The following is a 55910-nucleotide window of genomic DNA, read 5'->3' as shown; positions in this document are numbered from 1 at the left end:
CCAAGATGGGCAAGTCGCTGGGCAACACGCTCGACCTCGACTACGTGGCCTCGCTCGGGGTGCGCCCGGTGGAGCTGCGCTACTACTACGTCGCTGCGCACTACCGGTCCCGCATCGACTACTCCGAGGACGCGCTGCGCGAGGCCGCCGTGGCGTACCGGCGGGTCGAGGGCTTCGTGCAGCGGGCGGCCGAGCGGGTCGGCGGCGGCCGGCCCGGCGACCTGCCGTCCGCTTTCGTCGCCGCGATGGACGACGACCTCAACACCTCGGCGGCGCTCGCGGCGCTGCACGAGGTGGTCCGCGACGGCAACACCGCGCTGACCGCCGGTGACGATGTGACCGTCCGCACGACGCTCGCCTCCACCCGGGCGATGCTGGATATCCTCGGCGTCGACCCCCTGGACCCGGCCTGGACCGGCGGCGGCCGCACGGACGACCTGCGCGGCGTGGTGGACTCCCTGATCGCGCTGGCCCTGGAGCAGCGCGCGCAGGCCCGCGGCCGCAAGGACTGGGCCGCCGCCGACGCCGTACGCGACCAGCTCAAGCAGGCCGGCGTGGTCGTCGAGGACACCCCCCAGGGCCCGCGTTGGACTATTGGAGAGCAGGACTGATGGCCGGCAACTCACAGCGCCGAGGCCGGCGACTGGCACCGAAGGCGGGCGCCCCCAAGGGCACCGGCGGCAAGAACAAGGACTCCCTCGCCGGGCGTGGGCGCACGCTGCCCGCCGACGAGCGGCCGTGGCACAAGGCGTACTCGGGCACCGAGAAGCTGCCCCAGCGCACCGCCTGGAAGCAGGAGAAGGAGCGCCGCGCCGCCGCCGAGGAGGGCCGCGCCCCCAAGATCGGCCAGCCCGGCACCAAGGACACCACCTGGGGCAAGGGCGGTGGCCGGGGCACGCCCACGACGAAGGGGCGGGGCGGAAAGCCGGCCGGCCGGGGCGGCCCCCGGGTCGCGCCGGGCCGCAAGGCCAACCCGGCGAAGGACAGCCCCGAGCTGCTGGTCGGGCGCAACCCGGTGCTGGAGTCGCTGCGCACCCAGGTGCCGGCGACCGCCCTCTACACCGCGCAGGGCATCGACGTCGACGACCGGGTCAAGGAGATCGTCCGTACCGCCGCCGACCGGGGCATCGCGATCCTGGAGGTCAGCCGCGCCGAGCTGGACCGGATGACCGGCGGGGTGCTGCACCAGGGCGTCGGCCTCCAGGTGCCGCCGTTCGCCTACGAGCCGTTCGACGACCTGGTGGCCGCCGCGCTGGAACAGGCCGCCCCGCTGCTCGTCGCGCTGGACGGCGTCACCGACCCGCGCAACCTCGGCGCGGTCATCCGGTCGGCCGCCGCGTTCGGCGCGCAGGGTGTGTTCGTACCCGAACGGCGTGCCGCCGGGATCACCGCGACCGCCTGGCGGACCAGCGCCGGCGCGGCCGCGCGCGTGCCCGTCGCCCAGGTCACCAACCTGACCCGGTCGCTCAAGGCGTGCAAGGACGCCGGCTTCGTCGTGGTCGGCCTGGACGCCGACGGGCAGACCGACCTGTACGACCTGGAGGCCGCCGTCGGCCCGCTCGTCGTGGTGGTCGGCTCGGAGGGGCGCGGCCTGTCCCGCCTGGTCGGCGAGACCTGCGACCTGACCGTCAGCATCCCGATGGTCTCCGACGTGGAGTCGCTCAACGCGAGCGTCGCCGCCGCCGTCACGCTGGCCGAGGTCGCGCGCCGCCGGTCCGTCGAGGTCTGATCGAGAGTACGAAAAAGGGGCGGTCCGCCGTGGCGGGCCGCCCCTTTTCTCGGGTACGTCAGATCCGCTGGCCGGTGGCGGAGTGGAAGACGTGGCTGCGGCCGGTACGCGGCTTGACGAACACGGTGTCACCCATGTTCGGCATGCTGCGCCGGTCGGTACGGACCACGAACCGCTCGTTGTGGCCCTCCAGCGCGGCGTGGCCGTAGACGTTGGCGTCGGAGCCCAGGTCCTCGACCAGCTCGACCACTACCGGCATGCCGCCCTCGGACGGGCTGACCAGGTCGCAGTCCTCCGGCCGGAAGCCGACGGTGACCTTGCCGTCGCCGCCCTCGGCGCTGGCCGCCTGGACCTGCTCGCGGGTCAGCGGCACGATCATCTCGGCGAACGCGCCGCCCTGCTCGGTCAGCTTCACCGTCTTGATGTTCATGGCCGGGGAGCCCATGAAGCCGGCGACGAAGACGTTGGCCGGGGTGTCGTAGAGCGCCCGCGGGGTGTCCACCTGCTGGAGCACGCCGTCGAGCATGACCGCCACCCGGTGACCCATGGTCATGGCCTCGACCTGGTCGTGGGTGACGTACACGGTGGTGACGCCCAGCTTCGCCTGCAGCGAGGCGATCTGGGTACGGGTCTGGACACGCAGCTTGGCGTCGAGGTTCGACAGCGGCTCGTCCATGAGGAAGACCTGCGGCTCGCGGACGATCGCGCGGCCCATGGCGACACGCTGGCGCTGACCACCGGAGAGCGCCTTCGGCTTGCGGCTGAGGAACTCCTCCAGCTGGAGCAGCCCGGCCGCCTCCTTGACCCGCCGGTCGATCTCCGACTTCGAGGTCTTGCGCAGCTTGAGCGCGAACGCCATGTTCTCGTACACCGTCATGTGCGGGTAGAGGGCGTAGTTCTGGAAGACCATCGCGATGTCGCGGGCCTTCGGGGGGAGGTGCGTGACGTCGCGGCCGTCGATGTAGATCGCGCCGTCGTCGACGTCCTCCAGGCCGGCGAGCATCCGGAGGCTGGTGGACTTGCCGCAGCCGGACGGACCGACCAGGACGAGGAACTCCCCGTCACCGATCTGGAGGTCGAGCTGGTTGACGGCGGGGCGCTCGGTGCCCGGGTAGATCCGGGACGCCTTCGCGTAGGTGACCGTAGCCATGATGGAGCGCTTCCTTTCACCGGCAGGAACGTGCCGGACGATCCGAGTGAAGGAGCGACCGGCGCCCAAGGCACCGGCCAACGGGGTCGTCGCTCAGGCAGCCGAAGCCCGCCGGAGTGTCGTCCGTGTCACTGCACGGTAAACGGCTTTCGCGATCGTGCCAAGACGTGTCGCTCCGGGTGGGATGGACGGCATACGCATAACGGTCAGCAGGGCACTGCGAGGCATCAATCTCCCCGCTGGGAGCGTGCCCGGGCGATGATCCATCGGCCGCACCGGTCGGGATGCCGACGTTTTCCGTGCTCGGGAGCCCTGCGAGGCGGGATTTCCGGGGCTCAGTCGCTATGCTGAGCCCGACGCACGCGCCCCTGTAGCTCAGCTGGCCAGAGCACTCGCCTTGTAAGCGAGATGTCGCCGGTTCGATCCCGGCCGGGGGCTCCAATTACACAAGGCATTTCGCGGCGGCAGCCGCTGCGATCCGGCCGGATGACAGCAACGAGGGTCACGACCGCCCGTCACAGGCCCTAGCCTGACGGCCATGACTCTTGATCTCATCCTGCTACCCGAGCCCGTCGGACAGCCCTCGCTGAAGGCGTCGGACGGCGAACGGAAGGGTGCGGGTGAGCCGTCCGACTCGCAGGCATGGGACGCCATCGTTTCCGGCGTACGGGACGTCGTCGGCGAGGTGGTTCTGGGCGAGGACGGCCCGAGCCGCACGCTGACGCACCAGCCCAGCGGCATTACGGTGCGCTACCGGTCCGGCGAGACGGCCATCAATCTGCCGTTCTGGCACAGTGGCAGTGACGTGGATGCTGAAGGGCTCGTCCGGACCATGTACCGGATCGGGCACGTGGTGGCGGACGCGACGGGCCTGGTCGCCCATGTTTCGCAACTGGGTGTGCCGCTGACCGAAGCTGAGTCCAGGATCGACGCTGCGGTCGATCTGCTGTTGGACGATCCCGTTTCGTCTCACCTCTGGCCGCGCGATGGGTTCCGGGTCTACTTCACCGGGTCCGTCACCCTTGCCGACGCCGTGCAGCGCCTGAAGTCGATGGTGGTGGCCGAGGAGAGCGACCGATTCACCGTCCGATGGTCCGATGGTCCCCAGCTGGAGGTGACCTTCGACGCGGGGCCACGGATTGTCGCTGAGGCCGCTGAGGTCGCCGAGGACTATGGCATCCCCGAGATGGCTACCTACGACCGCCGGTTCCAGGTCACGTTCGACGATCTCGACGAGGTGCTCCAGGAGATCAACACCCTGATCGAGGTCAACCTACGGCTCCAAGATCTCACCGGCGGTTACGTGAAACGTTCCTGGAACGACGAGGTGTCGCCGCCGTACGACGACCCGGTGGACGGCAGCTAACGGACCTGTACCTCGCACTCCGGACAAGATGCCGACAACACCGCAGGTCAGCTGACCTGCCCTGGTCCGTGAGGAACATGCCGGTCACGCCCACCACGGTCAGGGCCACGGCGACCGTCACGCCGCCGCTGCCCTGAGTGACGCCGGCGGAGTCGGCGCGTCGGCGGTGCGGGGCGGCTCGATGCTCGACAACCGGACTGCTGTACTTTACAGGGACGATGATCGATGGACTGATCGTCAGGGAAGGTTGCTGTCACTTTCCTCGACGAAAGGTCGCCGTCATGCCGATCACGCCCGTCACCCTCACCCCGCGTGCCTGGCGCCGTGCCGCCGCGATCACTGTCGCCGCCCTCGCGGGCGCTGTTCTCGCCGCCGTGAACGGCCAGCCGGCCTCGGCCACCCCGCCCGGCATCCCCTCCCAGGCGACGGCGCAGTCGCAGCTCAACGCGCTGACAGTGGCCGCACAGGGCTCAATGTCCGGCTACTCGCGGGACCTGTTCCCCCACTGGATCACCATCACCGGAACCTGCAACACCCGCGAGCAGGTCCTCAAGCGGGACGGCACGTCCGTCGTGGTCAGCAGCTCCTGCGCCGCCACCTCAGGCCGCTGGTACAGCCCCTATGACGGTGCGACCTGGTACGCCGCCTCCGACGTCGACATCGACCACATCGTGCCCCTGGCGGAGGCGTGGCGGTCAGGAGCCAACTCCTGGACGACGAGCCGCCGGCAGAGCTTCGCCAACGATCTGACCCGCCCGCAACTGATCGCGGTCACCGACAACGTCAACCAGGCCAAGGGCGATCAGGACCCCTCGACGTGGCAGCCGCCGCTGACGTCGTACCGCTGCACCTACAGCAAGATGTGGATCACCGTGAAGTACAACTGGGGCCTGACGCTCCAATCATCCGAGAAGTCAGCACTGCAGAGCATGCTCAACACCTGCGCCTCGTGATCGCAGGAGCCGTCGCTCGGGCCGGATGACAGCAACGCGCACACCAGGGCCGCCCCGGACGGTGTCTTCCACCGGGCGGGGCGGCCGACAACGGGTGGCACGGGTCAGGGTGCCTCGGCCGTGCTGACGATCGACGTCTCGGTAGGCTGGCCGGCGGGGGGACGGCGTGAGCAGAGCGGTCGAGGAGTCCAATCGGGCGATGCTGCGGGCCCGCGACGCGATGGACCGGGCGTACGCGCAGCCGCTGGACATCGCCGCGCTGGCCCGGATCGCCCACGTGTCCGAGGCGCACTTCATCCGTACCTTCCGGGCCACCTTCGGCGAGACCCCGCACCGCTACCTGCAACGCCGCCGGGTCGAGCGGGCCATGGCCCTGCTGCTGGAGACCGACCGCGACGTCACCGACATCTGCCTCGCCGTCGGCTTCAACAGCCTCGGCACGTTCAGCCGGACGTTCCACGGCATCGTCGGTGCGTCGCCCTCGGCCTTCCGGCGTCGCCGGGCCGCGCCGCCGGACGTGCCGAGCTGCTTCGCCAAGTCCTGGACCAGACCGAGCAGTTTTGGATAAGCAGCAGGTCAGGCCGCTGCTCTAGCGTCGTCGGCATGACGATGACTTCGACTTCCCGCTCGCAGATCTACGTGCTCGACCAGGACGAGGCGCTCGACTTCTACGTCGGGAAGCTGGGCCTGGAGGTCAGCACCGACCAGGATCTCGGCTTCATGCGCTGGCTCACCGTGAACGTGCCGGGGGACCCGGGCCGGGAGATCCTGCTGGAGAAGCCGGGCCCGCCGGCCCTGGACCCGAAGACCGCCGAGCAGGTCCGGGAGCTGCTGACCAAGGGCGCCGCGGGCGGGTTCCTCTTCTTCACCACCGACGACGCGCACAAGACGTACGCGGATCTGGTCGCGAAGGGTGTGGAGGTGACCGACGAGCCGACCGACCGGCCGTACGGGATCGACTTCGGCATCCGCGACCCGTTCGGCAACCGGATCCGGATCGGGCAGATGCGCCAGGGGCAGTGAACGGCGCGGCGGCGGGCTAGTCTCGCGGTCCCCGACCGTGGAGGCGCCGATGCCCAGCCGCCTGCTCTACCTGGTCCGCCACGGCGAGCAGGACCGCGCGGAGGAGGAGGCCGACACCGGCCTGTCCGAGCGCGGCCGGCGGCAGGCGACGCTGCTGGGTGAACGGCTGCGCGGCACGCGCTTCGCCGCCGTACACCATGGGCCGGCCCGCCGGGCCGCGGAGACCGCCGCGCTGGTCGCGGCGTCGCTGCCGGGTGTTCCGGTACGCGAGGACGACCGCGCCGGCGACCACGTGCCGCACGACACCGACCCGGCCGACCTGCCCGAGCGGTACGCCGAGTTCCTGGCCGGGTTCACCGAGCGGGAGCGGCGCGACGGGCCGCGTGTGACCGCGGAGGCGGTGGCGCGGTTCGCCGCCGCCCCCGCGGAGGGTGACGTACGCGAGTTGGTCGTCACCCACAACTTCCTGGTCGCCTGGCTGGTGCTGCACGCGCTGGAGGCGCCGCCGCACCGCTGGATCGGGCTCAACCACCAGAACTGCGGGCTCACGGTGATCCGGTACAGCTCGGGCGGCCCGCCGACGCTCGTCGCTCTCAACGACGTCGCTCACCTGCCGCCCGAGCTGCGGGCCACCGGCCTGCCCGACGACTACCGGTTCTGACCCGGCGCTCAGGGGATCAGCTTCACCACGGCGTCGGCGACGGCGCGGGCGGACTGCGGGTTCTGGCCGGTGACCAGCCGCTCGTCGACCACCACGTGCTCGGTGAAGTCCGGCGCCGGCACGTGCTGCGCGCCCGCCTCGGTGAGCTTGTCGGCGAGCAGGAACGGCACCTCGTCGGTGAGGCCGACGGCCGCCTCCTCGCTGTTGGTGAAGCCGGCGACCCGCTTGCCGGCGACGAGCCGGGAGCCGTCGGTGAGCGTGAGGTTCACCAGCGCCGACGGGCCGTGGCAGACGGCGGCCACCACACCGCCGCGCTCGTAGACCGAGCGGGCGATCCGGGCCAGGTCGGGGTCGTCGGGGAAGTCCCACATGGTGCCGTGACCGCCGGCGAAGAGGATCACGTCGTACCCGGCCGGGTCGACGTCGGCGGCCTTCGGGGTGTCGGTGACGCCGGCGGTGGCGAGGAAGTCGTTCTGGGTGCTGTCGTTCTCGTCCCGCCCGTCGACCGGCGGCTCGCCGCCGGCCACTGAGACCAGGTCGACGTCGTAGCCGGCGGCCCGGAACACCTCCCACGGCTCGGCGGCCTCGCCGACGTAGTAGCCGGTCGAGCGGCCGGTGCGGCCCAGCTCGGAGTGACTGGTCAGGGCGATGAGTGCGCGAGTCATGCCTTCCATGCTGGCCCCGCCGCGGGCCGGCCGGCCATAGGCCGATGTCACAGCCGGAACGGGTTTGAAGTCGGCGCCGGTCAGCCGGTGGCGCCGTTGAGCAGGTCCACCACCTGCGCGGTGACGGCGGGCGGCGTGGCCTGCGGCGGGCAGTCCACGTAGCTGACCTGGTTGGGCCCGACGGTGAGCCGGTAGCTGAACGCGTCGGCGCACATGGTCGCCGGTGCGGTGACGGCGGCTTCGGCGGCCAGCCGGGGGTCGGCCGCGAGTTGCCGCAGCCGGGTGAGCTTCTCCGCGGCGAGCTGCCCCTCTCGGGAGGCGCCGGCGCGGTCGGTGCGGGTCCAGTGGCCGTCCGGCCCGACCCGGACGGTGTCGGTCAGCCCGGCGATGCCGCCCGACTTCACGAGCACGACCTCGGTGGCCAGCGGCGAGGGCCCGTCCGTGACGACGGGTGGCGCGTCGGTGCGGGCGCAGCCGGCGAGCGGGACGAGAAGGGCGGCGACGGCCGCCACGGCGGGGGCAGCTCTCATACCGGTTCGGACGCGCGACGGGACCACCCGGTTCCGGCCCACCGGTCCTCCTCATCCGTTCGGTCAGTGTCTCCGGCGGGTTCCCGCCAGCCTCTTTCACGTTCGTCGATGTATCGCTATATCTACATCAGTGACTACCCCCGTCACAACATTCGCCTTCCAGGAGGGCCCGTGAAAAGATCCGTCGCCGCCGTCAGCGCAGCGCTGCTCACCAGCAGCGTGCTGGCCTGCGTCACCACCTCGGCGCAAGCGGCAGCGCCAACCGCCCCCAGCCCCGAGACCTCGGCCGCGGCCAAGGCCGCGAGCCTGCTGCGCGCCAACCCCGGCGTCGTCAAGGGCGCCGGCGGTGAGGCCTATCAGGCCGTCCGCACCAAGGTCGACCCCTCCGGGGCGGCGCACACCCGGTACAGCCGGACCTACCAGGGTCTCCGGGTGTACGGCGGTGACTTCGTCATCCACACCGCCCCCAACGGCACCATGACCAGCGCGTCGGTCAGCCTCGACGCCCCGCTGACCCTGAGCACCACCGCGAAGGTCGGCGCGGACGCGGCCAAGGCCAGCGCCCGCAAGACGTTCTCCGGCTCGCTCACCTCGGTCGGCACGCCGGAGTTGTTCGTCGACGCCAGCAGCGGCAAGGGCCGCCTCGCCTGGGAGACCGTCGCGACGGGCTGGAAGGCGGACAAGCAGACCCCGTCGAAGCTGCACGTCGTCACCGACGCCACCACCGGCAAGGTGATCGGCTCGTACGACGAGATCGAGACGGTGGCCGGCACCGGCCAGGGCATCTACACCGGCTCGGTCACCATCGACACCACGCTCTCCGGCAGCACGTACCAGATGATCGACCCGGTACGCGGCAACGGCCGTACCTGCGACATGAACAACGGGACCTCCACCTGCACCACGTTCACCGACGCGGACAACGCGTGGGGCAACGGCGCCACCTCGAACCGGCAGTCGGCCGCCGTGGACGCCCACTTCGGCGCCGCCAAGACGTTCGACTACTTCAAGAACGTGCACGGCCGCAACGGCATCTTCGGCAACGGCCAGGGCGTGCCGAGCCGGGTGCACTACGGCAACAACTACGTCAACGCCTTCTGGGACGGGGCCCAGATGACCTACGGCGACGGCTCGGGCAACTCCCGCCCGCTGGTCTCGCTGGACGTCGCCGGCCACGAGATGAGCCACGGCGTCACCGAAGCGCTGGCCGGGCTGGTCTACTCCGGTGAGTCCGGTGGCCTGAACGAGTCCACCAGCGACATCTTCGGCAACATGGTGGAGTTCTACGCCGCCGCGCCGAGCGACCCGGGCGACTACCAGGTCGGCGAGAAGATCAACATCAACGGCAACGGTACGCCGCTGCGCTACATGTACAACCCGTCGCTGGACGGCTCGTCCGACTCCTGCTGGTCCACCAGCACGAAGAACAAGGACGTGCACTACTCCTCCGGCGTCGGCAACCACTTCTTCTTCAACCTCGCCGAGGGCACCGGCGCCACCGCGTACGGCACCTCGCCGGTCTGCGGCTCGGCCCCGGCGGTCACCGGCATCGGCCGCACCAAGGCGGAGAAGATCTGGTACCGGGCGCTCGACGTGTACTTCACCTCGAACACCTCGTACGTCAACACGAGCAACCCGGCCAACACCGCCCGCGCGTACACCCTGCGGGCCGCCACCGACCTGTACGGCAACTGCTCCACCGAGTACAAGACCGTCCAGGCCGCCTGGACCGCGGTGAACGTCGCCGGTAACGACGCGCCGTGCAGCTCCACCGGCAACGACTTCTCCGTCTCGCTCTCGCCGACCGCCGGGTCGGTCACCGCGGGCGGTTCGGTCACCGCCACCGTCGCCACGGCCACCACCAACGGCAGCGCGCAGACCGTGACGTTCTCCGCGTCCGGCCTGCCGACCGGCGCCACCGCGTCGTTCAGCCCCTCCTCGGTGACCTCGGGCGGCTCGTCCACGCTCACCATCTCCACCAGCTCCAGCACGCCGACCGGCACCTACTCGGTGACCGTCACCGGCAGCGCGGCGTCCGGCACGAAGACCGCCACGTTCTCGCTGACGGTGAACGGCACCGGCGGCGGCTGCACCGGCGCGGGCCAGAAGCTCGGCAACCCGGGCTTCGAGTCCGGCAACACGGTCTGGACCTCCACCTCCGGCGTGATCGGCCAGTACGGCTCGCAGGGCCAGCCGACCCGCACCGGTACGTGGAACGCCTGGCTCAACGGCTACGGCACCACCCGCACCGACTCGCTGTCGCAGTCGGTGAGCCTGCCGAGCGGCTGCTCCACGTACACCTTCTCGTTCTGGCTGCACATCGACTCGGCCGAGACCACCAGCAGCGTCCAGTACGACAAGCTGAACGTGCAGGTGCTCAACTCCTCCGGTTCGGTGCTGGCCACGCTGGCGACCTACTCGAACCTGAACAAGGCCAGCGGCTACAGCCAGAAGTCGTTCTCCCTGGCGTCGTACGCCGGGCAGACCGTCACGCTGAAGTTCACCGGCACCGAGGACGTCTCCCTGCAGACGTCGTTCGTGCTCGACGACACCGCTGTCAACGTCTCCTGACCTGACCGCCCGACCCCGGGGCCCGGCGGCCACCCCACGCGGGTGGCCGCCGGGCCCCGCCCGTTACGGTCGCACCATGTCCGACGCGGAACTCACCGTCAGGGTGGACGGCCCGGTGGCAACCGTGGTCATCCACAACCCGGCCCGGCGCAACGCCATGACCCCGGCCATGTGGCGGCAGCTCCCGGTGCTGCTCGACGGTCTGGAGGCCGACCCGGCGGTACGGGTGCTGGTGCTCACCGGCGCGGCCGGCACGTTCTGCGCCGGGGCCGACCTCGGCGACCTGGACGAGCTGCTGGCCGCCGGAGACGGCAGCATCGCGGTGGCCGCCGAGGAACGGCTCGCGGCGTTCGGCCGTCCCACTGTGGCCGCGATCGAGGGCGCCTGCGTGGGCGGCGGCTGCCAGCTCGCCGTCGCCTGCGACCTGCGGCTGGCCTCGGCGGAGGCCCGGTTCGGCGTACCCCCGGCCCGGCTCGGCCTGGTCTACCCGGCGCCGACCACGCGGCGGCTGGCCGCGCTCGTCGGTCCGTCCGCCGCCAAGCACCTGCTGTTCAGCAGCGAGCTGGTCGACGCCGAGCGGGCGCTGCGGATCGGCCTGGTGGACGAGGTGCTGCCGGCCGGGGAGCTGGCCGGGCGGGTGACAACGCTGACCGCCACCATCGCCGAGCGTTCCCGGCTCACGGTGGCCGCCGCGAAGGAGATCGTCGACGGGCGTGCCGACGCCGATCGGCTGGCCTGGTGGCACGCCCAGGTGCGGGACAGCGGCGAGGCCCGCGAGGGGGTGGCGGCCATGAACGAGCGCCGCCCGCCGCGCTTCGGCTGGACCCCGCCGACCGCCCACTGACCGCCGTTTGCCCGGCACCCCTCGGCGGGTACGTCCCGACCGGCGATCCAGCGGTCACCGCGCCGACCGGCTCCGGCTGACCTGGGCCAGCAGTTCGTCCACCGACCACTGGTCGGAGGCGTGTTCGCCGTACTTCTCGGCGAGCACCCGCCCGTCCGGCGCGATCAGGAAGTCGGCCGGCAGCCCGAACCGGCCGCCGTGCGGCGTAAGGGACGGCGACCGCTCCCGTCCGCGCAGGATGTGCCAGGTGCTGATCGCCACGCCGCGCAGGATCGGCAGCCAGGCGCGCGGGTCGAGCAGCGACCGCCGCGCCGACTCCACCCCGAACTCCCGGTAGAGCCGCCGGTCCGGATCGGCCACCACGGCGAACGGCAGGTCGGCGACGTGCTCGCGCAACTCGTCGGCGGGGGAGTGGAAGAGCACCACCTCGCGTACGCCCGCCGCCTCGATCTCGGCGTGCCGGCGGACGATCGAGCGCAGGTGGAGGTTGCAGACCGGGCAGCCGGCGAAGCGACGGAACTGGAGGTGGACCAGGCGGTCCGGGTCCGGCAGGGCGACCTGGGCGCCGGTCACGCTGGTGAGATGGCGAGGGGTGACGACGTCCATGCGCGCTCCCGTTGTAGGCGTACGACGTACTCCTACAACCGTAGGCGTATCTTGTACGCTGTCAAGGCCATGCCCCGACCCCGTTCCCTGACCCCGGCCCAGCTCGCCGACGCGGCGCTCGCGGTGCTCGACCGGGACGGCCTCGCCGGCCTCACCATGCGCGCGGTCGGCGCGCAGCTCGGCACCAGCACGATGGGCCTCTACCGCTACGTCGCCGACCGCGACGAGTTGGAAGCGCTCGTCGTCGAGCGGGTCCTCGAACCGGTCGACACCCGCCCGCCGCCCGACGTCCCGTGGGCGGACGGCATCCGGGACCTGGCCGAGCGGGTACGCCGCGCGGTCGGTCTCCACCCGGCAGTGGTGCCGTTGCTCCCCGCGTACCGGCACCGCTCGCCGACGATCCTGCGCTGGGGCGAGGCGGTGCTCGCGGTGCTGACCGGGGCCGGCTTCACCGGCACCGGACGGGTGATCGCGTTCCGTGCCCTGCTCGGCTACGTGGTCGGCGCGATCCAGATGGAACACCTCGGCGCGCTGGCCGGGCCCGGCACGGCTGTCATCGCGGCGCTGCCCCGCGACGAGTTCCCCCTGCTCGCCGCGACCGCGCGCGATGCCGGCGTGGTCGTACCGGAGGACGAGTTCGGCGGCGGGCTGGACCTCCTGCTCGACGGGCTGGCCCGGCGTCTCGACAGGTAGGCGCACTGATGGGACCGGCGGGCGCAGCGCCGGGGCGTACCCCCGACACCGCCCCCTGTGCCCGCCGGCCGTCCGTCACCGCGCCAGCGCGGCCCAGCTCGGCGTCACCGGAGCCCGCCGCAGCGGCATGCCCGCCTCGGCCGGGGTCCGGTCACCCTTGCGCTGGTTGCACGCGTAGCAGGCGGCGGTGGTGTTCCCCCAGGTGTTCCGGCCACCGCGCGAGCGGGGCAGGACGTGGTCGATCGTGCTGGCCGCGCCGTCGCAGTAGGCGCACCGCCGCCGGTCGCGCGCCAGCACCCCGGCCCGGGACCAGGCCGGGCCGGCGCTGAACCGCCAGCGGGTCACCACGTACCGGACGAGGCGGACCACCCGCGGCAGCGGGAAGACGCCGATCACCCGGTCCGGCTCGGCCTCGTGGATCTCGGCGACCCGGCGGCAGAGCATCCGGATCGCGTGCTTGACGGTGACCCGGTGCAGCGGGCCGAGGTCGGCGTTTATGACGAGGACGGCGTCCACCGGGCTCTCCCTTCACGATCGGCGGTACGGCGACGAAAAAACCGCCCGGTCCACGGGACCGGGCGGCGACGACGGGGACGCGCGACGCGCGTCAGTCGTGCCCTCCGGGCCAGGGACCGTGTTCCCGGCAGCCGTCGCCGAGCAGCCACGACGTCATCGTGGTGGCGTATCGCAGCGACATCGACGGCTCCTGGAACGGTGGTTGACCTTGCTCGCTCACGGTAGATCGATTCGGGAATCGTGGCCAACGTATTTCGATCCGTCCTCGGTGGGTCGCCGCTGCCGTCCGGCCCGGCCGGCGCTTCGCGCGGCGGCGAGCGGCCGGTCGATCCGGGCGGTCATCTGCACCACCAGCTCGCTGTCCAGCAGCGGACGGTTCACCTCGGCGGCCACCGACAGCGTCGGCGTGGAGATCGACCGCCAGATCGCGGTGAGCCCGGCGCCGAGGCCGACGAGCGCCACCGCCGCCCGGGTGGTGGGGGAGCCGGCCGCCGCGGCGGCGCTGACACCCACCACCGCCAGCAGCACCACAAGCAGTGGTGCCAGCACCGGCCAGAAGATGCCCCGGGCCGCCTGCGCCACCAGCTTCCGGTCCCGGATGACGACGTTGCGGGCGATCACCGCCCAGTTCTCCTCGTCCAGCAGGTCGCGCGGATGCAACCCACCGGTGAGCACGTCCTGCCACAGGTCGCCCTGGTTGCGCAGCTCCCGGGCCAGGTCGGCGAGTCCGGCCTCGCCCGGGTCGCCGACGGTGGCCCGGCCGACAGCCGTGGCCCAGGCGGCGAGCGAGCGGCGCACCACGGCGGCCGAGTACGGCGGCAGCACGCTCGCCAGCTCGTCCAGCCACCTGCCGATCTGGAGGTGCCGGCCACCGAACCGGCCCGGGAGCCGGTCGGCGTCGCCGCGCCGTACGGTGTCGGCGAGCGAGCGCCCGAGCCGGTACGCCACACCCACCCGGTGGTTCGTCGCCATCGTCCAGCGCAGCACGTCGATGTTGAGGTCGTCGAGCGCCCGCAGCAACGGGTCCCGGTCGGCGCCGGTGGCGCGGCGGGCGGCGGCGGTGGACGGCACGGTACGGCCCGCCGGGGTCAGCGGCGCGATCTGGGCCAGCGCCACGTCCACGCCGTCCAGGTACATGCCGAGCCGGTGCCACCCGGCCAGCTCGGTCAGGTTCGACAGCTTCGGCGGCGCGACCGTCGGCCGGTCCCCGCCGTCGGTCAGGTCGGCGGTCTGCGCGTGGTGGTAGGCGTCCGCCATCGACCAGCCGAGTCGCAGCGCGGTGACCACCGCGGTCCGTTCGTCCCGTGGTGTCCCGTGCTCCTCGTCGCGCCGCTCCCGCGTCGCGGTGCTCACCGCCCGACCTCCCGTGTCACCGGATCAGTCGAGCGTAGAGGCGTTTTCGTCCGCCTATGACCGTTTCGGGCCCACCCTGCCGGCCAGCAGGCCGCGCGGACGGATCGAGCGGACCGCCTCGGCCGCCGCCCCCTCGGCACGCAGGATGTGGTTCGCCGCGATGATCCCGGTGGCCGCCGACCGTTCCATCAACGCGCTCGGGAACTCCGTGCGGATGCCGTCCCCGGCCAGGTAGAGGCCCGCCGCGTCGGTCTCCACCCCCGGACGCCCGGCGTGGCTGCCAGGCGTGAACGCCGGGGCCTGCGCCTCGACCCGGGCGCGCAACTCGCGTACCCGCAGATCGGCCACCTCCGGCCAGAGCGCGGTCAGCTCCCGCAGCATCCGGGCGGCCAGCTCGTCGGCCGGCACGTCCGGCTCGCAGGCGTACGCGTGCAACTCCACCACCGAGCCGCCGGTCCGCTCGGCCCAGCGGCGGGGCTCGTCCTCCAGCCGGTGGTAGAGCGTCACCGAGTCCAGCGTGGGCTGCCGGGAGACGCCACTGAACACCGCCCGGTCCGGGCGGACGTCCCCGTCCATCCAGTACCGCGCCACCGCGTACGGCGGTCCGGGTGTGCCGAACGCGGGCATCCGCGCCACCAGCTCGGGTGCCGCCGCGACCAGGCCGGGCGAGGCGGCGACCAGCGCGGCGAGCGCGGGCGGGTCCACCGCGAGCACCACGTGCGGCGCCTCCCAGACGTCGCCGTCCGCGCCGGTGACGCGCCAGCCCTCGGGGGTACGGTCCAGCCGGGCCGCCGGAGCGCCGGTCAGCACCCGGCCGCCGTGCTTCTCCACGTGCCGGGTCAGCGGCTCCCAGATTGCCGTCGCGTAGTCCCGGTCCGGGCAGTCGAACGCCAGCCCCTCCGGGTTGCCGAGCAGGTAGAAGTGGAACTGCGCGATCATCTCGGCGGCCGACATCTCCGCCTCGTGGTTGAAGAACGAGTGGGAGAAGACCTCGAAGAGCATGGCCCGCGCCCGGTCCGGCAGGCGCAGCGAGGTGAGCAGCTCGTCGGCAGTGCGCTCGTCGAACTCCTCGTAGGTGCGCACCGGGTCGTAGGTGAGCAGCGGCAGCGCGGCGTCCCGATCCATCGTGCGCAGGTCCGCCAGGCGCAGGCTCGGACTGCGCAGCAGCAGCGCCAGCAGGTTCGCCGGCGGCGCGGGCGGCAGCTTGCCGAACTCCTCCGTGGGCCACTGCTCGGACAGGATCGGGTACCCCGGGATCGGCTTGAGGAAGCCCAGCGCCGGGTCGACGCGGCGCAGGATCGACCGCCAGTTCCAGTACTGCCGGAAGAACGCGTGGAAGCCGTGCTCGTTGCGCTGGACGCCGTCGGGCAGCTCCTCCGGCCAGGCGCCGAGCCGGCCGCCGAGGTGCGGCGCGGCCTCCAGCACGGTCACCGCAACCCCGCGCTCGGCCAGCACCACCGCCGCCGACATGCCGGCGATGCCGCCGCCGACCACGAGTGCCGCGACCGGTCGCGGCACGCGGGGAGCGCCACCGCCGCCCGGGTCCACCACGTGCTCGCGTACGCCGATCAGGCGACCTACCACTTGCGACAGACTCACGGGGCATCCTTCAGTCGGTGGTCCCCCCAGTCTGCCCGAGGTGAAAGGAAGGGGCCCTTTTTAACGCATACGGATGTGCGGGGGCCCTTCTTAACGCCGGGCGGCCCGGTTACGTCCGCGCCGCGCGCCGGCCGCCCGCGCGCCGAGTGCGCCGCGCGGCGGCGTGGGGGAGGTGTTAACAAGGGGCCCTTCCTCTACCGGAGGCGTTAAGTGAGTGTTTGAGATTCCGGCTCAGGTGTGGGTTGCCTGGGCCGGTTTCGTGTGTCGGGCCAGGCGGGTGACCATGACGTGGATCATGGCCCAGGTGACGAAGGCGGCGTGGCTTGTGGGTAGGTGTTCGTAGTCGCGGACGCAGCGGCGTTTCTTGCTGATCCAGGCGAAGGTGCGTTCGACGACCCAGCGTCGGGGCAGCACGACGAAGGTGTGTTGTCCGGGGAGTTTGTGGACCAGGTGCACGGTGAGGTCGAGGGCGTGGCGGGCCCAGGTGCTCAGGGTGCCGATGTAGCCGCCGTCTGCCCAGAGCAGGCGTAGGCGGGGGTGGAACAGCCGGGTGCGCCAGAGCAGGTCACGGGCGATGGTGCGGTCGTTGACGTGCGCGCCGGTGATCATGACGGCCAGGAGCAGGCCCATGGTGTCCACGACGATGTGGCGTTTACGGCCGTTGACCTTCTTCGCGACGTCGAAACCGCGGCTGTGTCGGGGCACGGTGTCCGCGGCGCGCACCGACTGAGAATCGATCGCTCCGGCGCTGGGATGCGCGTGCCGTCCGGCGGCGGTACGGCACTGCTCCCGCAACCGGTCGTGCAGACGCATCAACGTGTGGTCATCGCGCCATCGAGCGAACCACCAGTACACCGTCCCCGGGGGCGGGAACTCCCGCGGCAGGGCCCGCCACGGACAACCGGTGCAGGCCACATACAAGATCGCCGTGACGATTGCCCGCATCGGATGCGACGGCGGCCGCCCCCGCCGACCGACCGACGCCGGCGTGACCAGCGGCGCGATCAACGCCCACTGCGCATCGGTCAGATCACTGGGATACCGCCGCCGCACCGCCCGTTCCCGTTCCCGCCGCACCCGCTGCGACGGATAACGGCGGGGCGACGCGGACGGCGTGACAGTGATCGGGTACAACGTCATCAGAAGGCCCTCGGTATGGAAACGGTTGGCTCGACACCACCGGACCTACCGAGGGCCTTCCCTCACCTCAACCCGACACGCCGCCGCACCCCAAATCTCAAACACTCACTAAAAAGGGGCCCTTCCTTTCACGGGAGGCAGTGGCGGGGGCGGTCGGAGGGGGGCCAGACGTACTCCAGGTCAGGGGAGACGTCGGTGAACAGCCGCGCATAGTGGACCGGGTCCTTGCGCAGCAGCGACGACCGGTGGCTGCGGTGCAGGTCGTCGCGGCCCAGCCAGGGCGGCAGCTCACCGGCGGCGGCCAGCTCGTCCTGGGTGCGGATCACGGCGATGCCGCAGGCGGTGGCGAGGTCGGTGGCGAGCGTGCCGGCGCAGGTGTCGGCCCGGCCGGGCTCGCACCACACCGCGCACATGTCCAGCCCGTACCGGGTCAGCGCCTCCTCGTACCCGGCCCACATCTTCACCGCGGGATGGTTGCGCCAGCCGTAGTCCGGCCGGGTCAGGCCGCGCAGCACCTGGATCGTCTCCACGCGCTGCTTGCCCAGCCGCTTCTGGTCCAGCGTCCGGGCGCTGGCCAGGAAGTCCGGATACGGCAGGAACGTCTGCATGTCGGTGCTCTACCCGTACCCGGCCACGCCATGCGTTCATGATCGAGGGGGCTGCGCGTACCGAGAGCGGCTGACTACCATCCGGACATGGCCGAGCCCCTGCGTGACCGCGCACGCCGCGCGACCGGCTGGCGGCTCCGGATGAACGGGGACGAACGCCCCCACTTCGTGGTCTGCGGCTCCGATCCGCTCGCCTACTGGGTGGTCCGGTCGCTGCTCGCCACCGACAGTGCCGACGGGCGGGTGCGGGTCACGCTCGTGGTGCCGGCCCGCCGCCGGTCCGAGGGCCCGGACGGGCGGGACGTGCCGGGGGTACGGGTCGTCACCGCCGAACGCCTCGACGAGGCGGCGTTCCGCCGGGCCGGGCTGGCCGGCGCGGCCGGGCTGGCGCTGCTGAACCAGGACGACGTGGGCAACATGCACGCCGCGCTCTGCGCCCAGGAGGTCGAGTCCCGGCTGCGCCTGGTGGTGCGCATGTTCAACACCAACCTGGCGGACGGGCTGCGCCAGCTCTTCCCCGACTCGGCGGTGCTCTCCGACGCCTCGATGGCCGCGCCCGCCTTCGTCGCCGCAGCGCTGGGCGAGGTGGCGCCGACCCACTTCCGGCACGCCGGGCGCACGCTGTACGTGGCGCGGCGCGACGACGTACGCCCGCAGGACGTGGTCTGCGGCCTGGCCGTCACCACGGACCCGGACCTGGTCCGGGTGCTGCCCGCCGACGAGGCCGCGGCCGACGTGGTGCTGGCCGAGGCGACCGGCCGGCCGGCGGGCACGGAGGTGGCCGCGCGGCGGCTGGTGCGGGCGCGGCGGCGACGGCAGCCGGCGGCGGTGCTGCTGCGCGCGGTCCGCCACTTCGCCACCCGCAAGATCGGCATCGCGGTGCTGGTGCTGCTCGGGGTGATCGCGGTGCTGGGCTGGCTCAACGCGCGGGCCGCCGACGTCAGCTGGAGCGAGGCGGTCTACCTGACGCTGGTCACCACGCTCACCGGCCAGGACCCGGACGTCAACAAGCCGGTCGCCGCCCAGGTCATGCAGGTGGTGCTCAACCTGGCCGGGCTGGCGCTGATCCCGCTGATCACGGCCGCCGTGGTCGACGGCGTCGTAAACGCCCGGCTGGCCCTGCACGCCGGGCGGGTCCAGCCGGACCGCTCCGGGCACGTGGTGCTGGTCGGGCTGGGCAACATCGGCACCCGGGTGATGGCCCAGCTGCACGACTTCGGCGTCGAGGTGGTGGCGATCGACAAGAACGCGGACGCGCGGGGCGCCGCGCTGGCGCACCGGCTGGGGGTGCCGTTGATCGTCGGCGACGCGGGCCGGGAGGAGACGCTGCGGTCCGCGTCCGTCGACACCTGCCAGGCGCTGGTGGTGGTCTCCACCGACGACGGGACGAACCTGCGTGCCGCGCTGATCGCCCGGTCGCTCGACCCGGACCTGCGCGTGGTGCTGCGGCTGTTCGACGGCGACTTCGCCGAGCGGATCCAGCAGGCGTTCGGCATCGGCATCTCGCGCAGTGTGTCCTATCTGGCCGCGCCGTCGTTCGCGGCGGCGCTGCTGGACCGCGCGGTCGTCGCCACCATCCCGGTCGACCGGCACGCGCTGCTGGTCACCGAGGTGCCGGTGGTGGCGGGCTCACCGCTGGACGGGCGTCCGCTGAGCGCGGTGGCCCGGCCCGGCGAGGTACGCCTGCTCGCGTACACCCGGCCGAACCAGAAAGCCGACTGGACGGCCGATCCGCGGATGGTGATCCAGGCCGGTGACCGGTTGACTGTGGTGGCCCGGCGGGCCGGGCTGACCGCGCTGCTGCGGGAGACCACGCCCGCGCCGCCGCCGGCGCCCGCCGGTCCACCCGCCGCGCGCCGCCCGGAGGAGTGACCGGCCGCGTCAGGCAGGTCGCCGACGGCGGCGGACGGCGTACCCGAGTGCGCCGAGCGCGAGCACGCCGAACCCGGCGAGCACGCTCGGCAGCGGCAGGTTGACCGCCAGCACCAGGCAGCCGACCAGCCCCAGCGCGGCGAGCACCCGGGCCGGTACGCGCCGGGCCGGGTCCGGGCCGAGCGTCAGCGCCGCCGCGTTGGTGATCGCGTAGTAGACCAGCACGGTGCAGCTGGAGAAGCCGATCGCGCCCCGGACGTCGCCGACCGCGACGACGGCGATCACCACGGCGGCCACGGCCAGCTCGGCGCGGTGCGGCACCCGGTGGCGTGGGTGCACCGCCGCCAGCGCGCGCGGCAGGTCCCGGCGGCGGGCCATCGCCAGCGAGGTGCGGCCGACGCCCGCGAGCAGCGACAGCAGCACCCCGGTCACCGCTACCGCCGCGCCGGCCCGGACCAGCCAGGCCAGCCCCGGGTGCCCGGCGGCGGTCACCACCTCGACCAGTGGCGCGTCGGTGGACGCCAGCCGGTCGGCGCCCAGCACGCCGAGCGCGACCACCGCCAGCGTCAGGTAGATCGCCAGCACCGCGCCGAGCGCCAGCGGCACCGCGCGCGGGATGGTGCGCTCCGGGTCGCGTACCTCCTCGCCCAGCGTGGCGATCCGCGCGTACCCGGCGAACGCGAAGAACAGCAGCCCGGCGGCGGTGAGCACACCGCGTACCCCGAGGTCGGCGGGGGCGGTGAGCCGGTCGGCCGCCACCTGCGGGGCGCCGGTCACCGCCACCACGGCGAGCACTGTGAGCACCAGCGCGACCAGCACCCGGGTGGCGGCGGCGGTCTTGCCGATGCCGCGCAGGTTCACCACCGTCACCGCCACCACCGCGAGGACGGCGACGAGCCGCGCCCGCCCCGGCCACAGGTACGCCCCGACGGTCAGCGCCATGGCCGCGCAGCTCGCGGTCTTGCCGACCACGAAGCCCCAGCCGGCCAGGAAACCGGCGAACGGGTGCAGCCGTTCCCGGCCGTACACGTAGGTGCCGCCGGACTCGGGGTAGCGGGCGGCGAGCCGGGCCGAGCTGGTGGCGTTGCAGTAGGCGATGAAGCCGGCGACCGCCAGCGCGACCAGCAGACCGACGCCGCCGGCTGCCGCCGCGGCGGGGGCGAAGACCACGAAGACGCCCGCGCCGAGCATCGAGCCGAGACCGATGACGACCGCGTCGGGTACGCCGAGTCGCCGCGCCAGTTGTTCCACACCGGCAGCCTAGGAGCGTGCGGTGAACAGCGGGTGCGGTCGCCCGGTCAGCCCGGCGCGGACCAGCCGACCGGCCGCCGCCAGTCGCCGAGTCGGCGCGGCAGCGGCAGGTCGTCCCAGGGCACCCGGCGCAGCAGCCGGTCCAGCAGCAGGCCGAGCAGCAGACCGGCGATCGAGTCGGTGAGCCAGTGCCAGCCCAGGTAGACGGTGGTGCAGAAGACCACCGCCGGGGGCACCACCCGGACCACGGTGACCAGCCGGGGCGGCACGGTCCGGCCGACCGTGCGCACGAGCGGGGCCAGTAGCAGGGCCAGCACGCCGTACCAGACGATCGCGTTGGCGACGTGCCCGGACGGGTACGACTGGGCGAAACGCACCGGCAGGTCGTGCTGGAACAGCGGCAGCGTCTGCTCGGGCGACAGGAACGGCTCCTTGACCGAGGCGCTCGGCGCCGGCCGGGCCGTCCACACCTTCAGCGGGCCGATCGTGAAGAACGTCAGCACGAACGCGACCACCGGCGGCAGGATCGGCCGCACCGAGCGCAGCCGCAGCGCCAGCAGCACGCCCAGCCCGGCCGCGAGCAGCGTCAGCGGGGTGCCCTGGCCGAGCAGGTTGAGCGTCATCGCCACCCAGCGGGCGGCGGTCGGGCGGTGCTCGTCGGACCAGTCGGCGACCGCCCGGTCGAGCCCGAACAGGTGCCCGGAGGCGAGCGCCACGGTGATCGCCACCACTGATGCGAGCAGCAGCCCGTCGAACCACCACCCGGCCGGCCGGACCGGCCGCAGCCGCAGGTCATCGCGTACCCCTGAGGTCTGACGCACGCGACCACGCTACCGGCCGCCGACCGCGCCGGGGCGGCGCGGGCATCGGCGGCTGTGTGCCGAGCCACGAAGGGAAGCGCGGTCCGGGGGTGAGCGGTCACACTGGTTGCCGTGCGGATCACCTCGGCTCTCGTCGACCCGGCGCTGCTCGACCTCCCCTGGTCGACCCCGCTGGAGCAGTGGCCTGCCGAGCACCTGGTGGCGCTGCCGCAGGGCATCTCCCGGCACATCGTGCGGTTCGTCCGGCTCGGCGGGTACGTCTACGCGGTGAAGGAGACCGGCGAGCGGGTCGCCGAGCGCGAGTACGACCTGCTGCGGGCGCTGGAGCGGATCGACTTCCCGTCGGTGGAGGCCGTCGCCATCGTGGCCGACCGGCAGAGCGACGACGGCGAGCCGCTGGACCCGGTGCTGATCACCCGCCACCTCCAGTTCTCCCTGCCCTACCGGGCGCTGTTCTCCCGCACGCTGCGGCCGGAGACCATGAACCGTCTGCTCGACGCGCTCGCGGTGCTGCTGGTCCGGATGCACCTGACCGGTTTCTTCTGGGGCGACTGCTCGCTGTCCAACACGCTGTTCCGGCGGGACGCGGGCGCGTTCGCCGCCTACCTGGTGGACGCGGAGACCGGCGCGCTGCACCCGTCGCTGTCCAACGGGCAGCGCGGCGAGGACCTGGAGATCGCCCGGGTCAACATCTTCGGCGAGGCGCTCGACCTGCAGGCCGCCGGCCTGCTGCACGAGTCGATCGACCCGGAGGTGGTCTGCGAGGAGGTCGTACGGCGCTACGAGCAGCTCTGGCACGAGATCACCTACGAGCAGCAGGTCGAGCGCGCCGCCCGGCACGACATCGAGCGCCGCATTCGCCGCCTCAACGAGCTGGGCTTCGACGTGGCCGAGGTGGCGATGTCCACTGTCGACAACGGGCGTTACCTGGTGCGGCCGAAGGTGGTCGACGTCGGCTACCACACCCGGCGGCTGCTGCGCCTCACCGGCCTGGACGCGGAGGAGAACCAGGCCCGCCGGCTCCTCAACGACCTGGACGCCTACCGGGTGGAGAGCGACCTGACCGACGAGCAGCAGGCGGCGCACCGCTGGCTGACCGAGGTCTTCGAGCCGGTGGTCCGGGCGGTGCCCGCGCACCTGCGCCGCAAGCTGGAGCCGCAGGAGCTGTTCGCCCAGATCATCGAGCACAAGTGGCTGCTCTCCGAGCAGGCCGGGCGGGACGTGGGGATGCGCCGGGCGGTGCAGTCGTACCTGGCGGACGTGCTGGTGCACCGGCCGGACGAGCAGGCGGTGCTCGGCGTCGAGGTGCCCACCGCCTGACCGCCGGGCGGGTCACTCCACCCAGTTACCGCCGCGCATCACCCGCACCACGTTCAGGTCGTCGTCAAGCACCACCAGGTCGGCGCGCAGCCCGGCGACCAGCGCGCCGACCCGGTCGCCCAGGCCGATCGCGCGGGCCGGGGTGGTGGCGACCATGCGGCAGGCGTCCGGCAGGGCCACGCCCGCGCCGACCGCGTGCCGCAGCGCGGCGTCCATGGTGAGCGTGCTGCCGGCGATCGCGCCGTTGTGGGCGAGCCGGGCCTCCCCGCCGGCCACGGTGACCGCCTGGCCGCCCAGCTCGTACTCGCCGTCGGGCATGCCGGCGGCGGCCATCGCGTCGGTGATCAGCGCGGCCCGCTCCGGACCGGCGACCGAGGTGGCGAAACCGAGCATCCCGTCGTGCAGGTGCACCCCGTCGGCGACCAGCTCGCACACCACGTTCGGGGCCTCCAGCAGCGCCACCACCGGGCCGGGCTCACGGTGGTGCACCGGGCGCATCCCGTTGAACAGGTGGGTGCCGACCGTCGCGCCCGCGGCCACCGCCGCGCGGGTCTGCTCCCAGGTCGCGTCGGTGTGCCCGACCGCCGCCACCACGCCCTGCGCGACAAGCAGCTCGATCGCCTTGGTGGCGCCGTCGCGTTCCGGCGCGAGCGTGACCATGCGTACCGCGCCGCCGCCCAGCTCGATCAGCTCGGTCAGCTCGGCCGTGGACGGGTCCCGCAGGAACTCCGGGTTCTGCGCGCCGCAGCGGTCGGCAGACAGGTACGGGCCCTCGAAGTGGATGCCGGCGAGCACGCCGGACTCGACCAGCGGGCGGTAGGCGGCGGTGGCGTCGCGCATCAGCTCGAACGGGGAACTGACCAGGCTGGCCAGCAGCGTGGTGGTGCCGTGCCCGAGATGGAACGCGGCGGCCTGCCGCGCCGCCTCCGGGTCGCCGGTGGTGAACGTGTGCCCGCCGCCGCCGTGGGTGTGCATGTCCACGAAGCCCGGCACGATCCAGTGCCCGTCGCGCACCGACGGATACTCGGCGACGGCGGTGATCCGCCCGTCCGCGATCTCCACGCAGCCCTGCCGGATGACGCCGGTCGGGGTCACCACCTTGCCGGTCACGCGCCGGGTCATCGACTCTCCTTCACCAGGGTGTCCAGGGCCAGCAGGGCGGCGCCGAGGCAGCCGGCCTCGTCGCCGAGGTCGGCCGCGACCAGGCGCGGTTCGCGATGGAACGTCAGCCGCTCGCGCAGCGCCGCCCGCAGCGGGTCGAACAGCCGGGCACCGGCCTGGGCCAGCCCGCCGCCGAGCACCACTGTCGACACATCGTAGAGCGCCTGCCCGGTGGCCAGTCCGTCGGCGAGCGCCTCGACCGCGTCCTGCCACACCTCCACGGCGAGCGGTTCACCGGCCGCCGCGCGCTCGGCCACCTGGGCGGCGGTGGTGGGCGCGCCGGACAGCTCCGCGTACCGGCGTCCGATCGCCGAGGCCGACGACACCGCCTCCAGGCAGCCGGTCCGCCCGCAGCCGCAGCGCGGCCCGCCGGGCCGTACCAGGATGTGGCCGATCTCCCCGGCGGCGCCGTGCGCGCCGATGGCGGCCGACCCGTCGACCACGTGGGCGGCGGCGATGCCGGTGCCGATGGCGACGAACAGGACGTGGCCGGCGTCCCGCCCGGCCCCGAGGCGCGCCTCGGCCAGGCCCCCGGCACGCACGTCGTGGCCGAGCGCCGCGGGCAGTCCCAGCCGCGTGCGGGCCAGCTCCCGCAGGGGTACGTCCCGGAAGCCCACGTTCGCCGACCAGACCGCCACGCCGCGCGCCTCGTCGACCACTCCGGGTACGGCGATGCCGCAGGCCACCGGCGCACGGCCGTCGGCGCGGGCCTTGCCGGCCAGCCCTTCGGCCACGTCGAGGATCGTGCCGACCACCGCCTCCGGGCCGCGCTGCGCGCCGGTGTCGTGCCGTTCCGTGTGCACTGTCGTGCCGTCCGGCCGGACCAGGGCGCACTTCATCCCGGTGCCGCCCACGTCCAGCGCGACGACGACCTCGTCGCCTCCACTCACGCCGTGGGCTCGCTTCGCTCGCTCACGCCGTGCTGACTGGGCATGCGCTCACGGCCCTCGCTGCGCTCGGTGCGTTCGCTCATGCCAGGACCACGGACCGGGTCAGGTGACGCGGCGCGTCCGGGTCGAGGCCACGGGTGGTCGCGAGCGCGACCGCGAAACGCTGGGCCAGGATCAGGTCGGCCATCGGGTCGACCGGGTTGCGCCCGGCCGCCCAGCTCGTCAGCACCGTGCGCCAGCCGTGCGTGCGGCTGTGCACGAACGCGGCGCCGGTGGCGGCCACGTCCTCCGGCAGGCCGTCCGGGATCTCGCCGAGCGCCCACACCAGCCGGCCGGGGGCGGCGACCGAGATCGGGCCGTGCCGGTAGTCCATCGCCGGGTACGCCTCGGCCCAGAACGTGGCCGCCTCGCGGCACTTCAGCGCGGCCTCCTGGGCCAGCCCGACGGTCCAGCCGCGGCCGAGGAAGGTGACCTGCTCGATGCCGGCCGGGTCGATCGGCAGCGGGGCCCGGACGGCCACCTCCGCGTCGGCGGCGAGCCGGCTGAGGTCCTCGCCGAGGTGGGCGCGCAGCAGCGCGAGCGCGGTGGTGGCGAAGCGGGTCTGCACCACCGACCGCTCGTCGGCGAAGGGGAGCGCGACAGTGGCGTCCGCGGACGCGACGGCGGCCGAGTCCGGGTCGCCGACGAGGACCGTGGTGGGGATCCGCCCGCGCAGCGCGGCGAGCAGGTCGAGCACCTCGGTGGTGGTGCCGGAGCGGGTGATCGCGATGAGCCGGTCGTAGTGGCGGCCGGTGGGGAACTCGCTGGCCTGGAAGGCGTCGGTCTCGCCGTGGCCGGCGGCCTCGCGCAGTCCGGCGTACGCCATGGCCATGAACCACGACGTGCCGCAACCGACCACCGCGACCCGCTCGCCGGGGCGCGGCAGGCGCTCGGCGACGGTCGGAGCGAGTCGCGCCGCCTCCCGCCAGCAGTCGGGCTGGCTCGCGATCTCCGCGTGCACGTAAGCCATGACAACTCCTCGCCGGGAAAAACCCTTGCGCAATACGGCGCGATACTGCCGTCTTTCGCGCGTCATTCTGCGCGAAGCGGCGTGGTTGTGGCAACTGTCTCCAAGTTCGCGCAGCGAAGGCTTTTGCGCGGACTGAGTTTCGCGCACTAGTGTGCACGCAACCGATCACCGTTCACGCATAGTCAGGGAGGCCCCAGCGGTGGACCGCTACGCGCGCTGGAACGCGCTGCTGGAGATGCTGACCGACAGCGGCCGGGTCACCGTCGAGGAGGCGGCCGACCGGCTGGACGTCTCCCAGGCCACCATCCGGCGTGACTTCGACCAGCTCGCCCAGCAGCAGATGATCACCCGCACCCGGGGTGGCGCGGTCGCCAACGGCGTCTCCTACGACCTGCCGCTGCGCTACAAGACCGCGAAGCACTCGGCCGAGAAGCAGCGGATCGGCACGGCCGCCGCCGCCCTCGTCTCCCCGGGCACCGTGGTCGGCCTCAACGGCGGCACCACGAGCACCGAGGTCGCGCGGGCGCTGGCCGTACGCCCCGACCTCAACACCAGCGCGGAGGGCGCCCAGCTCACCGTGGTCACCAACGCGCTGAACATCGCCAACGAGCTGCTGGTGCGCTCGCGGATGAAGGTGGTGGTGGCCGGCGGCGTGGTCCGGCCCAAGTCGTTCGAGCTGGTCGGCCCGCTGGGCGGGGCGCTGCTGCGCGAGGTCACGCTCGACGTCGCGCTGCTCGGCGTGGACGCGATCGACCCGCAGCTCGGCGCCGCCGCGCACCACGAGGGGGAGGCGGCCATGAACAGTCTCATGGTCGCCCGCGCCAAGCGGGTCGTCGTGATAGCCGATTCCTCGAAGCTCGGTGGGCACGCGTTCGCCCGGATCTGCCCGGTGGACCGGGTCGAGACGCTGGTGACCGACTCCGGCGCGTCCCCGGACGTGGTGGCGGCGTTCCGCGAGGCCGGCGTCCACGTCGTCTGCGCCTGACGGCGCAAGGAAGGGACCCTTCTTAACGCCTGCGGTAGAGGAGGGGCCCCTTTTTAACGCGCCTCGACGCGCCTCGACACGCCGACACTGCATACCGGGTATTGCCATCCGGTGCATACCGCGTATGGTGTCGCTGACGCCTACTTATCGGGGGAGGTCAGCTGTGTCGGCTGTCCTGGAGATCGAAGGTCTCCGCAAGACGTACCGGAGCCGGAAGCGCGGGGTCCGCCACGCGCTCGACGGCTTCGACATGCGAGTGGAAGCCGGCCAGGTGCACGGCTTCCTCGGCCCGAACGGTTCGGGCAAGACCACCACGCTGCGTACGCTGCTCGGCCTGATCAAGCCGAACGGCGGCCGGATGGCGATCCTCGGTCAGGAGCTGCCGCACGCGCTGCCGGCCGTCGCCGGGCAGGTCGGCGCCATCGTGGAGAGTCCGCAGTTCTTCCCGCACTTCAGCGCGCGGGACACGCTGGGCCTGCTCGCCCAGGCGGGTGAGCTGCCCAAGCAGCGCGTGGACGAGGTGCTGGAGCTGGTCGGGCTGCGCGACCGGGCGGGTGAGCGGGTCAAGACCTACTCGCTCGGCATGAAGCAGCGCCTCGCGGTCGCGTCCGCGCTGCTCAAGAACCCCAAGCTGCTGATCCTCGACGAGCCGGCGAACGGCCTCGACCCGGGCGGCATCCGGGAGATGCGCGGGCTGATGCGGGAGCTGTCCGAGGCCGGGATGACTGTGGTGCTCTCCAGCCACATCCTGGGCGAGATCCAACTCATCTGCGACTCGGTCACCATCATCTCGCTCGGCCGCCGGGTCGCGTTCGGACCGGTCGACCAGGTGCTCGCGGCCCACTCCCAGGGCGCCGTGCGGGTACGCCTGGAGGCGGTCGACGACCTGCCCCAGGCCGCCGACGCGCTCAGCCGTGCCGGGGTCGGCGTGACCGCCGAGCCGGACCACCTGATGCTGTCCGGTGTGGACAAGCCGGCCACCGTCAGCCGCCTGCTCGCCGAGCAGGGCCTGTACGTCAGCGAGCTCACCCCGGTCGCCGTCGACCTGGAGAGCGTCTTCCTCGAACTGACCGCCACCGCGCCGGTCCCCGGCCAGCACCGTCAGGTCGATCAGTCCGCCAAGGTCGACCAGACCGGCACCGCAGGAGGTTGGGGCGCATGAGCCTGTTCGTCACCGAGCTGCGCCGGCTCGGCAAGCGCCGGCTGACCCGGCTGATGCTCGTCCTGCTGCTCGTCGGCCTGGCCACAGTGGCCACCGCGTTCAGCTTCTCCAGTCAGAAGCTCTCGCCGGACGTGGTGGCGGCGGCGGAGGCCGACTCCCGGGCCCAGTACCAGCAGGCGACGGAGGGGTGGAAGCGCAGGGTCGCCGCGTGCGAGGCCGCGCAGGCCCGCGGTGAGCAGACCGAGGAGGAGTACGGCCCGAACTGTGGCAAGGACTACGCGCCGCAGCCGGACATGTTCGACCCGAAGTGGAACCTGCCCTACCAGTTCGACTTCCGGGCCGAGTTCCCCATGTTCATCGCCGTGTTCGCCGCCTCCGTGGCGCTGTTCGGCTTCATCGTCGGCGCCTCCTTCGTGGGCGCCGAGTGGAACACCGGCGGGATGATGAACCTGCTGTTGTGGCGACCGAAGCGGCTGACCGTGCTGGGCACGAAGCTGGCCGCCCTGCTGACCACGGTGTTCGGCCTGACCGTGGTGCTCGGCGCGCTCTGGACGGCGGCGTTCTGGCTGATCGCCGGCCAGCGGGGCAGTACCGCGAAGATGACCGCCGGGGTGTGGCAGTCGATCGGGCTGGACGGGCTGCGCGCGCTGGGCATGACGCTCCTCGTGGCGGCGGTCGGGTTCGCGCTGGCCTCGCTGGGCCGGCACACGGCGATGGCGCTCGGCGCGGCGGTGGGCATCTTCGCGGTGAGTGAGATCGGCATCCGGATCGCGGTCGCCGTGCTCGGGGTGCAGTTCGGCGACCGGTACGTGCTCTCCACGTACGCCCAGTCGTGGTTCCTGAAGCAGGCGGAACTGTTCGACTACGACACCTGTCAGTTCTCCCAGGGCGCCTGCGAGCCGGCCACGTACGTGGTCACCTGGCAGCAGTCGGCTGTGGTGTTCGGCGTGGCCCTGGTGGGCGCGGTCGTGGCCGCGTTCTGGACGATGCGGCGGCGGGACATCGCCTGACCTGGTCCGCGCCGCCGGCTCCCCCCGGCGGCGCGGACCCCGCGTCCGATGCGGCCGGGGGCGGCCCTGGTTACGCTGGGGCTCCCCCGGCCGGCGCGCTCCGCGTGCCGGTCACCCGCCGTCGGAGAGGAGCGCCATGTCCGCCGACGCCTCGCAGCGGGCCGCCGTCGACCCGTCCGGCCCGGCAGCGGGTACGCGCCACGCGGGCGGGACGGTTCCGCCACCGCGCACCGCTCCGCCCGTCGAGTCCACCGCACCGTCGGAGCCGTCGGAGTCCGTCCGGCCCGGGTCGCCGCCCGTCGAGTCCACCGCGCCGGTCGAGCAGCCCGGTCCGGAAGCGGCGGATACGGGCGCCGCGGGCACGACGCCGGCCGGCCTCACCGAGCGGGAGCAGCGGATCCTCGCCTTCGAGGCGCAGTGGTGGAAGCACGCCGGCGCCAAGGAACAGGCCATCCGGGACACGTTCGGGCTCTCCGCGACCCGCTACTACCAGCTGCTCAACGCGCTGCTCGACCACCCGGCCGCGCTCGCCGCCGATCCGGTGCTGATCGGCCGGCTGCGCCGGCTGCGCTCGTCGCGGGCCCGCAACCGGCGGCGCTGACCCGCCTCACTTCTCGTACGTGCGCAGCCCGTTGCCGATGGCGAAGAACGTCGGCGCCCACTCGCCGATGAAGATGCCCCAGCGGTCCGCCCGCGCCACTCCGGCGCGCTCCATGTGCTTGGAGAGGAACCAACTGGTGACCGAGAGGCCGATGCTGACGAACCCGGCGAGGTATGCGTGCTCCGCCCGGATGCCGCCCTCGTGCAACCGCTCCAACATCTCGAATCCCCCTGTCACCGGGACCGACCCGGTCGCGTCCGACGCTACCGAAAGTGCGGGAGTGATGACGCAGGGTTACCACGATCGGGCCGGTGGCGGATGACCTGGCGCGGGCCGGGTAGGCGGCCGGCGACGACGAACGGAGGCGACGATGGGAGCACCGGACCGCCGGTACGCGATCGGCAGCAGGCCGGCCCGCCCGGCCGGGGAGGCGCCGGTGATGCGGGTGCGTTCCGCCTCCGACCCGGCGCCGGGCCGCCCGGAGAACGAGGACGTGGTCTTCCGGATCGGCCCGCTCGTCGGCGTCCTCGACGGGGCCACCGTGCCGGAGGGCTTCGACACCGGATGCGTGCACGGTCCCGCCTGGTACGTCCGGCACCTGGCCGCCCGGATCGGCCTGGCGATCGCGGCCCGGCCCGCCGCCACGCTGATGAGCAGCCTCGCGGCGGCGATCCTCGCGGTCCGGGCCGACCACGGCGGGACGTGCGACCTGGACCATCCCGGCACCCCCTCGTCCACCGTCTGCCTGCTGCGGGAAAGCGGCGACCGGGTCGACTACCTGGTGCTCTGCGACAGCCCGCTGGTGCTCGACACCGACCGCGGGATCGAGGTGGTCACCGACGACCGGCTCGCGGACGCGGTGGCCGACCTGCGGCGCAACGCCGCCGCGCTGCCCGACGGCGAGACCGACCCGGCGACCCGGTTCCGGCGGGCGACGACGGTGCAGCGGACCCGGATGAACCGCACCCACGGCTACTGGGCGGCGGCGAGCGACCCGGACGCGGCGTACCACGCGCTGACCGGCACGCTTCCGCTGCGCGGTCCGGGTGCGCTGCGCCGGGCCGCGCTGCTCAGCGACGGTGCCTCCTGCGCGGTCGACCAGTTCGGCCTGTTCGACTGGGCCGGGCTGCTGGAGGTGCTGACCGTGGCGGGCCCGGAAGGGCTGATCGACCGGGTCCGCGCGGCCGAGCGGGACCACCCGGAGCGGCTGCGGCGGCGCAAGCGCACCGACGACGCCTCGGTGGTGCTGTGCGAGTTCGCTCCTCCGGCGTGAGCACGCTCACGCCGGAACACCCGGTCGGATGACAACGCAGCGTGAGGCGGAACACCCCGGGGGTACGACCGGCCGAGGCGGTCGGCCATAGCGGCAATCCGGGCCCAAAGGGGTGGACGGCCCGGACAGGTAGCGGCAGACTGCGCCTCGTGACGGGTGCGGTACGGCTGGAGCCGGTGGACGAGCGGAACCTGGAACCGTTGCTCTCCGTAGCGGCGGCGGAGGCGGAACCGGAGGACGTGATGCCTCCGGTGCAGGCGCCCGCGGGCTGGTCGCTCGCCCGCCGGGACGCGTTCCGGGAGTTCCACCGGGCGAACCTCGGCGGACTCGACGGCCCGACCCGCACCGCCATGTACGCGATCGTCTCCGGCGGCGAGGTCGTCGGCATGATCCGGATGACCCGCCGGGACGAGCCCGGCACTGTGGAGACGGGCATGTGGCTGGGCCGCTCCGCCCGGGGCCGGGGTCTCGGCGCCGCCGCGCTGCGGCAGCTGCTGCACACCGCCGCGGCGGCCGGGATGCACACAGTGGTCGCGGACACCACGCCGGACAACGCGGGCGCTCTCTCCGTTCTTCGTAAATGCGGTGCGGAATTGCGCGAGGAGGGCGGAGAAGTGCACGCCCGAATGTGCCTCGACTCGGCGCTGCCGATCCGCTGAAACCCGTTCTTGCAGCTCCCTGACGCTTGACGTGAAGTTTCGGCCGCCTTTTCCGTTCCCCTGAGGAAATGTTTTCCCAACGGGGTGACGGGTAGTTCGCGCCCCGGGGAGTGCGGAGGAGAGCGGATGAAAAGCGGAGCACGGGTGGCGCTGGCGGTGGGCTTCGGCTACCTGCTGGGTCGCCGGAGGAAGATGCGTACCGCGTTGACGCTCGCCGCGGCGGTCGCCGCCGGGCGGGCCAGCCAGCGTCCCGGCGGCATCAAGCGGCTCGGCGCGGATCTGATGGGCGCCAGTCCGCAGCTGCGCAACCTCGGCGGGCTGGCGCCGCCGCTGGTGGCGGCCGGGCGGGCCGCGGCGACCGCCGCCGCCGGCAGCGGCATCGACGCGATCGGCGGCCGGCTGCGCGACGGGGCCGACGCGCTGCGCCGCCGGAGCGGCCCGGGCCGGCCGGACGCCGAGCGTTCCGCGCCGGACGAGGAACCGGAGCTGGACGAGCAGCCCGAGGCGCCGGACCGACAGCAGCGGGGGCGGTGACGATGGCGACGACCGATCTGACCGGCCGGGTACGCGACGAGATCGGCGGCGAGCTGCGCAACCTCGCCGCGGCTCTCGGTGAACGGGCCGTCCAGGCGATCAGCGACCGGGTCACCGCCGCGACCGGACGACTCAGCGAGTACGCGCAGCAGGGCGGCGACCCCGGCCTGGTCGCCGCCGCCACCGGCGCGCGGAAGCTCGCCGAGGGCAGCTCCCCGGTGAAGGCCATGTTCCATGCCGGCGTGGCCGGCGGTAGGGAGAAGCTGATGGCGGCGTTCGGCCGCAAGGGCGGCGGCGACGGCGGCCGGAAGCTCAAGGTCACCAACATCGTCGAGACCATCGAGGTCGGCGTACCGGTCCGGGTCGCCTACAACCAGTGGACGACGTTCGGCGACTTCCCGAGCTTCATGAAGAAGGTCGAACAGGCCGACTGCGACGACGAGAAGATGACCTGGAAGGCGCAGGTGCTCTGGTCGCGCCGGACCTGGGAGTCGACGATCGTGCGGCAGATCCCGGACCGGCTCATCCACTGGCGGTCCACCGGCGAGAAGGGCTCGGTCGACGGCAGCGTCAGCTTCCACGAGGTCGCCCCGGAGCTGACCCGGATCCTGGTCGTGCTGCAGTACCACCCGCAGGGCTTCTTCGAGCACACCGGCAACCTGTGGCGGGCCCAGGGCCGCCGGGTCCGGCTGGAGCTGAAGCACTTCGTCCGGCACGTGATGACCCGGACCGTGCTCGACCCGGACGCGGTCGAGGGCTGGCGCGGCGAGATCGAGGACTCCCAGGTCGTCAAGGACCACGAGACCGCGCTCCGGGAGGAGCGGGGAGAGACCGGGCCGGCCGACGACGAGTACGCCGCCTACGACGAGGGCAACGACTTCGCCGACGACGAGTACGCCGACGAGCCGGTCCTCACGGCGCCGGAGCGTGCCCGCCGCCGCGACGAGCGCTGACCGGTCAGGACCGGCCGGCGGCGTACGACTCCAGGTGCGCGAGCTGCACCGGGTCCAGCGACGGCCGGACACGGTCCCGGGCCGCACCGACGTGCGCGGCAGTCACGGTGCTCGCGTTGAGCGACTCCCGCATGGCGGCGAGCGCCGCCTCCCGTACCAGCGCGGCGCAGTCGGCGGCGGAGAAGCCGTCCAGCTCGGCGCCGAGCGCGTCGAGGTCGACGTCCGGCGCGAGCGGTACGCCCCGGGCGGCGGCGCGGAGGATCTCCGCGCGGGCCGGCCCGTCCGGCGGCGGCACGTAGACCAGACGTTCCAGCCGGCCGGGACGCAGCAGCGCCGGGTCGACCAGCTCCGGCCGGTTCGTCGCGCCGACCACCACCACGTTGCGCAGCGCCTCCACCCCGTCCAGCTCGGTGAGCAGCGCCGCCACCACCCGGTCGGTGGTGCCGCCGTCGCTGGCCTGCCCGCGAACCGGGGCCAGCGCGTCCACCTCGTCCAGGAACACCAGCGTGGGCGCGGCCTGGCGGGCCCGGCGGAACAGCTCCCGCACCGCCCGCTCGCTCTCACCCACCCACTTGGAGAGCAGCTCGGCGCCCTTCACCGACAACACGTTCGCCCGCCCGGACCCGGCCAGCGCGGTGACCAGGTAGGTCTTGCCGCAGCCGGGCGGCCCGTAGAGCAGCACCCCGCGCGGCGGCGTCACGCCCAGCCGGGCGAACGTGTCCGGGTAGGTGAGCGGCCAGAGCACCGACTCGGTGAGCGTCTGCTTGACGTCGTGCAGTCCGCCCACGTCGTCGAGCGTCACCGACGCCAGCTCCAGCGTGGACGCGGACATCGTCGTCGGCCGGACCACCTCCAGCGCCTCGGTGAAGTCCGTCATCGCCACCGTCGGCGTCTCCGCCGTCTTCTGCCGCAGCGCCGCGCGTACCCCGGCCTCGCGGACGAGCGCCGCCAGGTCCGCCGCGACGAACCCGGGGGTACGGCCGGCCACCTCGTCCAGCCGTACGTCGCCGGCCAGCGGCACCTGCCGGGTGAGCACTGTCAGCTGTTCCCGGCGCAGCGCCGCGTCGGGCAGCGGCACGGTGATCCGCAGCGCCAGCAGATCCGGGCCGCGCAGTCCCGGGTCCACCGCCTCCGGTCGCCCGCTGGTGCAGACCACCGCCACGCCGGCCCGCAGCGCCTCGGCGACCACCTGGCGGAACACGGTGGCCAGCGGACCCGGCTCGTCGGCCGGGGCGACCGCCTCCACGTCGGTGACCAGCAGCACGGCCGGTCCGCCGGCGCGTACCGCCGACGCCGCCTCGCGGAGCCTGCGGGCCGCCGCGTCGTTCGTGAGCGCGGCCAGCTCCGGCGCCCAGAGCGGGCGCAGACCCGCGCCGACCCGGGCCGCGACGGCGCGCACGAGCGCTGACTTGCCCGAGCCCGCCGGTCCCTCCACCAGCACGCCGAGCGAGACGGTGGTGCCGAGCCGGCCCAGCACCTCACGGTGGTGGAAGCCCAGGTCCAGCAGCTCGGTCAGCTCCTCGGCCTGGGCGCGCAGGCCGGGCAGCTCGTCGACGTCCGGGGCGTCCTCCGGGCCGAGCAGGCCCTCGGCCCGTTCCGTCCCGGCCGGCGCGGCCGAGGGGGCGGAGACGGGCGCGCCCGGGGACACCGGGCCGGAGCCCCGGGTGGCCGGACCGTGCTCCCAGCCCACCACCGTGTCCATGGTGACGAGCGCGCCGGCCGCCGGCTCGACGGACACGACGTTGAGCAGCGTGCTGGTCCAGGCGTACCCGACGGAGCTGGCGAGACTGCGCCGCGCGGCCTCGATCAGGCCGCGCACGGCGGCGTCCGGGAGCACGTCCTGCGGCAGCAGCGAGACGTCGTCGCCGGGCGTGACGACCTTGCCGAGCAGCGCGAGCCGCAGCATCTCCGGCGGGACCGCGGCGACCACGGCGGCCGGGCCGGCCAGCGTGAGCCGGCGCGCCGGGGTGGCCGGCAGCGGGCTCACCGTCACCTGGCCGCCGGCCCGCAGCCCCAGGTTGCCGAGCAGCAGGTCGTCGGCGTGCAGCAGGACGCCGCTGGTGCCCGGGTCGGCGGCGGCCGCGATGCCGGCGGTCGTCCGGCGGCCGGTCAGCCGCACCGGATCGCCGGGGCGCAGCGCCAGCGCGGTGAGCACCTCGGGGTGCAGGCGTACCACGCCGCGGCGGGCGTCGAGCGCGGCCGGCCGCAGCGTCGCGGTCAGGGTCAGATCGGGTTCCGCCACCCGCCGACAGTAGCCGCCGTGACCACGAGGTGCCGCCTCAGCGCGGGTCCGGGCCGTCCAGCAGCGAGGGATCCCGCCGGATCATCTCCGCCAGCCGGGCCGCCGGGTCCGACTCGACCGAGTCCTGCCCGGGGGCGGGCACCGTCTTCACCGACATGGGCCACGCCGGCGGGGGAGTCGGCGCCGAGGCCGGGCCCACCGTGACCGCAAGGCCCGACCAGGAGACCCGCAGCGGGTACGCCTGGTCGCCCACTTCCACCCGCAGCGTGACGGCGACCCCGGGGTGGTCGGCCACGACCCGCCGGACCGCGTCGGCGACCTCCTCGACCGGGTCACGCCGCGCCGGCGCCGCGCCGCCCCGCAGCCGGTACGCGCCGTGGCCCGCCCGCCCGTTGCCCGGCTCGGCCGGCAGTTCCTCCGGGACCACGTCCTGGTCGGTCCCGCCGGCCGGTTCGCCGGGCGCCCGGCGGCGCATCGCCTCCTCGCGCCGCGCCATCCGGGCCAGTGTCTCGTCCAGATCACCTCTCATGGCGTCCACCCCTTCGCCAGACAACGGATCGAAACGACTGTCGGTGTTCAGCCCGCCCGTGGCTGCGGGGCGGGCCCGTCGCCGCGCCGCCCCGAACGGGTCGCCCGGTCCAGCGCCCGGTCCAGGACGACCAGCAGGGCGTCCCGGACGGAGAGCCGGTCCCGGGCGTCGAACTGCACGAGCGGCACGTGCTCCGCGATCGCCAGCGCCCAGCGGATCGACGGCAGGTCGAGGGCCAGCCGCCCGTCGAAGGCGTTGACGCCGACGGCGAACGGCAGCCCGGAACGTTCGAAGAAGTCGATGGCCGGATAGCAGTCGTCGAGGCGGGCGCTGTCCACCACCACGAGCGCGCCGAGCGCCCCCCGGGCCAGGTCGTCCCACATGAAACCGAACCGCGCCTGACCGGGCGTACCGAAGAGGTAGAGCTTGAGGCTGCGGTCGATGGTGACGCAGCCGAAGTCCATGGCGACGGTCGTGGTGGTCTTCCCGGCGACGCCGCCCGGGTCGTCGATGCCGATCCCGACGGTGGTCATCTCGGCCTCGGTGGTCAGCGGCGCGATCTCCGAGATCGCCCCCACCGTGGTGGTCTTGCCGACCCCGAACCCGCCGGCGATCAGGATCTTGACCGGGATCGGCGGGCGGGGCGCCGGGACCCGGCTCACGATCGGGGCCGGTTCCTGGGGCGGCACCCCGGGCGGCAGGTACGGCAGCGGCGGGGTGGGCGGTGGCGGTGTGGCGCGGCCGATCAGCGGGGCCGGTCCGCCGTAGCGGCTCGGGGCGCTGTTCGCGGACGGCCCGCCCAGGGCCGCCGCCGGCCATTCAGGAGATCGCACGAAGTCCATCAATCACTCGCAGGATGATGTCGGGATCGAGGGCGTCGTCGCCGTCCGCGACGTGCACGTCGAGATGGCCGGCGGCGCGGAGGTCGCCGACGAGTACCCGGGTCACACCGAAGTGCATCCGGGTCCGGGCGGAGATCTCCGCCACCGAGACGGGCTCGGCGCAGATCGCGACGATCGCCGCCAGTTCCGGGGACAGCCGGGCCGTCACCGCCCACGAGGTGCTGCCCGGACGAGCGGTGACCTGGGTCTCCAGACCGATCGCCGGGTCGCCGTCCACTCGTCCGGCGGTCAGCACGAACGGGCGCGGGCCGGTCGGCTCCCCGTCGCCCGCGTCCGGCTCCGGAACCGGAACGGACGCGTGCAGGAAGGGGCGGACCCGGATGCCGGGTTCCGGCTCCGGGTCCGCGCCGGCGGCCCCCGGGATCATTGCTGAACGGCGTTCTTCAGCTCGGCGATCAGGCGGGGACTCAGGGCGCCGCCGGCCCGGCCGGCGAAGAGCGTCATCTCGTACGCCACGGTGCCCAGGTTGGCCGTCCGGTCGGCGACGACGCCGAGGACCGAACCACTGCTGATCGCGCTGATCAGCAGGTAACCCTCGGCCATGTCGACGATCACCCGGTTGAGCGCGCCCAGCGCGTACCAGCTCGCGGCGCCTCCGGCGAGGCTGGTCATGCCGGAGACCACGGCGGCGAGCCGTTCCGCGTTGGACCGGTCCTTGATGGCGGACATGGCCATCAGCAGCCCGTCCGAGGAGACCGCGATCGCCTCCATCACCCCGGCGGTGCTGGAGGTGAACGAGTCGAGCAGCCAGTTGAAGGTGCGCGCCTCGGGGCTGAGGTCGCCGGCGGCGCTCTGTTCGATGTTGTCGTGCAAGAAGGGGCTGGTCACCGTGATGGGTCCTCTTCGTAATGACGGTCTGGGCTGACTTCGCGCAGAGCGCGGGCGACGCCCGCCTCGAATTCGTTGACGAGATTGCGGACCTCGACGGGGTCGCCGGGGTCGGAGCTGGCCGGGGGCGTGGACTGGACCGGGGTGTCGGCCAGATTCGCGCCCGGCACCCGCCGGCTCAGCCGGGGACGCTCCGTTGCGGGCGGGACGAGGGTGGTGTGGCCCTCGGCCCGGCGTACGCCGTCCTGGAACGCCTCGACCAGGGCCCGGACGGAGGCCGGATCGGCCGGTACGCCGATCAGCGGCCCGCCGGTCGCCGGGGCGGCCGGGGTGGTGGGCGCGGGGGCCGGGAGGTTCGCGCCGGGCACCCGCTGCCGGATCGGCGACCGCGTGCCGGGCCGTCCGGTGGGCGGGCCGACCGGTTCCGGCCCGGCCGGGACCGACGGGCGACCACCGGCGGGGGGCGCCGTGCGGGCCGGACCGACCGGCGGGGCCGACGCCGGTCCGGCGGTCGGTACGGGCGCGGACCCGACGGTCGGCGTGCGCGCCGGCCGGACAGCCGGTGGCGACGACGGCCCGACGGCCAGGCCGGCCCCGGCGGCCGGTGCGAGGGCCGGGCCGGCGGGCGGCGGCAGGGCCGGACCCGCCGGTGGGGTCAGGGCTGGGCCGGCCGGCGCGGTGCGGGTCGGGCCGGTCGTCGGCCCGGCGGCCGGGGGAGCGACCGGGACCGGGCCGACGACCGGTGTCGGCGGGGAGGTACGGCCGGGGTGCGCCAACGGCCCGGCCGGCCGGGTGGCGGGCGCACCTGCGGCCGGCGGCCAGGCGGGCGGCGCGCCGGCGGTGGGCAGGCCCGGATCCTCGGCCGGCTCCGGAGCGTCGTCCCGCTTGCCGAAGGCGTTCCACGGGTCGCCGCTGGACATGCTGCGGGTGGCCCGGCTCAGCAGCTCCGCGTCGAAGCCGGCGGGCGGTTCGACCGCTGCCGTCCCGTGCTCGTGCCCGCCGGGCGGCACAGCGGCCAGCGTGGCGGTGGCGAAGACCGGCTCGGGGCGGCGGACCACGAGCGAGTCGGCCGGGACCTCCAGGGTGGCGGTGACTCCGCCCCCGGGGGTCGGCGTCAGCCGGACGTGCCAGCCGTGCCGCCGGGCCAGCCGGCCGACGACGAAGAGGCCGAGCACCTCGGTCGGGGCGAGGTCGAGCCGCTCCCGGCGGTCGAACCGCGCGTTCTCCTCGGCCATCCGCTCCTCGGTCAGGCCGATGCCGTGGTCGACCACCACGAGCCGGGCGCCGCCGTCGGTCAGCTCGCCGGTCACCACCACGCGGGTGTGCGGCGCCGAGAAGGAGGTGGCGTTCTCCATCAGCTCGGCCAGCGTCAGCACCAGGTCGCCGACGATCGCCGGCGCCGCCGCGACGCCGGGCGGCACCTCCACGTCGACGCGGGTGTAGTCCTCGATCTCGCCGAGCGCGAGCCGGACCACGTCGGCCAGCGGGACCGGCGCCACGTGGCCGTCCGAGCCGGTGGCGCCGGAGAGCACCACCAGGCTGCCCGCGTTGCGGCGCAGACGGCTGGAGATGTGGTCCAGCCGGTACAGGTGCTCCAGCCGACCCGGGTCCGTCTCCTGCCGCTCCAGCCGGTCGATGAGCGCGATCTGGCGGCCGACCAGGTTCTGGGTACGCCGTCCGACGTGGCCGAACATCTGCGCCACGTTGCGGCGTCCGGCCACCTGCCGCTCGACCAGCCGGGCGGCGGTGTGCTGCACCCGGTCGAACGCGCGGGCCAGCTCACCGATCTCGTCCCGGGCGCTCACCTCCACCGGGTCGAGGCGTACCGGGGGCACGCTCTCGGACTCGTCGTCGGCGACCCGGGTCAGCTCCGCCTCGGCGACCCGGGCGACCCGCTCGGCGGAGCGGGTGAGCCGGCTCAGCGGGCGGGCGACGGTACGGGCCACCGTCATGCTCAGCAGCACCACGACCAGCAGGATGACGCCCGCCGCCACGGTGACCAGCCAGGCCGCGGTCAGAGCCTCCCGCTCCCGGGCGCGGGTCTCCGCGATGACGTCCGCGACGACCTTCTTCTCGACGAACTGGCCCAGCGTGATCATCGACCGGGACGCGGGGAAGAGCACGTCCAGCGAGACCGGCGCGATCGCCGCGTCGGGGTCCCGGAGGCTGTCCACCAGGAACGTCGGGCTGGTCCGCGCGGCCACCGCCGCGTCGTCCAGCTCGGCCACCTTGAGCTGCTCCGGCGTGATCAGCCGGCGGAAGCGCCGGTTGTCGACGTTGAGCGCCGCCATGCACGCCACGAACGACCGCGACATCCGCGGGTCGCCGGTCGCCTTGACCAGCACGATCTGGGTGGTGCAGGAGCTGAGCGCCTCGTCGACGCGCAGCAACGCGTCCAGGGCGAGCACCTGCCGCCCGGCGGCGGTATCGGTGTCCACCTGGTACGGCAGTCGCAGCGCGTCGATCAGGGCGGTGTCGACCTCGCTGAACGCGGTCAGGATCTGGTCCGGCCTGGCCCGGCCGGCGAGCGTGGCGGTGCGGACGTCGTCCAGCTTGCGTACCCCGTCGAGGCTCTCGCGGACCGTCGCCGGCAGCGTCTCGGCGCGCAGATCGGCGACCCGGTCGTCGACGGTGGCCGACTTCTGGATCAGCTCGGTGCGGGACACCCGTCCGAGCAGCAGCCCGACCGAGAGCAGGCGTTCCTGCTGGAGATCCTGGACCAGGCTGCCGACCCGGCTGGCGATGCGGACCGTCTCGGCGGTGTCGGCGGCCCGCTGCGCGGCGGCCACCCGGTCGATGACCACCGGAACGGCCAGCCCGACCATGCTGAGCAGCGGGATGATCACCAGCAGGGCGAGCTTGCCCCGGATCCGTAACCTAGCGAGCAGCATCGAACGGCCTCCACCGGTCGGCGTCGCCGCCCCGGCCGACGGCGACCGGCTGGCGGTCACCCTCGGACACGGTGATCGGCGGGTCAGCGTGGACCGCCGGTGGCGGTCCGGCCTCGGCCGGCGTGCGGCGCGCCGGGGGAGGGCCGGCGGCCCGCGCCCGCCGTAGCGCGGCGAGGTGCAGCGCGGCGATCCCGGCGAGCAGCGCGACAGCGGTGCCGGCCGCGGCCCGGCCCAGCAGGCGGTCCCGGTCGATCGCGTCCAGCCGTTCCTTCAGCAGCGCGTCGAGCTGGTCGAGGATGACCGTCCGGAGCTGCTTGGCGGCGTTCTGCGCGGTGATGCCGGCCTGGGTGAGCTGGTCGGTGCTCGGCGCGGACCGCCCGCCGCCGGGCGCCGAGTACACCGAGAACGTCTCCAGCGAGCGCTGGTAGGTGTCCAGCGGGGTGAGCACGTTGGCGCCCAGGTCGGTGCTCTCCGAGCTGTCGACGGCGGAGCGCAGGTCGGCGACGAGGTCGGTGGCCGGGCCGAGCGCGGCGACGCGCAGCTCGGCCAGTTCCGCGCCGGTCCGCGCGCGCTCGGCGGCGGGGCGCTTGGCCGCCAGCCGGGCCAGGTCGACGAGCCGCCCGGCCAGCACGGTCGCGGTGGGCAGGTCACCGCCGATGCCGTCCTGGAGGAAGAACGAGTCCGAGCGCGGGTCGCGGATCAGCCCGGAGCTCTCCCGCACCTTGCGGTAGAGGGCCAGGAGCAGGTCGGACGCCTCGCCGTAGGCCCGGAAGGCCGCCTCGGGGTCGCCGAGCCCGCGGTCCGGCAGCGACTCGAGCTTCGCCCGCAGCCCGGCCCAGCGCTCGTGGGTGCGCAACTCGTCGCCGACGGCGCTGTCCACCTCGGCGACGCCCTCGATCGCGGCGGTGAGCGCGCCCCGGGAGACGGCTCCCTCGGCGACCGCTATCGCCTGGGCCTCCACCAGCGCGTCGGTGATCGGGCCGAGGGCGCGCAGGTAGCGCACACCGAGCCGTTCCCGGCTCGCCAGGTCGTGGTCGTCCGCGGCGCTGCTCTCGGACTGGGCGAAGATGAACCCGAGCGGTACGAGCAGCGCCAGCACCAGCAGCAGGGGAAGCGTGCGGCCCGGTACGGCGGGCCGCCGACGGACCCGCGGCGCGGGGACTGTCATGGTGTGTCTCCTCCGGCGACGGCGGGGCGTTCGGTGCCCCGGGAGGTCGCCGTACGCAGTCCCGTGCACCGGACCGGAAAAGTAGCCGAACCGGACGTCTGTGCAACCTCGGCCGATGAGTCGGCTTCACGTCAGTCCATTCTGGGCGACGCTGAGTGAGCTTCGACGTCACTCAGCGTCCGATCATGTTGCCGAGAAGTGACATCGACGATGGTTTGCGCGTGTAGATGTGAATTCACATGATCCGAACATGTGCCGCTGGGATGCTCTGGACCTTTGGCGGACGACGGTGGGCGAACGACGAACGGCGCAACCGGACGGACGTACGGCGGATCTCAGCGAATGCACAGCGATCGGCCCGTACCGTGTGCCGCATGAGATCACCAGTCGCGCGGATCCGGCGCGCCCTGGCCGGACGCCCACGCCGGATCGTCGCCGTCGTGGCGGTGGTAGTCCTCGTCGCCGCCGCGCTCGTCTGGGTGGCCCGGCCGCAGAGCCCGGACTTCCGCACCGAGTCGGCGCTGGTGACGGTCCGCTCCGGGCCCTCCGGTGACGAGCCGGTCGAGCTGGACACCACGCTCTACCTGCCGGATCGCGCGTCGGAAGCGAACCGCGTGCCGGCGGTGCTGCTGGCGCACGGGTTCGGTGGCACCAAGGACTCGGTCCGCTCCGACGCCGAGGACCTGGCCGCCCGGGGGTACGCGGTGCTCACCTGGACCGCCCGCGGCTTCGGGCGCAGCGGCGGCCAGATCCACCTGGACAGCCCCGACTACGAGGTGCGGGACGCCCAGCGCCTGCTCGACCGGCTCGCGGCCCGGCCGGACATCCGCCTCGACTCGCCGGGCGACCCCCGCGTCGGCGTGGTCGGCGGCTCCTACGGCGGCGGCCTGGCCCTGCTGCTGGCCGCGCAGGACCAGCGGGTCGACGCGATCGTCCCGATGATCACCTGGAACGACCTGTCCCGCGCGTTCCTGCCGGAGAGCACCGGCCGGCAGCCCACCGACGGCGTGTTCAAGAAGGGCTGGGCGGGGATCTTCTTCGGTGGCGGCGGGAACGCCGGCTCCGGTCCGGCCGGGCTCTCCGGGGCCACCGCCGCCGCGCCGGAGGGCGCGCCCGAGTCGGCCGGACCGCCGAGTCCGCAGCCGGGCGCCGGTCCCGGTACCGGCTCCGGTCGTGCGCCGGCCGGCGCCGCCGACCCGTCCTGCGGGCGCTTCGCCGCCGACGTCTGCGCCGCGTACCTGCGTATCGCGACCACGGGCCGGGCCGACGCGGCGGCGGTCGAGCTGCTGCGCCGGTCGTCGCCGGCCGGCGTGCTGGACCGGATCAAGTCCCCGACGCTGCTGGTCCAGGGCGAGGCGGACACGCTCTTCCCGCTGGCCGAGGCGGACGCCAACGCCCGGGGCATCGCCGCCGCCGGCACGCCGGTGCGGGTCGCCTGGTTCACCGGCGGCCACGACGGCGGCTCCGGACCCACCTCCGACTCCGACCGGGTGAAGTTCCTGACCGCGCAGTGGCTCGACCACTACGTCAAGGGGGACGGGGCGGCGCCCGGCGACACGTTCACGTTCTCCCGCATCGCCGGGTTCGACGCGCTCGACCGGGGCCTGGTCGCCACCGGCTTCCGTACCGCCGACTATCCGGGCCTGGCCGGGGAGGACCGCCGCGAGGTCACGCTCGCCGGTCCGCCCCAGCCGGTCGCCGTACCGCCCAACGGCAACCCGGCGGCGATCTCCTCGGTGCCGTTCGCCGGCGCGCTCGGCTCGCTGCTGGACGGCGTGGCCGGTGACATCCCCGGCCAGCACGCCCGCTTCGAGTCCGCGCCGCTGGACGAGCCGGTCGACGTGGTGGGCGCGCCCACCGTGCGGATCCGGGCCGCCTCCCCGACCGGCGAGGCGGTGCTGTTCGTGAAGCTCTACGACGTCGACCCGCAGGGGGCGGCCACGCTGCCGTCCGGCCTGGTCGCGCCGGTGCGCCTGACCGGCCTGCCCAGCTCCGTCGACGCGGCCACGCCGGTCACCGTCACGCTGCCGGGGATCGTCCGGCGGGTCGAGGCCGGGCACCGGCTGCGGCTCGTGGTGGCGACGTCGGACCAGGCGTACGCCTCGCCGGCCGAGCCGGCCGTCCACACGGTGGCGCTGGCCGACGGGCCGCTGACGCTGCCCACCGTCGAGGCCACGCCCATCCCCACCACGGCAGTGGTGTGGCGCTGGGCGCTGGCCGGGCTGCTCGCCGCAATCGTGCTCGGGCTCGTCGTGGTCGTGCTGCTCACCCGCCGCCGGCACCGCCGCCAGGACAACTCCGTGCACCCGGAGTACGCGGGCGTCCCGCTCGCCGTGCGCAACCTGCGCAAGGAGTACGCGGACGGCTTCGTCGCGGTCTCCGACGTCGACTTCGAGGTGCACCCCGGGCAGGTGGTCGGCCTGCTCGGCCCCAACGGCGCGGGCAAGACCACCACGCTGCGGGTGCTGATGGGGCTGACCCAGCCCACCGCCGGGGAGATCTACGTCTTCGGGCACCGGCTGGTGCCCGGCTCGCCGGTGCTGTCCCGGATCGGCGCGCTGGTCGAGGGGCCGGGCTTCCTGCCGCACCTGTCCGGCCTGGACAACCTCAAGGCGTACTGGCGGGCGACCGGGCGGCCGTGGGAGGACGCGCACTTCGACGAGGCGCTGGAGATCGCCGGCCTGGGCGACTCGGTGCACCGGCGGACGAGGAAGTACAGCCACGGCATGCGGCAGCGGCTGGCCATCGCCCAGGCCATGCTCGGCCTGCCCGAGCTGCTGGTGCTGGACGAGCCGACGGACGGGCTGGACCCGCCGCAGATCGCCGAGATGCGCCGGGTGCTCCAGCGCTACGCCACCGACGGCCGGGCGGTGCTGGTCTCCAGCCACCTGCTGGCCGAAGTGGAGCAGACCTGCACGCACGCCGTGGTGGTGAACAAGGGCCGGATCGTCGCCTCGGGTCCGGTCGAGGAGATCGTCGGCGAGTCGCCGAGCGTGCTGTTCGAGGTGAGCGACCCGGACGCGGCGCGTACGGTGCTCGACCGGCTCGACGGCGTACGGGTGCTGCCCGACGCCGAGGGCGCGCTGGTGGTCGACACCAACGGCACCGCGCGCAGCGAGGTGGTGGCCGAGCTGGTCCGGGCCGGTATCGGAGTGGACCGGGTGGTGCCCCGGCGCCGCCTGGAGGACGCGTTCCTCGCCCTGGTCGGCGAGAACTCTCGGGGAAGCGGGGACCGGTGATGGCGGGTTCGTCTGTGGCATCGTCGCCTGGTAACGGCACGTCCGGGCCCGGCGCGGGCGGTGCGGCGGCCGGTTACCGGCCCTCGGCCACGCTTCCGTTCGCCGCGGAGTTCCGGCGGCAGGCGTCGCGTCGGCGTACCCAGCTCGCGCTGGGGTTCATGGTGCTGCTGCCGCTGATCATCCTGGTGGCGTTCCAGTTCGACTCCGGGGACGACGACCGCGGCGGGCGGGGCGAGTTCTCCAGCCTGGCCGACCTGGCCACCTCGGGCGGGCTCAACTTCACCCTGTTCTCGATCCTGGTCTCCGCGTCGTTCCTGCTGGTCGTGGTGGTGGCGTTGTTCTGCGGCGACACGGTGGCCAGCGAGGCGAGCTGGGGCAGCCTGCGCTACCTGCTGGCGGTGCCGGTGCCCCGGGCCCGGCTGCTCGCGGTGAAGCTGGTCGTCGCGCTCGCGTACTCCGGGCTGGCGCTGCTGTTGCTCGCGGGCACCGCGCTGCTGGTCGGCACGCTGCGGTACGGCTGGAAGCCGTTGAGCAGCCAGGTCTCGGCCGAGCTGGCCCCGGCCGACGGCTTGCTGCGGCTGCTCGGGGTGCTCGGGTACCTGGCGGTGGTGCTGCTGGTGGTGGCCGGGCTGGCGTTCCTGCTGTCGGTGACCACCGATGCCGCGCTCGGCGCGGTCGGTGGCGCGGTGCTGCTCTGGATCCTGTCCAGCATCCTGGATCAGATCACCGCGCTGGGCGGGCTGCGGAACCTGCTGCCCACCCACTACAGCAGCGCCTGGCTGGGGCTGCTGTCCACGCCGATGCAGACCGACGACGTGGTCAAGGGCGCGTTCTCGGCAATCGTCTACGCCACGTTGTTCTGGAGCCTGGCCTTCTGGCGTTTCACCCGCAAGGACGTCACCAGCTGAGGTGACTGTCGGGGGTACCCGCATTGGCGCGTCCGCCCATATCATGGGAGCGTTCCCATGCAATTGTCCCGCCTGCAAAGAAATTGATTAACATCGATACGTGCAATCGCCATCCTGGAGCGGTCAAACACCCGCCCCAGGAGGTCACACATGATTCCGACCCAGCTCAGCGGCCCTGTCCTGTCCCTGTTCCGTGCTGTTGTGGGGCTGCTGTTCCTATGCCACGGCGCGGCGTCGATATTCGGCGTCTTCGGCGGCAACCGAGGTTCCGGCGAGGCCGTCCCGTTCGCCACCTGGCCCGGTTGGTGGGCGGCGCTGATCCAGCTCGTCTGCGGCGTGCTGGTCCTCGTCGGCCTGCTCACCCGTCCGGCCGCGCTGCTCGCCTCCGGCTCGATGGCGTACGCGTACTTCACTGTGCACCAGCCGCAGAACCTGCTGCCGCTGCAGAACGGCGGCGAACTGGCGGCGCTCTTCTGCTGGTCGTTCCTGCTGGTCGCCGTGCTCGGCCCGGGCAGCTGGGCGCTGGACGCGCTGCTCGCCCGCCGCCGCGCCGCCCCGGCCGAGCCCGCCACCGCGTCGCCCGCCTCGGTTCCGGTCTGATCCGCCGCCCGGCGAGATCGCGGTACGGGAGGGCGCTTCCGTGCCGCGATCTGAGTCAGAGCGGGCTGACCGGCGAGGTCGAGGGGGCCGGTGGATCGGAGCGCGGGGGCGCCTGCGTCGCCGGGTCGGCGTCGCGGCGCTTCCAGGCGCTGACGCCGAGCCGGCCGGTGTTCCCGAGGTCGATCGGCCCGTCCAGCTCGACCGGGTACGCCGGCCGGCCGGTCGACGGGGCGACGTCGAGTTCGGCGCCCGCGGTGGCCACCACGGTCGGGTCGGTGACGAGGTTGCGCCAGATCAGCGCCGCGCCGGCCCGTTCGCCCGGCGCCAGCACGATCCGGGTGGGCGGGTGGTCGAAGCCGGCGGTGATCGGCGCGGCGCCCGGGATGATCCGTACCGTTATCGCGTCCCCGTCGGCGTCCCGGAGCGCGACCGCCGGATAGCCACGCAGCTCGTACGGGCGGTCGCCGCAGTTGACCAGGTCCAGGCCCATCGCCCGCAGCCCCATCGCCGCGCTCACCCCGAGCCCGGTGATCCGGATGCCCTCCGGGGAGCACGTGGCGGCGGGCTCGGCGCCGGGCCGGGGTGGCGCCGACGGCGGCCCGTCGACCGGGGCCGGTGCCGGGGTGCAGCCGGCGAGCAGTGCCGCGCCGGCGAGGAGCCCGATCCGGGCAGTCGCCTTCCGCATCAGGCGATCATGTCATCCCGCCGGGAGTGGCGGGGGAGGCTGATCCTTGCGGCCGGGCGGGCGCGGTGAGGACGGCGTCGAGCAGGCCCGGGTAGAGGCGGTCCAGCTCGTCGCGGCGCAGCCGCACGTACCGGGTGGTGCCCGCGATGCGGGTGCGGGTCAGGCCCGCCTCGCGCAGCACCTTCAGGTGGTGGCTGCGGGTGGCCTTGGAGACGCCGAACTCGAACGAGCCGCAGGCGTGCTCCCCGCCCGGCGCGAGCGCGCGCACGATCTGCAGCCGCACGTCGTCGGCCAGCGCCGCCAGCACGGCGGTGACCGGGACCTCGCGCAGCTCGGGTTCGTGCAGCTCCATGTGACTACGATAACCCATGTTCGACAATCGTCGAACAAGCTCCTAGAGTCGTGGCGTTTGGTTCGACGATACTCGAACATAGGAGCTGGGATGCGCTTCCGTTCCGCCGCCTTCCCGATCTTCGCAGTGCTCAGCTGGGGCGTCATGTTCCCCGTGCTGGCGAGCGCGCTGACCCGGGTGGACGCCCTCAACCTGACCACCACCCGGTACGTCCTCGCCACCGCCGTGCTGGTCGCCCTGCTGCTGGCCCGTGAAGGGCTGGCCGCACTCGCCACGCGCGGGCGCGCGGCCGAGGTGTGGCTGCTCGGCGCACTCGGCTTCGCCGGCTTCAACGCGCTGACGAACCTCGCCCTCGGCCACGCCACCCCGCAGCAGATCGCGCTGTTCGGCGCCACCGTGCCGCTGATCACCCAGCTGGTCCGCTGGGCGCGCGACGGCGTACGCCCCCGCCCGGCGCTGCTCGGACTGGCACTGGTGGCCCTGGTCGGCGTCGGCCTGGTGATCACCCGCGGCCGGCTGGACGGGCTCGGACAGTTCGGCGTCGGCGGGCTGCTCATGCTGGGCGCGGTGATCGGCTGGGCCTTCTACACGCACGGCGCGAGCCGGTTCCCCGAATGGTCGGCGCTGCGCTACACCACGCTGACCGCCGTCACGGGCATGCTCGCCATGCTCGCCGCCAGCGCCGTCGCCGACCTCACCGGGCTCCAGCACGCGCCGGCCGCCGCCGACCTCGTCGCGGTCGCCCCCCAACTGGCGTACGCGGTGCTGATCGCCGCCGTCCTCGCGGTGCTGGCCTGGAACACCGGTGTACGGCGACTCGGCCCGGCCGACGCCGCGCTGTTCATGAACCTGGTGCCGGTGGTCACGTTCGCGGTGCAGATCCTGCGCGGGTACCGGCCGGTCGCGATCGAGCTGGTGGGCGCCGGGCTGACCATCGCCGCCCTGGTGGCCGCGAACCTGGTCACCCGTACCCGCCCGGCAGCCGTGACCACGACGGCGCCGGAGCCGCTCGCGGTGGTGGACCGGCCCGCCGTGGTGGAGCCGGCCGCGGTGGTCGGACGCTGAGCCGGCCCACAGCGTGGGATCCCGGGGTGGCGCGGCCGTGAGCAGCGCATAGACTCGGCGGCACAACTGAATACCTCATCCAGAGGGGCTGAGGGATACGGCCCGACGACGCCCCGGCAACCACCCGCACGCTCGACGACGAGCGACAGCGGGCAGGTGCCAATTCCGTCCCCGCCGCACCCGGCGATGCGGGGAAAGATGAGAGGAAATCCTCGACATGACGTCGACGCTTCCCGCCGCCACCGGCATCGACACCACCCTCAGCCCGGCCCGCGCCCTGGTCTGCCGCGCCTGTTCGGCGCGCTACCCGCTGGCCGCCCAGCACGCCTGTTACGAGTGCTTCGGGCCGCTGGAGGTCGACTACGATACCGCCGCGCTCGCCACCGTCACCCGGGAGCAGATCGAGGCCGGTCCGGCGAACATCTGGCGGTACGCGGCGCTGCTGCCGGCCGGTCAGGACCCGGACACCCGGGTCACGCTCGACCCGGGGCTGACCCCGCTGGTCGCCGCCCCGAACCTCGCCGCCGAGCTGGGACTCACCGCGCCGCTGTGGGTCAAGGACGACAGCGCGAACCCCACCCACTCGTTCAAGGACCGGGTCGTCTCGGTGGCGCTGACCGCGGCCCGGCAGCTCGGCTTCACCCGCTACGCCTGCGCCTCCACCGGCAACCTCGCCAACTCGGTCGCCGCGCACGCGGCCCGGGCCGGCGTGCCGTCTGTCGTCTTCATCCCCGGCGACCTGGAGCAGGGCAAGGTCGTCACCACCGCTGTCTACGGCGGTGACCTGGTCGCCATCGACGGCTCGTACGACGACGTGAACCGGCTCTGCGGCGAACTGGTGGAGACCGACGAGTTCGAGGACACCGCGTTCGTCAACGTGAACGTGCGGCCCTACTACGCCGAGGGCTCCAAGACGCTCGGCTACGAGGTGGCCGAGCAGCTCGGCTGGCGGATCCCGGCCCAGGTGGTCATCCCGATGGCCAGTGGCGAGCTGCTCACCAAGATCGACAAGGCGTTCGCCGAGCTGGTCGAGATCGGCCTGGTCGAGGCGCCGGCCGGTGGCTGGAAGGTGTTCGGCGCGCAGTCGGCCGGCTGCAACCCGATCGCCACCGCGCTGCACGGCGACACCGACACGATCACGCCGGTCAAGCCGACCGGCATCGCCAAGTCACTGAACATCGGCGACCCCGCCGCCGGGCTGTACGCGCTGGAGGCGGTGCGCCGTACCGGCGGCTGGATGGACTACGCCGACGACGACGAGATCCGCGCCGGCATCCGGCTGCTCGCCCGTACCACCGGGGTGTTCGCCGAGACGGCGGGCGGCGTGACGGTCGCGGTGTTGCGCAAGCTGGTCGAGTCGGGCCGGCTCGACCCGTCCGCCGAGACGGTCGTGTTCAACACCGGCGAGGGCCTGAAGACGCTCGACGCGGTGGCCGCCCAGGTCGGGCCCACCCACCGCATCAAGCCGTCCCTGCGCGCCGCCCGGGACGCCGGCCTGCTGTCCTGACCCGGAGCCCGGCGCCTCGGCCGAGTGGGGGAGGTGGGGCTCGCCCGGGTGGGGGATCGGGTGAGACCGGTGGGTAACCGGTGATGTGCGGTGAGTGCCAGAAAACCACCCTCAAGGACTTGACGGCAGGAACCGGACGGCGCAAGATGCTTCGTGCGGGAGGGCATCCGCCGGAGACTTTTCAAGTTCTTGCGACCCAACGCCGGAGGCGTTGTGCGGACGTCCCTCCCGACCAACGTCCGAAGAGGCCAGCGGAAAACCGCTGGCCTCTTCGCTGTGTCCGGCGCACCCTGGGTGACATGACGCTGACCGTGACGCCGCTTGATCCCGCCGACCGGCAGACGCTCGACGCGGCGTACCGGATCGCCTGCGCCGCCCAGGCCGTCGACGAGCCGGACCTCCCGCCGATCTGCCGCCGCCGCTTCGAGGCGCTGCTGTCGCACCCGATGCCCGGCATCGAGGGACGCTGGCTCGTCGCCCGCCTGGACGGGCTGCCGGTGGGCTGGCTCCGGTTGCACCTGCACACGATCGAGAACACCGAGAACGCGACAGTCGAACTGACAGTCGACCCGGCGTACCGGAGGCGCGGCATCGGCCGCGTGCTGCACGAGCACGGCGTGCGGCTGCTCCGCGAGCACGGCGGCAAACGCCTTGTCGGCTCGACCACCGCCGCGCTGCCCGGCGAGGAGGACCGGGTCTTCCCCGGCGCCGCGTTCGCCGCCGCCCTGGGCGCCAAGCCGGCGCTGGCCGACGTCCGCCGCCGCCTCGACGTGACCGGGCTCGACCGTGACCGGCTCGCCGCGCTGCTGGCCCAGGCCCGCACCGCGGCCACCGGATACCGGCCGGTGCGGTGGCGCGATCACACCCCCGAGGAGTACGTCGCGGACGTCGCCTACCTCCAGGGCCGGCTGCTGCTCGACGCGCCGATGGGTGAGCTGGACTGGAAGCCGGAGCGGATGGACGCGGCGCGGGTACGCGACGCGGAGCGGGCGCTCGATGCCCGGGGCGTACGCCGGTACAACACCGGCGTGGTGCACGAGGCGACCGGCCGCCTGGTCGGCTGGACCCAGCTCAGCCTGGACGCGAGCAGCGCCGACCACGCCTGGCAGGAGATCACCCTCGTCGACCCCGACCACCGCGGCCGCCGGCTCGGCCTGCTCTGCAAGGCCGGGAACCTGGAGTACGCGCTGACACACGAACCGGCGTTGCGGGCCGTCGACACCTGGAACGCGGTCGCGAACCGGCACATGATCGCGATCAACGAGCAACTGGGCTTCCGCCCGGCCGCCGGTTCCGTCGACTGGCAGTTGACGATCTGAGTTGTGACACGCCCCTACTGATCTGGTGCCTTTCTGTTGCATGATGGCGGGCATGACGGAGACCCCGCACCCCCTGTACGACAGGCACCGCGAGACCCTCGACCGGGCGCTGACCGCCATCGCGGAGCGCGGGTACTGGTCGGCCTACCCCGAGTCACCCAGCCCCCGGGTGTACGGCGAGACCGCCGCCGCCGACGGCAAGGCCGCCTTCGAGGCGTACCTGGGTGGCGACTTCCCGCTCGACCAGGCCGGTGACGGCAGCACGGTCGCCACCGAGGTCAGCCCGTTCGGCGTGGCGCTGGACGTGCGCTACCCGCACGCGGGCGCCGACCAGCTCGTGTCCGCCGCGAGCGCCGCGCTGCCCGCCTGGCGCGACGCCGGCCCGCAGGCCCGGGTGGGCGTCTGCCTGGAGATCCTCGCCCGGCTGCACAAGAACGTCTTCGAGCTGGCGAACGCGGTGCAGTTCACCAGCGGCCAGGCGTTCGTGATGGCGTTCCAGGCCGGTGGCGCGCACGCGCTGGACCGGGCGCTGGAGGCGGTCGCGTACGCGTACGCCGAGATGACCCGCCACCCGGGGACCGCCGGCTGGGAGAAGGCCGCGGGCAAGGGCGACCCGCTCCGGATGACCAAGACGTTCCACGTGGTGCCGCGCGGGGTCGCGCTGGTCATCGGCTGCAACACGTTCCCCACCTGGAACTCGTACCCCGGTCTGTTCGCCTCGCTGGCCACCGGCAACCCGGTAGTGGTGAAGCCGCACCCGCGCGCGGTGCTGCCGCTGGCGATCACCGTGAAGTACGCCCGCGAGGTGCTCGCCGAGGCCGGGTTCGACCCGAACCTGGTGCAGCTCGCGCCCGAGGCGCCCGGCGAGAAGCTCGCCACGACGCTGGCCCTGGACCCGGCCGTGAAGATCGTCGACTTCACCGGCTCCACCGAGTACGGCGACTGGCTGGAGGCGAACGCCCGGCAGGCGGCCGTCTACACCGAGAAGGCCGGCCTGAACACGGTGGTGATCGACTCCACCGACGACTTCGCCGGGCTCTGCCGCAACCTCGGCTTCACGCTGACGCTGTACAGCGGCCAGATGTGCACCACCTCGCAGAACCTGCTGATCCCGCGCGACGGAATCGAGACCGACCAGGGGCACAAGAGCTTCGACGAGGTGGCCGCCGGGATCGCCGGCGCGGTCGCCAAGCTGACCGCCGACCCGGCCCGCGGCGTCGAGCTGACCGGCGCGATCGTCAACGACGGCGTGCTGGAGCGGCTGGACGAGGTCACCAAGGTCGGCGAGCCGGTGCTGGAGTCGCGCGTAGTCGAGCACCCGTCCTTCCCCGGCGCGGTGGTGCGTACGCCGACTGTGGTGAAGCTGGACGCCTCCGACACCGCCACCTACTCGCGGGAGTGGTTCGGGCCGATCTCGTTCGCCATCGCGACCGACTCGACCGAGCACAGCCTGCGCATCCTGCGCGAGACGGTGGGCGAGAAGGGCGCGCTGACCGCGGGCGTCTACTCCACCGACGAGGCCGTGCTGGACGAGGCCGAGAAGGCGGCCATCGACGCCGGGGTGCACCTGTCCTGCAACCTCACCGGCGGGGTGTTCGTCAACCAGTCGGCGGCGTTCTCCGACTTCCACGGCTCCGGCGCGAACGCGGCGGCCAACTCGGCGCTGACCGACGGCGCGTACGTGGCGAACCGGTTCCGCATCGTCCAGAGCCGCCGCCACTCCTGAAAGGAGGGGCCCCTTCTTAACGCCTCCGGTATAGGAGGGGCCCCCTCTTAACAACTGCGTCCGGTCGGCCTCACGCCGGGCGGCGCATCTGGAGTTCGTGCAGGCGGGGGATCCTGGGGTGCGGCACGCGTACGCCGGTGTCCACGAAGCCCAGCTTCTGGTAGGCCCGGTAGGCCCGGTCGTTGCCGACCACCACCTCCATCATCAGCTCGGGCCGTCCGCAGGCGCGCGACCAGGCGGCCACCTCGTCGACGAGCGCGGCGAGCAGACCGCTGCCCCGTCGGGCCGGCGTCACGTAGACCGCGTAGACGAGCGTCAGGCCCGGCTCGTCCGGCGCGGCGGTGCCACCGGCGTGGCCGACCAGCCGGCCGCCCGGGTCGGCCACGAACTGGGCGGTGTGGTCGCCCCGGGAGACGGCCGCGACCCGGGCCGCGAACTCCGCGTGCGGCCGGGCGGCGGCCTCGGCCACCGTCTCCAGGAAGGCCAGTGGGGAGTCGGCCAGCATCTCCAGCCGCAGCGCCCGCATCCGGGCGGCGTCGGTCGGCCGGACCCGGCGAACGGTGGTCGTGGTGGGCGCGCTGGTCATGCCGCATGCATACCGGACGGGCCGGCGCAGGCGCGTGACCGGGGCCGGGTACCGCCCGGAATATGCCCGATTTGTGGTCGTGCGCCGTCGTCACGCCTCGTGTAGCGTGCGATTTCGGTCACCGAATTCAGTGGTCGTCGCCGATCGCTGAACCGGTGTGCTACCGGTGCCGGTCCGCCGGTTTCCGGGTGTTGGAACGCCGCGCAGAGTGAGGAAGTGCACCGTGGCACAGGGCACCGTGAAGTGGTTCAACGCCGAAAAGGGCTACGGCTTCATCGCCGTCGACGGCGGGCAGGACGTCTTCGTCCACTTCTCCGCGATCGAGATGGACGGTTACAAGGCGCTGGACGACGGCCAGCGGGTCGAGTTCGAGATCGCGCAGGGGCAGAAGGGTCCGCAGGCCGAGCGGGTCCGCGTCATCGCCTGACCTCCGCCCGCCGGGCGGTTCCGCAGCCGGGTCCACCGACCGGGGGGCTGCGCTGTGAGCGTGCACCATGGAAGATCATGAGCCGTTCCAGCCGTAGCCGCTGAGGAGGGCCCATGTCCGATCTGCCTCCGCCGGGTTCCACCGAACCGGTGTCGCCGACGCCGTCCGGCTCTCCGGCCGACCCGACCGCGCCTCCGCCTCCGGCCACCGATCCGGCGTCGTCGGGGAGCGCCGGGCCGTCCGTGCCCGCTCCCGGCCCGGCGCCCGCCGATCCCTGGGCCGACCAGACCGGCTACGGCCCGAGCATTCCGCATCAACCCGGGTACGACGCGCAGCCCGCCCACCCGAACCCGTCCGGCCCGGCCACTCCCGCCGACCCGGCCACCCCGCCCGGTGGGGGCGACCCGGCCGGCTGGACCGCGCCGGGTGCCGCCCCGCCCCCCAGCTACCCCACGCCGCCGGGCTACCCCACGATGCCGGGCTACCCGGCTGGTCCTCCCCAGGCGGGCTGGCCCGGGTACCCGGCTCATCCGATGCCGGGCGCCGCCTACCCGGTGGCCGCCGGCCCCGGTGCGTACGCCGGCTGGTTTCCCGGCATCGACCCGCAGGACCCGCTCGTCAACCCGCCGCACGCGGGCATCGGCCCATGGTTCGCCCGTTGCTGGGGGGCGCTGCAGCGCGGTTGGCGGCAGCTCCTGCCGATCGTGCTGCTCACCCAGGTCCCCCCGGCGATGGTGATCGGCGTCCTCACGCTCGTCCTCAGCCCCGACGGGCAGATGGCGACCGCGCCGGACGGGTCGCCGGTGCTGCCGGAGGACTTCTGGGCGCAGACGCTCGGCTTCTACGGCGCGATCCTGTTCGCCGGGCTGATCTTCGGCGCGCTCCAGGCGATGGGCTGGGCGGCGGGCACCTGGGTGATCGCCCGGCAGGCGGCCGGTCAGCCGGCCGGGCTCGGCGCCGCCTTCCGGTACGGGCTGAGCCGAGCCCTCGGCCTCTGGGGCTGGACCATCGTGGTGTCGCTGCTGGTCACGCTCGGCGCCTGCTTCTGCCTGCTGCCCGGCCTCTACGCCGCGCTCGCGCTCGCCCTGTTCGGTCCGGTCTACCTGTTCGAGCGGCGGGATCCGGTCGGGCGGTCGTGGCGGATGTTCCACAGCCGGTTCGGCATGGTGCTGGGCCGGGTCGCGCTGGTGGTGGCGGCGTTGGTCGTGGCGACGCTGCTGGACGTCGTGCTGAGCGGGATCAGCGGGGCGCTCTTCGGGCTCGAGCCGATGGGCGCCGTGGGCACCGCGATCGGCGCGGTGACGCTCACCGTTCTCAGCGCCGTGGTGGCGGCTCCGACCTACCTGGCGCAGCAGGTGGGGCTGGTGGTCACGTACGCCGAGCAGCGGGCCCAGGAAGGCCCGGTGACCGCGGCTCAGCTGGCGGCGG

At 73.4% G+C, this 55910-nt stretch carries 54 protein-coding genes, 1 tRNA gene and 1 riboswitch (2 of these 56 cut by a window edge); of the genes, 30 read left to right on the top strand and 25 right to left on the bottom strand.

All coding sequences use genetic code 11. The features are described from left to right. Both cysS and rlmB read left to right on the top strand, forming a co-directional pair. A protein-coding gene (cysS, locus tag PVK74_RS19165) for a cysteine--tRNA ligase (protein WP_274476945.1) crosses the window boundary here: on the top strand, positions 1–611 show its final stretch. The gene continues 805 nt to the left of window position 1, outside the view; 611 of the gene's 1416 nt are visible here — the last part of the coding sequence; its start codon lies beyond the left edge, outside the window; its stop codon occupies positions 609–611. Further along, positions 611–1729 carry a 23S rRNA (guanosine(2251)-2'-O)-methyltransferase RlmB gene (gene rlmB / locus PVK74_RS19160; RefSeq protein ID WP_043327949.1) on the top strand — a complete coding sequence of 373 codons (1119 nt, stop codon included), beginning with the start codon at positions 611–613 and terminating at the stop codon, positions 1727–1729. Before cysS ends, rlmB begins: the two co-directional genes overlap by 1 nt. Before the next feature lie 58 nt (positions 1730–1787). Here rlmB and PVK74_RS19155 read toward each other — a convergent pair whose 3' ends face one another. Next, entirely contained in the window at positions 1788–2879 is a 1092-nt protein-coding gene (locus PVK74_RS19155) for an ABC transporter ATP-binding protein (protein ID WP_274476944.1), read from the bottom strand. Positions 2880–3243: 364 nt separating this feature from the next. On the opposite strand from PVK74_RS19155, the gene PVK74_RS19150 reads away from it, so the two are divergent. The 6 genes from PVK74_RS19150 (at position 3244) to PVK74_RS19125 (ending at position 6882) form a co-directional block, all read left to right on the top strand. Then, positions 3244–3320 (top strand) — tRNA-Thr (locus PVK74_RS19150). A 97-nt stretch (positions 3321–3417) separates the two neighbouring features. Then, on the top strand, positions 3418–4245 hold the full coding sequence (locus PVK74_RS19145) for a hypothetical protein (RefSeq protein ID WP_210887366.1): 828 nt from the start codon (positions 3418–3420) through the stop codon (positions 4243–4245). Between the two features lie 281 nt (positions 4246–4526). Continuing rightward, positions 4527–5198, top strand: a complete 672-nt coding sequence (locus tag PVK74_RS19140; RefSeq protein ID WP_210887362.1) for an HNH endonuclease family protein — start codon at positions 4527–4529, stop codon at positions 5196–5198. 166 nt (positions 5199–5364) lie between these two features. Continuing rightward, positions 5365–5766, top strand: coding sequence for a helix-turn-helix domain-containing protein (locus PVK74_RS19135; protein WP_187693841.1), 402 nt, complete (start codon positions 5365–5367; stop codon positions 5764–5766). A 35-nt stretch (positions 5767–5801) separates the two neighbouring features. After that, the gene (locus tag PVK74_RS19130) at positions 5802–6221 is read left to right on the top strand and encodes a VOC family protein (protein ID WP_043327953.1); all 420 of its coding nucleotides are present in this window, start codon (positions 5802–5804) and stop codon (positions 6219–6221) included. A gap of 49 nt (positions 6222–6270) precedes the next feature. Continuing rightward, positions 6271–6882 (top strand): histidine phosphatase family protein, encoded by a 612-nt coding sequence (locus PVK74_RS19125; protein ID WP_166457739.1) that lies wholly within the window; start codon positions 6271–6273, stop codon positions 6880–6882. 8 nt (positions 6883–6890) lie between these two features. On the opposite strand, the gene PVK74_RS19120 is transcribed toward PVK74_RS19125, so the two are convergent. After that, the gene (locus tag PVK74_RS19120) at positions 6891–7547 is read right to left on the bottom strand and encodes a type 1 glutamine amidotransferase domain-containing protein (protein WP_274476943.1); all 657 of its coding nucleotides are present in this window, start codon (positions 7545–7547) and stop codon (positions 6891–6893) included. An 80-nt stretch (positions 7548–7627) separates the two neighbouring features. Next, a complete protein-coding gene (locus PVK74_RS19115) occupies positions 7628–8077 on the bottom strand; it encodes a protealysin inhibitor emfourin (RefSeq protein ID WP_140946391.1) in 450 nt (149 codons plus the stop codon). 171 nt (positions 8078–8248) lie between these two features. On the opposite strand from PVK74_RS19115, the gene PVK74_RS19110 reads away from it, so the two are divergent. Both PVK74_RS19110 and PVK74_RS19105 read left to right on the top strand, forming a co-directional pair. Beyond that, positions 8249–10648: a M4 family metallopeptidase gene (locus tag PVK74_RS19110; protein ID WP_043327955.1), complete on the top strand. Its 2400-nt coding sequence runs from the start codon at positions 8249–8251 to the stop codon at positions 10646–10648. A 76-nt stretch (positions 10649–10724) separates the two neighbouring features. Then, positions 10725–11492, top strand: a complete 768-nt coding sequence (locus tag PVK74_RS19105; protein ID WP_064446747.1) for an enoyl-CoA hydratase/isomerase family protein — start codon at positions 10725–10727, stop codon at positions 11490–11492. A 54-nt stretch (positions 11493–11546) separates the two neighbouring features. Here PVK74_RS19105 and PVK74_RS19100 read toward each other — a convergent pair whose 3' ends face one another. Then, positions 11547–12098 (bottom strand): peroxiredoxin-like family protein, encoded by a 552-nt coding sequence (locus PVK74_RS19100; RefSeq protein WP_274476942.1) that lies wholly within the window; start codon positions 12096–12098, stop codon positions 11547–11549. A gap of 69 nt (positions 12099–12167) precedes the next feature. Between PVK74_RS19100 and PVK74_RS19095 the strand changes: the two genes are divergently transcribed. After that, positions 12168–12791: a TetR/AcrR family transcriptional regulator gene (locus PVK74_RS19095; RefSeq protein WP_187693837.1), complete on the top strand. Its 624-nt coding sequence runs from the start codon at positions 12168–12170 to the stop codon at positions 12789–12791. Between the two features lie 75 nt (positions 12792–12866). Here the strand turns inward: PVK74_RS19095 and PVK74_RS19090 are convergent, their stop codons facing one another. From PVK74_RS19090 to PVK74_RS19070, 5 genes are all read right to left on the bottom strand, one after another. Beyond that, positions 12867–13307, bottom strand: coding sequence for an HNH endonuclease (locus PVK74_RS19090; RefSeq protein ID WP_043327959.1), 441 nt, complete (start codon positions 13305–13307; stop codon positions 12867–12869). A 216-nt stretch (positions 13308–13523) separates the two neighbouring features. Continuing rightward, positions 13524–14660 (bottom strand): hypothetical protein, encoded by a 1137-nt coding sequence (locus PVK74_RS19085; protein ID WP_274476941.1) that lies wholly within the window; start codon positions 14658–14660, stop codon positions 13524–13526. Positions 14661–14714: 54 nt separating this feature from the next. Next, the gene (locus tag PVK74_RS19080) at positions 14715–16259 is read right to left on the bottom strand and encodes an FAD-dependent oxidoreductase (protein ID WP_274476940.1); all 1545 of its coding nucleotides are present in this window, start codon (positions 16257–16259) and stop codon (positions 14715–14717) included. A gap of 231 nt (positions 16260–16490) precedes the next feature. Beyond that, on the bottom strand, positions 16491–17399 hold the full coding sequence (locus PVK74_RS19075; protein WP_274476701.1) for an IS5 family transposase: 909 nt from the start codon (positions 17397–17399) through the stop codon (positions 16491–16493). Positions 17400–17527: 128 nt separating this feature from the next. Then, the gene (locus tag PVK74_RS19070) at positions 17528–18007 is read right to left on the bottom strand and encodes an MSMEG_6728 family protein (protein ID WP_104113969.1); all 480 of its coding nucleotides are present in this window, start codon (positions 18005–18007) and stop codon (positions 17528–17530) included. Positions 18008–18094: 87 nt separating this feature from the next. Here PVK74_RS19070 and PVK74_RS19065 point away from each other — a divergent pair, with 87 nt between their 5' ends. Further along, positions 18095–19879, top strand: coding sequence for a potassium channel family protein (locus PVK74_RS19065; RefSeq protein ID WP_369799321.1), 1785 nt, complete (start codon positions 18095–18097; stop codon positions 19877–19879). A 9-nt stretch (positions 19880–19888) separates the two neighbouring features. Here PVK74_RS19065 and PVK74_RS19060 read toward each other — a convergent pair whose 3' ends face one another. Beyond that, complete coding sequence (locus tag PVK74_RS19060; protein WP_274476939.1) at positions 19889–21130, bottom strand: APC family permease; 1242 nt, start codon at positions 21128–21130, stop codon at positions 19889–19891. A gap of 47 nt (positions 21131–21177) precedes the next feature. Continuing rightward, entirely contained in the window at positions 21178–21951 is a 774-nt protein-coding gene (locus PVK74_RS19055) for a phosphatase PAP2 family protein (protein WP_274476938.1), read from the bottom strand. 111 nt (positions 21952–22062) lie between these two features. Here PVK74_RS19055 and PVK74_RS19050 point away from each other — a divergent pair, with 111 nt between their 5' ends. After that, entirely contained in the window at positions 22063–23271 is a 1209-nt protein-coding gene (locus tag PVK74_RS19050) for a DUF4032 domain-containing protein (RefSeq protein WP_030502801.1), read from the top strand. 12 nt (positions 23272–23283) lie between these two features. Here PVK74_RS19050 and nagA read toward each other — a convergent pair whose 3' ends face one another. The 3 genes from nagA to PVK74_RS19035 all read right to left on the bottom strand — a co-directional run bounded on the left by nagA (position 23284) and on the right by PVK74_RS19035 (position 26331). Further along, positions 23284–24393, bottom strand: a complete 1110-nt coding sequence (nagA, locus tag PVK74_RS19045; protein ID WP_187693792.1) for an N-acetylglucosamine-6-phosphate deacetylase — start codon at positions 24391–24393, stop codon at positions 23284–23286. Then, positions 24390–25271, bottom strand: a complete 882-nt coding sequence (locus tag PVK74_RS19040; RefSeq protein WP_274479289.1) for an ROK family protein — start codon at positions 25269–25271, stop codon at positions 24390–24392. The genes nagA and PVK74_RS19040 overlap by 4 nt, the downstream gene beginning before the upstream one ends. Before the next feature lie 130 nt (positions 25272–25401). After that, the gene (locus tag PVK74_RS19035) at positions 25402–26331 is read right to left on the bottom strand and encodes an SIS domain-containing protein (protein ID WP_043327967.1); all 930 of its coding nucleotides are present in this window, start codon (positions 26329–26331) and stop codon (positions 25402–25404) included. A gap of 199 nt (positions 26332–26530) precedes the next feature. On the opposite strand from PVK74_RS19035, the gene PVK74_RS19030 reads away from it, so the two are divergent. From PVK74_RS19030 to PVK74_RS19015, 4 genes are all read left to right on the top strand, one after another. Continuing rightward, entirely contained in the window at positions 26531–27316 is a 786-nt protein-coding gene (locus tag PVK74_RS19030) for a DeoR/GlpR family DNA-binding transcription regulator (RefSeq protein ID WP_043327968.1), read from the top strand. Positions 27317–27566: 250 nt separating this feature from the next. After that, positions 27567–28478, top strand: a complete 912-nt coding sequence (locus tag PVK74_RS19025) for an ATP-binding cassette domain-containing protein (protein WP_176722825.1) — start codon at positions 27567–27569, stop codon at positions 28476–28478. Next, positions 28475–29488 (top strand): ABC transporter permease subunit, encoded by a 1014-nt coding sequence (locus PVK74_RS19020; RefSeq protein ID WP_113973546.1) that lies wholly within the window; start codon positions 28475–28477, stop codon positions 29486–29488. Before PVK74_RS19025 ends, PVK74_RS19020 begins: the two co-directional genes overlap by 4 nt. A gap of 136 nt (positions 29489–29624) precedes the next feature. After that, the gene (locus PVK74_RS19015) at positions 29625–30089 is read left to right on the top strand and encodes a DUF3263 domain-containing protein (protein WP_043327971.1); all 465 of its coding nucleotides are present in this window, start codon (positions 29625–29627) and stop codon (positions 30087–30089) included. 6 nt (positions 30090–30095) lie between these two features. On the opposite strand, the gene PVK74_RS19010 is transcribed toward PVK74_RS19015, so the two are convergent. Next, positions 30096–30308 (bottom strand): hypothetical protein, encoded by a 213-nt coding sequence (locus PVK74_RS19010; RefSeq protein WP_013288875.1) that lies wholly within the window; start codon positions 30306–30308, stop codon positions 30096–30098. A 151-nt stretch (positions 30309–30459) separates the two neighbouring features. Here PVK74_RS19010 and PVK74_RS19005 point away from each other — a divergent pair, with 151 nt between their 5' ends. From PVK74_RS19005 to PVK74_RS18990, 4 genes are all read left to right on the top strand, one after another. After that, positions 30460–31362 (top strand): hypothetical protein, encoded by a 903-nt coding sequence (locus PVK74_RS19005; RefSeq protein WP_187693789.1) that lies wholly within the window; start codon positions 30460–30462, stop codon positions 31360–31362. Between the two features lie 149 nt (positions 31363–31511). Then, positions 31512–32021: a GNAT family N-acetyltransferase gene (locus PVK74_RS19000; RefSeq protein ID WP_043327973.1), complete on the top strand. Its 510-nt coding sequence runs from the start codon at positions 31512–31514 to the stop codon at positions 32019–32021. Positions 32022–32147: 126 nt separating this feature from the next. Continuing rightward, the gene (locus PVK74_RS18995; protein ID WP_043327974.1) at positions 32148–32555 is read left to right on the top strand and encodes a hypothetical protein; all 408 of its coding nucleotides are present in this window, start codon (positions 32148–32150) and stop codon (positions 32553–32555) included. Positions 32556–32557: 2 nt separating this feature from the next. Further along, positions 32558–33508, top strand: coding sequence for an SRPBCC family protein (locus tag PVK74_RS18990; RefSeq protein WP_274476937.1), 951 nt, complete (start codon positions 32558–32560; stop codon positions 33506–33508). Positions 33509–33512: 4 nt separating this feature from the next. Here the strand turns inward: PVK74_RS18990 and PVK74_RS18985 are convergent, their stop codons facing one another. Genes PVK74_RS18985 through PVK74_RS18955 form a run of 7 tightly spaced genes read right to left on the bottom strand, consistent with a single transcriptional unit; the run spans position 33513 to position 42068 of the window. Next, on the bottom strand, positions 33513–35750 hold the full coding sequence (locus PVK74_RS18985; protein WP_274476936.1) for an AAA family ATPase: 2238 nt from the start codon (positions 35748–35750) through the stop codon (positions 33513–33515). A gap of 37 nt (positions 35751–35787) precedes the next feature. After that, complete coding sequence (locus PVK74_RS18980; protein WP_210872983.1) at positions 35788–36279, bottom strand: hypothetical protein; 492 nt, start codon at positions 36277–36279, stop codon at positions 35788–35790. Between the two features lie 47 nt (positions 36280–36326). Continuing rightward, positions 36327–37121, bottom strand: a complete 795-nt coding sequence (locus PVK74_RS18975; protein WP_176722823.1) for a GTP-binding protein — start codon at positions 37119–37121, stop codon at positions 36327–36329. Further along, entirely contained in the window at positions 37099–37548 is a 450-nt protein-coding gene (locus tag PVK74_RS18970) for a DUF742 domain-containing protein (RefSeq protein ID WP_043327976.1), read from the bottom strand. The genes PVK74_RS18975 and PVK74_RS18970 overlap by 23 nt, the downstream gene beginning before the upstream one ends. Further along, positions 37545–38009 (bottom strand): roadblock/LC7 domain-containing protein, encoded by a 465-nt coding sequence (locus tag PVK74_RS18965; protein WP_043327977.1) that lies wholly within the window; start codon positions 38007–38009, stop codon positions 37545–37547. The genes PVK74_RS18970 and PVK74_RS18965 overlap by 4 nt, the downstream gene beginning before the upstream one ends. Next, positions 38006–40900 carry a sensor histidine kinase gene (locus PVK74_RS18960; RefSeq protein WP_274476935.1) on the bottom strand — a complete coding sequence of 965 codons (2895 nt, stop codon included), beginning with the start codon at positions 40898–40900 and terminating at the stop codon, positions 38006–38008. Before PVK74_RS18960 ends, PVK74_RS18965 begins: the two co-directional genes overlap by 4 nt. Further along, positions 40887–42068, bottom strand: coding sequence for a hypothetical protein (locus tag PVK74_RS18955; RefSeq protein ID WP_069088727.1), 1182 nt, complete (start codon positions 42066–42068; stop codon positions 40887–40889). The genes PVK74_RS18960 and PVK74_RS18955 overlap by 14 nt, the downstream gene beginning before the upstream one ends. A 374-nt stretch (positions 42069–42442) precedes the next feature. Between PVK74_RS18955 and PVK74_RS18950 the strand changes: the two genes are divergently transcribed. The 3 genes from PVK74_RS18950 (at position 42443) to PVK74_RS18940 (ending at position 46815) form a co-directional block, all read left to right on the top strand. After that, complete coding sequence (locus tag PVK74_RS18950) at positions 42443–45307, top strand: alpha/beta fold hydrolase (protein WP_064446734.1); 2865 nt, start codon at positions 42443–42445, stop codon at positions 45305–45307. Further along, positions 45307–46215, top strand: a complete 909-nt coding sequence (locus tag PVK74_RS18945) for an ABC transporter permease (RefSeq protein ID WP_274476934.1) — start codon at positions 45307–45309, stop codon at positions 46213–46215. The genes PVK74_RS18950 and PVK74_RS18945 overlap by 1 nt, the downstream gene beginning before the upstream one ends. 150 nt (positions 46216–46365) lie before the next feature. Further along, positions 46366–46815, top strand: a complete 450-nt coding sequence (locus PVK74_RS18940) for a DoxX family protein (RefSeq protein ID WP_069088726.1) — start codon at positions 46366–46368, stop codon at positions 46813–46815. 55 nt (positions 46816–46870) lie between these two features. On the opposite strand, the gene PVK74_RS18935 is transcribed toward PVK74_RS18940, so the two are convergent. Both PVK74_RS18935 and PVK74_RS18930 read right to left on the bottom strand, forming a co-directional pair. Further along, positions 46871–47500: a DUF4232 domain-containing protein gene (locus PVK74_RS18935; RefSeq protein ID WP_274476933.1), complete on the bottom strand. Its 630-nt coding sequence runs from the start codon at positions 47498–47500 to the stop codon at positions 46871–46873. A gap of 7 nt (positions 47501–47507) precedes the next feature. Further along, complete coding sequence (locus PVK74_RS18930; RefSeq protein ID WP_069088724.1) at positions 47508–47852, bottom strand: ArsR/SmtB family transcription factor; 345 nt, start codon at positions 47850–47852, stop codon at positions 47508–47510. A gap of 90 nt (positions 47853–47942) precedes the next feature. On the opposite strand from PVK74_RS18930, the gene PVK74_RS18925 reads away from it, so the two are divergent. From PVK74_RS18925 to paaN, 4 genes are all read left to right on the top strand, one after another. Then, positions 47943–48917: a DMT family transporter gene (locus PVK74_RS18925; RefSeq protein WP_274476932.1), complete on the top strand. Its 975-nt coding sequence runs from the start codon at positions 47943–47945 to the stop codon at positions 48915–48917. Between the two features lie 72 nt (positions 48918–48989). Then, positions 48990–49122: riboswitch (SAM riboswitch) on the top strand. Positions 49123–49134: 12 nt separating this feature from the next. After that, on the top strand, positions 49135–50424 hold the full coding sequence (thrC, locus tag PVK74_RS18920; RefSeq protein ID WP_064446731.1) for a threonine synthase: 1290 nt from the start codon (positions 49135–49137) through the stop codon (positions 50422–50424). Positions 50425–50723: 299 nt separating this feature from the next. Continuing rightward, entirely contained in the window at positions 50724–51743 is a 1020-nt protein-coding gene (locus PVK74_RS18915; RefSeq protein ID WP_064446730.1) for a GNAT family N-acetyltransferase, read from the top strand. A 52-nt stretch (positions 51744–51795) separates the two neighbouring features. Then, positions 51796–53469 (top strand): phenylacetic acid degradation protein PaaN, encoded by a 1674-nt coding sequence (paaN, locus tag PVK74_RS18910; RefSeq protein WP_197494891.1) that lies wholly within the window; start codon positions 51796–51798, stop codon positions 53467–53469. Between the two features lie 70 nt (positions 53470–53539). On the opposite strand, the gene PVK74_RS18905 is transcribed toward paaN, so the two are convergent. Next, entirely contained in the window at positions 53540–54055 is a 516-nt protein-coding gene (locus PVK74_RS18905) for a GNAT family N-acetyltransferase (protein WP_043327984.1), read from the bottom strand. Between the two features lie 223 nt (positions 54056–54278). Between PVK74_RS18905 and PVK74_RS18900 the strand changes: the two genes are divergently transcribed. Then, positions 54279–54482 carry a cold-shock protein gene (locus PVK74_RS18900; protein ID WP_013288855.1) on the top strand — a complete coding sequence of 68 codons (204 nt, stop codon included), beginning with the start codon at positions 54279–54281 and terminating at the stop codon, positions 54480–54482. A gap of 113 nt (positions 54483–54595) precedes the next feature. Beyond that, positions 54596–55910, top strand: the 5' portion of a protein-coding gene (locus PVK74_RS18895; RefSeq protein WP_274476930.1) for a hypothetical protein. The gene runs 11 nt beyond the window's last position; the window shows 1315 of its 1326 coding nt (coding positions 1–1315); its start codon is at positions 54596–54598; its stop codon lies off the right edge, out of view.

It is taken from the genome of Micromonospora chalcea, assembly GCF_028768405.1.
Classification (GTDB): Bacteria; Actinomycetota; Actinomycetes; order Mycobacteriales; family Micromonosporaceae; genus Micromonospora; species Micromonospora chalcea.
Note: the sequence above shows the minus strand (reverse complement) of the source record. Positions and strands in the feature narration are given on the sequence as shown.

Coding starts and splice junctions, on each gene's coding strand:
- PVK74_RS18990 (WP_274476937.1), top strand. CDS start 32,558: ATGGCGACGACCGATCTGACCGGCCGGGTACGCGACGAGATCGGCGGC.
- PVK74_RS19130 (WP_043327953.1), top strand. CDS start 5,802: ATGACGATGACTTCGACTTCCCGCTCGCAGATCTACGTGCTCGACCAG.
- PVK74_RS18945 (WP_274476934.1), top strand. CDS start 45,307: ATGGCGGGTTCGTCTGTGGCATCGTCGCCTGGTAACGGCACGTCCGGG.
- PVK74_RS19065 (WP_369799321.1), top strand. CDS start 18,095: ATGGCCGAGCCCCTGCGTGACCGCGCACGCCGCGCGACCGGCTGGCGG.
- PVK74_RS19100 (WP_274476942.1), bottom strand. CDS start 12,098: ATGGACGTCGTCACCCCTCGCCATCTCACCAGCGTGACCGGCGCCCAG.
- paaN (WP_197494891.1), top strand. CDS start 51,796: ATGACGGAGACCCCGCACCCCCTGTACGACAGGCACCGCGAGACCCTC.
- PVK74_RS18925 (WP_274476932.1), top strand. CDS start 47,943: ATGCGCTTCCGTTCCGCCGCCTTCCCGATCTTCGCAGTGCTCAGCTGG.
- PVK74_RS18970 (WP_043327976.1), bottom strand. CDS start 37,548: ATGATCCCGGGGGCCGCCGGCGCGGACCCGGAGCCGGAACCCGGCATC.
- PVK74_RS19115 (WP_140946391.1), bottom strand. CDS start 8,077: ATGAGAGCTGCCCCCGCCGTGGCGGCCGTCGCCGCCCTTCTCGTCCCG.
- PVK74_RS19040 (WP_274479289.1), bottom strand. CDS start 25,271: ATGAAGTGCGCCCTGGTCCGGCCGGACGGCACGACAGTGCACACGGAA.
- PVK74_RS19120 (WP_274476943.1), bottom strand. CDS start 7,547: ATGACTCGCGCACTCATCGCCCTGACCAGTCACTCCGAGCTGGGCCGC.
- PVK74_RS19075 (WP_274476701.1), bottom strand. CDS start 17,399: ATGACGTTGTACCCGATCACTGTCACGCCGTCCGCGTCGCCCCGCCGT.
- PVK74_RS19025 (WP_176722825.1), top strand. CDS start 27,567: ATGCGAGTGGAAGCCGGCCAGGTGCACGGCTTCCTCGGCCCGAACGGT.
- PVK74_RS19070 (WP_104113969.1), bottom strand. CDS start 18,007: ATGCAGACGTTCCTGCCGTATCCGGACTTCCTGGCCAGCGCCCGGACG.
- PVK74_RS18940 (WP_069088726.1), top strand. CDS start 46,366: ATGATTCCGACCCAGCTCAGCGGCCCTGTCCTGTCCCTGTTCCGTGCT.
- PVK74_RS18995 (WP_043327974.1), top strand. CDS start 32,148: ATGAAAAGCGGAGCACGGGTGGCGCTGGCGGTGGGCTTCGGCTACCTG.
- PVK74_RS19015 (WP_043327971.1), top strand. CDS start 29,625: ATGTCCGCCGACGCCTCGCAGCGGGCCGCCGTCGACCCGTCCGGCCCG.
- PVK74_RS18950 (WP_064446734.1), top strand. CDS start 42,443: ATGAGATCACCAGTCGCGCGGATCCGGCGCGCCCTGGCCGGACGCCCA.
- PVK74_RS18905 (WP_043327984.1), bottom strand. CDS start 54,055: ATGACCAGCGCGCCCACCACGACCACCGTTCGCCGGGTCCGGCCGACC.
- PVK74_RS19145 (WP_210887366.1), top strand. CDS start 3,418: ATGACTCTTGATCTCATCCTGCTACCCGAGCCCGTCGGACAGCCCTCG.
- PVK74_RS18975 (WP_176722823.1), bottom strand. CDS start 37,121: ATGGACTTCGTGCGATCTCCTGAATGGCCGGCGGCGGCCCTGGGCGGG.
- PVK74_RS19010 (WP_013288875.1), bottom strand. CDS start 30,308: ATGTTGGAGCGGTTGCACGAGGGCGGCATCCGGGCGGAGCACGCATAC.
- thrC (WP_064446731.1), top strand. CDS start 49,135: ATGACGTCGACGCTTCCCGCCGCCACCGGCATCGACACCACCCTCAGC.
- PVK74_RS18935 (WP_274476933.1), bottom strand. CDS start 47,500: ATGCGGAAGGCGACTGCCCGGATCGGGCTCCTCGCCGGCGCGGCACTG.
- rlmB (WP_043327949.1), top strand. CDS start 611: ATGGCCGGCAACTCACAGCGCCGAGGCCGGCGACTGGCACCGAAGGCG.
- PVK74_RS19035 (WP_043327967.1), bottom strand. CDS start 26,331: ATGGCTTACGTGCACGCGGAGATCGCGAGCCAGCCCGACTGCTGGCGG.
- PVK74_RS19140 (WP_210887362.1), top strand. CDS start 4,527: ATGCCGATCACGCCCGTCACCCTCACCCCGCGTGCCTGGCGCCGTGCC.
- PVK74_RS18980 (WP_210872983.1), bottom strand. CDS start 36,279: ATGAGAGGTGATCTGGACGAGACACTGGCCCGGATGGCGCGGCGCGAG.
- PVK74_RS19020 (WP_113973546.1), top strand. CDS start 28,475: ATGAGCCTGTTCGTCACCGAGCTGCGCCGGCTCGGCAAGCGCCGGCTG.
- PVK74_RS19095 (WP_187693837.1), top strand. CDS start 12,168: ATGCCCCGACCCCGTTCCCTGACCCCGGCCCAGCTCGCCGACGCGGCG.
- PVK74_RS18955 (WP_069088727.1), bottom strand. CDS start 42,068: ATGACAGTCCCCGCGCCGCGGGTCCGTCGGCGGCCCGCCGTACCGGGC.
- PVK74_RS18930 (WP_069088724.1), bottom strand. CDS start 47,852: ATGGAGCTGCACGAACCCGAGCTGCGCGAGGTCCCGGTCACCGCCGTG.
- PVK74_RS19125 (WP_166457739.1), top strand. CDS start 6,271: ATGCCCAGCCGCCTGCTCTACCTGGTCCGCCACGGCGAGCAGGACCGC.
- nagA (WP_187693792.1), bottom strand. CDS start 24,393: ATGACCCGGCGCGTGACCGGCAAGGTGGTGACCCCGACCGGCGTCATC.
- PVK74_RS18960 (WP_274476935.1), bottom strand. CDS start 40,900: ATGCTGCTCGCTAGGTTACGGATCCGGGGCAAGCTCGCCCTGCTGGTG.
- PVK74_RS19005 (WP_187693789.1), top strand. CDS start 30,460: ATGGGAGCACCGGACCGCCGGTACGCGATCGGCAGCAGGCCGGCCCGC.
- PVK74_RS19105 (WP_064446747.1), top strand. CDS start 10,725: ATGTCCGACGCGGAACTCACCGTCAGGGTGGACGGCCCGGTGGCAACC.
- PVK74_RS19155 (WP_274476944.1), bottom strand. CDS start 2,879: ATGGCTACGGTCACCTACGCGAAGGCGTCCCGGATCTACCCGGGCACC.
- PVK74_RS18915 (WP_064446730.1), top strand. CDS start 50,724: ATGACGCTGACCGTGACGCCGCTTGATCCCGCCGACCGGCAGACGCTC.